The sequence below is a fragment of the Clostridium sp. AM29-11AC genome (genome assembly GCF_003480545.1).
Classification (GTDB): Bacteria; Bacillota; Clostridia; order Lachnospirales; family Lachnospiraceae; genus Otoolea; species Otoolea saccharolyticum_A.
Genome location: NZ_QUJI01000001.1, coordinates 57,672 through 115,342, shown reverse-complemented (window position 1 = coordinate 115,342; position 57,671 = coordinate 57,672). Strand labels below are relative to the sequence as shown.

General features: G+C 51.1%; 50 protein-coding genes, 1 tRNA gene and 1 pseudogene (2 of these 52 cut by a window edge). 8 read left to right on the top strand and 44 right to left on the bottom strand.

What is annotated here, in order from left to right:
- The 7 genes from DW757_RS00560 to DW757_RS00530 all read right to left on the bottom strand — a co-directional run.
- Nucleotides 1–55, bottom strand: the 5' end (the start) of a protein-coding gene (locus DW757_RS00560; protein WP_118750687.1) for a BMP family ABC transporter substrate-binding protein. Its footprint begins 1,988 nt before the window's first position; 55 of the gene's 2,043 nt are visible here — the first part of the coding sequence; its start codon is at nucleotides 53–55; its stop codon lies off the left edge, out of view.
- A 16-nt stretch (nucleotides 56–71) separates the two neighbouring features.
- Complete coding sequence (locus DW757_RS00555; RefSeq protein ID WP_118750686.1) at nucleotides 72–791, bottom strand: YesL family protein; 720 nt, start codon at nucleotides 789–791, stop codon at nucleotides 72–74.
- A gap of 88 nt (nucleotides 792–879) precedes the next feature.
- Entirely contained in the window at nucleotides 880–1,983 is a 1,104-nt protein-coding gene (locus DW757_RS00550; protein WP_118750685.1) for a helix-turn-helix domain-containing protein, read from the bottom strand.
- Nucleotides 1,984–2,031: 48 nt separating this feature from the next.
- Entirely contained in the window at nucleotides 2,032–3,432 is a 1,401-nt protein-coding gene (locus tag DW757_RS17265) for a vWA domain-containing protein (protein WP_182433222.1), read from the bottom strand.
- Between the two features lie 183 nt (nucleotides 3,433–3,615).
- Nucleotides 3,616–4,728, bottom strand: a complete 1,113-nt coding sequence (ugpC, locus tag DW757_RS00540) for a sn-glycerol-3-phosphate ABC transporter ATP-binding protein UgpC (RefSeq protein WP_015574257.1) — start codon at nucleotides 4,726–4,728, stop codon at nucleotides 3,616–3,618.
- A 237-nt stretch (nucleotides 4,729–4,965) separates the two neighbouring features.
- Nucleotides 4,966–5,970, bottom strand: a complete 1,005-nt coding sequence (locus DW757_RS00535; protein WP_015574258.1) for a LacI family DNA-binding transcriptional regulator — start codon at nucleotides 5,968–5,970, stop codon at nucleotides 4,966–4,968.
- A 78-nt stretch (nucleotides 5,971–6,048) separates the two neighbouring features.
- Nucleotides 6,049–9,054, bottom strand: a complete 3,006-nt coding sequence (locus DW757_RS00530) for a glycoside hydrolase family 2 TIM barrel-domain containing protein (RefSeq protein ID WP_118750684.1) — start codon at nucleotides 9,052–9,054, stop codon at nucleotides 6,049–6,051.
- A 351-nt stretch (nucleotides 9,055–9,405) separates the two neighbouring features.
- Between DW757_RS00530 and DW757_RS00525 the strand changes: the two genes are divergently transcribed.
- The 3 genes from DW757_RS00525 to DW757_RS00515 are packed head-to-tail and all read left to right on the top strand — an operon-like array spanning nucleotide 9,406 to nucleotide 12,414.
- A complete protein-coding gene (locus DW757_RS00525; protein WP_118750683.1) occupies nucleotides 9,406–10,698 on the top strand; it encodes a sugar ABC transporter substrate-binding protein in 1,293 nt (430 codons plus the stop codon).
- 35 nt (nucleotides 10,699–10,733) lie between these two features.
- The gene (locus DW757_RS00520; protein WP_015574261.1) at nucleotides 10,734–11,597 is read left to right on the top strand and encodes a sugar ABC transporter permease; all 864 of its coding nucleotides are present in this window, start codon (nucleotides 10,734–10,736) and stop codon (nucleotides 11,595–11,597) included.
- A gap of 1 nt (nucleotide 11,598) precedes the next feature.
- Nucleotides 11,599–12,414 carry a carbohydrate ABC transporter permease gene (locus tag DW757_RS00515; RefSeq protein ID WP_015544365.1) on the top strand — a complete coding sequence of 272 codons (816 nt, stop codon included), beginning with the start codon at nucleotides 11,599–11,601 and terminating at the stop codon, nucleotides 12,412–12,414.
- A gap of 266 nt (nucleotides 12,415–12,680) precedes the next feature.
- Here the strand turns inward: DW757_RS00515 and DW757_RS00510 are convergent, their stop codons facing one another.
- Together DW757_RS00510 and DW757_RS00505 are read right to left on the bottom strand one after the other, a co-directional pair.
- Complete coding sequence (locus tag DW757_RS00510) at nucleotides 12,681–13,697, bottom strand: M20/M25/M40 family metallo-hydrolase (RefSeq protein WP_118750682.1); 1,017 nt, start codon at nucleotides 13,695–13,697, stop codon at nucleotides 12,681–12,683.
- A gap of 225 nt (nucleotides 13,698–13,922) precedes the next feature.
- Complete coding sequence (locus DW757_RS00505) at nucleotides 13,923–14,264, bottom strand: helix-turn-helix domain-containing protein (protein ID WP_015574263.1); 342 nt, start codon at nucleotides 14,262–14,264, stop codon at nucleotides 13,923–13,925.
- 144 nt (nucleotides 14,265–14,408) lie between these two features.
- On the opposite strand from DW757_RS00505, the pseudogene DW757_RS00500 reads away from it, so the two are divergent.
- A pseudogene (locus DW757_RS00500) lies at nucleotides 14,409–14,690 on the top strand (pyridoxamine 5'-phosphate oxidase family protein); the annotation flags it as partial.
- 28 nt (nucleotides 14,691–14,718) lie between these two features.
- Here the strand turns inward: DW757_RS00500 and DW757_RS00495 are convergent.
- Nucleotides 14,719–15,765, bottom strand: coding sequence for a S66 peptidase family protein (locus tag DW757_RS00495; protein ID WP_182433221.1), 1,047 nt, complete (start codon nucleotides 15,763–15,765; stop codon nucleotides 14,719–14,721).
- Between the two features lie 288 nt (nucleotides 15,766–16,053).
- Here DW757_RS00495 and DW757_RS00490 point away from each other — a divergent pair, with 288 nt between their 5' ends.
- Nucleotides 16,054–17,160, top strand: coding sequence for a DUF362 domain-containing protein (locus DW757_RS00490; RefSeq protein WP_015574266.1), 1,107 nt, complete (start codon nucleotides 16,054–16,056; stop codon nucleotides 17,158–17,160).
- Nucleotides 17,161–17,261: 101 nt separating this feature from the next.
- Here the strand turns inward: DW757_RS00490 and DW757_RS00485 are convergent, their stop codons facing one another.
- From DW757_RS00485 to pta, 19 genes are all read right to left on the bottom strand, one after another.
- Nucleotides 17,262–18,221 carry a nucleoside hydrolase gene (locus DW757_RS00485; protein WP_227910028.1) on the bottom strand — a complete coding sequence of 320 codons (960 nt, stop codon included), beginning with the start codon at nucleotides 18,219–18,221 and terminating at the stop codon, nucleotides 17,262–17,264.
- Nucleotides 18,199–19,224, bottom strand: coding sequence for an ABC transporter ATP-binding protein (locus DW757_RS00480; protein ID WP_118750679.1), 1,026 nt, complete (start codon nucleotides 19,222–19,224; stop codon nucleotides 18,199–18,201). The genes DW757_RS00485 and DW757_RS00480 overlap by 23 nt, the downstream gene beginning before the upstream one ends.
- Entirely contained in the window at nucleotides 19,217–20,074 is an 858-nt protein-coding gene (locus DW757_RS00475; protein ID WP_118750678.1) for an ABC transporter permease subunit, read from the bottom strand. Before DW757_RS00475 ends, DW757_RS00480 begins: the two co-directional genes overlap by 8 nt.
- On the bottom strand, nucleotides 20,067–21,005 hold the full coding sequence (locus DW757_RS00470; RefSeq protein WP_118750677.1) for an ABC transporter permease subunit: 939 nt from the start codon (nucleotides 21,003–21,005) through the stop codon (nucleotides 20,067–20,069). The genes DW757_RS00475 and DW757_RS00470 overlap by 8 nt, the downstream gene beginning before the upstream one ends.
- The gene (locus tag DW757_RS00465) at nucleotides 21,005–22,315 is read right to left on the bottom strand and encodes an ABC transporter substrate-binding protein (RefSeq protein ID WP_118750676.1); all 1,311 of its coding nucleotides are present in this window, start codon (nucleotides 22,313–22,315) and stop codon (nucleotides 21,005–21,007) included. The genes DW757_RS00470 and DW757_RS00465 overlap by 1 nt, the downstream gene beginning before the upstream one ends.
- Before the next feature lie 15 nt (nucleotides 22,316–22,330).
- On the bottom strand, nucleotides 22,331–23,248 hold the full coding sequence (locus tag DW757_RS00460) for a rhodanese-like domain-containing protein (protein WP_118750675.1): 918 nt from the start codon (nucleotides 23,246–23,248) through the stop codon (nucleotides 22,331–22,333).
- A 118-nt stretch (nucleotides 23,249–23,366) separates the two neighbouring features.
- Nucleotides 23,367–24,869 carry a rhodanese-like domain-containing protein gene (locus DW757_RS00455; protein ID WP_118750674.1) on the bottom strand — a complete coding sequence of 501 codons (1,503 nt, stop codon included), beginning with the start codon at nucleotides 24,867–24,869 and terminating at the stop codon, nucleotides 23,367–23,369.
- Nucleotides 24,870–24,875: 6 nt separating this feature from the next.
- The gene (locus DW757_RS00450) at nucleotides 24,876–25,466 is read right to left on the bottom strand and encodes a hypothetical protein (protein ID WP_118750673.1); all 591 of its coding nucleotides are present in this window, start codon (nucleotides 25,464–25,466) and stop codon (nucleotides 24,876–24,878) included.
- Nucleotides 25,467–25,470: 4 nt separating this feature from the next.
- The gene (locus DW757_RS00445; protein ID WP_243033244.1) at nucleotides 25,471–26,616 is read right to left on the bottom strand and encodes an aminoglycoside phosphotransferase family protein; all 1,146 of its coding nucleotides are present in this window, start codon (nucleotides 26,614–26,616) and stop codon (nucleotides 25,471–25,473) included.
- 165 nt (nucleotides 26,617–26,781) lie between these two features.
- The gene (locus DW757_RS00440) at nucleotides 26,782–28,116 is read right to left on the bottom strand and encodes a TIGR04283 family arsenosugar biosynthesis glycosyltransferase (RefSeq protein WP_118750672.1); all 1,335 of its coding nucleotides are present in this window, start codon (nucleotides 28,114–28,116) and stop codon (nucleotides 26,782–26,784) included.
- Entirely contained in the window at nucleotides 28,113–28,814 is a 702-nt protein-coding gene (locus DW757_RS00435; RefSeq protein ID WP_118750671.1) for a TVP38/TMEM64 family protein, read from the bottom strand. Before DW757_RS00435 ends, DW757_RS00440 begins: the two co-directional genes overlap by 4 nt.
- A complete protein-coding gene (locus DW757_RS00430) occupies nucleotides 28,814–29,800 on the bottom strand; it encodes a (Fe-S)-binding protein (RefSeq protein WP_118750670.1) in 987 nt (328 codons plus the stop codon). The genes DW757_RS00435 and DW757_RS00430 overlap by 1 nt, the downstream gene beginning before the upstream one ends.
- Nucleotides 29,801–29,817: 17 nt before the next feature.
- Complete coding sequence (locus tag DW757_RS00425) at nucleotides 29,818–30,507, bottom strand: VTT domain-containing protein (RefSeq protein ID WP_118750669.1); 690 nt, start codon at nucleotides 30,505–30,507, stop codon at nucleotides 29,818–29,820.
- A 443-nt stretch (nucleotides 30,508–30,950) separates the two neighbouring features.
- Nucleotides 30,951–31,865 (bottom strand): selenium metabolism-associated LysR family transcriptional regulator, encoded by a 915-nt coding sequence (locus DW757_RS00420; RefSeq protein ID WP_087381768.1) that lies wholly within the window; start codon nucleotides 31,863–31,865, stop codon nucleotides 30,951–30,953.
- A gap of 168 nt (nucleotides 31,866–32,033) precedes the next feature.
- Complete coding sequence (gene selD, locus DW757_RS00415) at nucleotides 32,034–33,077, bottom strand: selenide, water dikinase SelD (RefSeq protein ID WP_182433220.1); 1,044 nt, start codon at nucleotides 33,075–33,077, stop codon at nucleotides 32,034–32,036.
- 407 nt (nucleotides 33,078–33,484) lie between these two features.
- The gene (gene rpmF / locus DW757_RS00410) at nucleotides 33,485–33,667 is read right to left on the bottom strand and encodes a 50S ribosomal protein L32 (protein WP_008398008.1); all 183 of its coding nucleotides are present in this window, start codon (nucleotides 33,665–33,667) and stop codon (nucleotides 33,485–33,487) included.
- A gap of 3 nt (nucleotides 33,668–33,670) precedes the next feature.
- Entirely contained in the window at nucleotides 33,671–34,198 is a 528-nt protein-coding gene (locus DW757_RS00405) for a DUF177 domain-containing protein (RefSeq protein ID WP_118750668.1), read from the bottom strand.
- A 273-nt stretch (nucleotides 34,199–34,471) separates the two neighbouring features.
- A complete protein-coding gene (locus tag DW757_RS00400; protein ID WP_008398005.1) occupies nucleotides 34,472–35,662 on the bottom strand; it encodes an acetate kinase in 1,191 nt (396 codons plus the stop codon).
- Nucleotides 35,663–35,823: 161 nt separating this feature from the next.
- On the bottom strand, nucleotides 35,824–36,825 hold the full coding sequence (pta, locus tag DW757_RS00395) for a phosphate acetyltransferase (RefSeq protein WP_008398001.1): 1,002 nt from the start codon (nucleotides 36,823–36,825) through the stop codon (nucleotides 35,824–35,826).
- A 320-nt stretch (nucleotides 36,826–37,145) separates the two neighbouring features.
- Here pta and DW757_RS00390 point away from each other — a divergent pair, with 320 nt between their 5' ends.
- Nucleotides 37,146–38,378 (top strand): nucleotidyltransferase family protein, encoded by a 1,233-nt coding sequence (locus tag DW757_RS00390; protein WP_118750667.1) that lies wholly within the window; start codon nucleotides 37,146–37,148, stop codon nucleotides 38,376–38,378.
- An 88-nt stretch (nucleotides 38,379–38,466) separates the two neighbouring features.
- Here the strand turns inward: DW757_RS00390 and DW757_RS00385 are convergent, their stop codons facing one another.
- The 10 genes from DW757_RS00385 to DW757_RS00340 form a co-directional block, all read right to left on the bottom strand.
- A complete protein-coding gene (locus tag DW757_RS00385) occupies nucleotides 38,467–39,684 on the bottom strand; it encodes an SAM-dependent methyltransferase (protein ID WP_118750666.1) in 1,218 nt (405 codons plus the stop codon).
- A 90-nt stretch (nucleotides 39,685–39,774) separates the two neighbouring features.
- Nucleotides 39,775–41,139 carry a PFL family protein gene (locus DW757_RS00380; RefSeq protein WP_118750808.1) on the bottom strand — a complete coding sequence of 455 codons (1,365 nt, stop codon included), beginning with the start codon at nucleotides 41,137–41,139 and terminating at the stop codon, nucleotides 39,775–39,777.
- Between the two features lie 32 nt (nucleotides 41,140–41,171).
- On the bottom strand, nucleotides 41,172–41,444 hold the full coding sequence (locus DW757_RS00375) for an ACT domain-containing protein (RefSeq protein ID WP_008397996.1): 273 nt from the start codon (nucleotides 41,442–41,444) through the stop codon (nucleotides 41,172–41,174).
- A 133-nt stretch (nucleotides 41,445–41,577) separates the two neighbouring features.
- Nucleotides 41,578–42,375, bottom strand: a complete 798-nt coding sequence (locus DW757_RS00370; RefSeq protein WP_008397993.1) for an MBL fold metallo-hydrolase — start codon at nucleotides 42,373–42,375, stop codon at nucleotides 41,578–41,580.
- Entirely contained in the window at nucleotides 42,372–42,959 is a 588-nt protein-coding gene (gene coaE, locus DW757_RS00365) for a dephospho-CoA kinase (RefSeq protein ID WP_118750665.1), read from the bottom strand. The genes DW757_RS00370 and coaE overlap by 4 nt, the downstream gene beginning before the upstream one ends.
- A gap of 92 nt (nucleotides 42,960–43,051) precedes the next feature.
- Nucleotides 43,052–46,012 (bottom strand): DNA polymerase I, encoded by a 2,961-nt coding sequence (gene polA / locus DW757_RS00360; RefSeq protein ID WP_118750664.1) that lies wholly within the window; start codon nucleotides 46,010–46,012, stop codon nucleotides 43,052–43,054.
- A gap of 42 nt (nucleotides 46,013–46,054) precedes the next feature.
- Complete coding sequence (locus DW757_RS00355) at nucleotides 46,055–46,390, bottom strand: zf-HC2 domain-containing protein (protein ID WP_021966456.1); 336 nt, start codon at nucleotides 46,388–46,390, stop codon at nucleotides 46,055–46,057.
- A 455-nt stretch (nucleotides 46,391–46,845) separates the two neighbouring features.
- A tRNA-Leu gene (locus DW757_RS00350) sits at nucleotides 46,846–46,928 on the bottom strand.
- A 191-nt stretch (nucleotides 46,929–47,119) separates the two neighbouring features.
- Complete coding sequence (locus tag DW757_RS00345; protein WP_118750663.1) at nucleotides 47,120–48,298, bottom strand: phosphoribosylaminoimidazolecarboxamide formyltransferase; 1,179 nt, start codon at nucleotides 48,296–48,298, stop codon at nucleotides 47,120–47,122.
- Between the two features lie 18 nt (nucleotides 48,299–48,316).
- Nucleotides 48,317–49,042, bottom strand: a complete 726-nt coding sequence (locus tag DW757_RS00340) for an IMP cyclohydrolase (protein ID WP_008397985.1) — start codon at nucleotides 49,040–49,042, stop codon at nucleotides 48,317–48,319.
- A gap of 358 nt (nucleotides 49,043–49,400) precedes the next feature.
- Between DW757_RS00340 and DW757_RS00330 the strand changes: the two genes are divergently transcribed.
- Together DW757_RS00330 and upp are read left to right on the top strand one after the other, a co-directional pair.
- Complete coding sequence (locus tag DW757_RS00330; protein WP_118750661.1) at nucleotides 49,401–50,213, top strand: hypothetical protein; 813 nt, start codon at nucleotides 49,401–49,403, stop codon at nucleotides 50,211–50,213.
- Between the two features lie 68 nt (nucleotides 50,214–50,281).
- On the top strand, nucleotides 50,282–50,911 hold the full coding sequence (gene upp, locus DW757_RS00325; protein WP_008397982.1) for a uracil phosphoribosyltransferase: 630 nt from the start codon (nucleotides 50,282–50,284) through the stop codon (nucleotides 50,909–50,911).
- 114 nt (nucleotides 50,912–51,025) lie between these two features.
- Here the strand turns inward: upp and DW757_RS00320 are convergent, their stop codons facing one another.
- The 5 genes from DW757_RS00320 to DW757_RS00300 all read right to left on the bottom strand — a co-directional run.
- On the bottom strand, nucleotides 51,026–51,703 hold the full coding sequence (locus DW757_RS00320; protein WP_015574286.1) for a hypothetical protein: 678 nt from the start codon (nucleotides 51,701–51,703) through the stop codon (nucleotides 51,026–51,028).
- The gene (locus DW757_RS00315; protein WP_118750660.1) at nucleotides 51,690–53,861 is read right to left on the bottom strand and encodes a DNA topoisomerase; all 2,172 of its coding nucleotides are present in this window, start codon (nucleotides 53,859–53,861) and stop codon (nucleotides 51,690–51,692) included. The genes DW757_RS00320 and DW757_RS00315 overlap by 14 nt, the downstream gene beginning before the upstream one ends.
- A gap of 189 nt (nucleotides 53,862–54,050) precedes the next feature.
- Nucleotides 54,051–55,109 carry an aldose epimerase family protein gene (locus tag DW757_RS00310; RefSeq protein WP_118750659.1) on the bottom strand — a complete coding sequence of 353 codons (1,059 nt, stop codon included), beginning with the start codon at nucleotides 55,107–55,109 and terminating at the stop codon, nucleotides 54,051–54,053.
- A 94-nt stretch (nucleotides 55,110–55,203) separates the two neighbouring features.
- Nucleotides 55,204–56,289, bottom strand: a complete 1,086-nt coding sequence (asd, locus tag DW757_RS00305) for an aspartate-semialdehyde dehydrogenase (RefSeq protein WP_118750807.1) — start codon at nucleotides 56,287–56,289, stop codon at nucleotides 55,204–55,206.
- Between the two features lie 140 nt (nucleotides 56,290–56,429).
- A protein-coding gene (locus DW757_RS00300; RefSeq protein ID WP_118750658.1) for an adenine deaminase C-terminal domain-containing protein crosses the window boundary here: on the bottom strand, nucleotides 56,430–57,671 show its 3' portion. The gene runs 543 nt beyond the window's last position; the window shows 1,242 of its 1,785 coding nt (coding positions 544–1,785); its start codon lies beyond the right edge, outside the window — the gene reads right to left on this strand; its stop codon occupies nucleotides 56,430–56,432.

The window sequence follows — 57,671 nt, the reverse complement described above, 5'->3', positions numbered from 1 at the left end:
CCTTAAGCCCCGCACGCCTGGCTTTCTTGTATTCTTCTGCTGATGAATGGTTCATTTATTTCTCCCTCCCCCTACTTTTCATCCTCTCTCTGCTCCCGGGTCTTCGGCTCTTTAACATCGCCGCCGTCCGGCACAGGCAGGTCAAGCTTTCCAGGAACAAGCCCCAGCAGTCCTCTGAGTACCCAGGCATTGTACCAGGCACAGAGGGGCAGAGCAATGAGAGGCGGAAGGAAGGCTATCTGCGGAAAATAGACAAAGCAGAGAACTATGATCAGAAATACGCATCCATCACCGATGAGCATCATCACCGTCTTCGGAAGATTTTTAAATCCGGCTATCACTGCGTTTTTAAACGTCACGGCGAGAGGGTTGTAAAACCTCGCCTGGAGCGGAAACAGATACAAAAACAGCACAACATAGACAAACAGCAGGTAAATATAAAGCGCCCAGCCTGCAAAGAACAGGATTCCGCTCCCAAGCGGCGTGCCGGAGATCTGCCGGAGAAACCATCCGTCATACCAGAGCAGGAATCCGGCCGCCCCCATAATCAGGGTCATGACAGCTCCCTGGGCTAGATTCTGTCTGAAGCTGTGAAAAAAATTTTTTATTGTACTGCTGTTGTCGTTTTCCATCATCTTAAAGCACACATAGTGCATGGCGCACAGGGATGCCCCTGCTGTGATAACCGGAATGCAGCAGACAAAGGTCAGAAGCGTCAGAAGAATCAGGTCGCCCACCCTTCCGACCGTCTGCCAGAACCCATTGTCTGTGTCAAAAATACGCTCTATCATCGTTTTTCCCTCATTTTCTTTTCTCTAATCCCTGCAGCTGTCTTTTGCTTTCCCTCATTCAGGCATGTACAGCCGCTGCGGTGCGTTTTTATATGTCCTCTTCGTCAATATTTTCCGCCTTCTCCTTCACATACTCGTGCACCATAAGTCCCAGCCTCAGCAGCATGGCGTCCTCAAAATTTCTGATATTCAGTCCCAGCAGTTTCTGCAGCTTGTCCAGCCGGTAAACCAGAGTATTTCTGTGAATATAGAGATGTCTGGCCGTTTCTGCAATGTTTAAGGAGTCGTCAAAGAACTGGCGGATCGTCATCAGCGCTTCCTCGTCCAGCTCATCCGGCCCTGCAAAGGCAAATACCTCGTCCAGAAACTTCCTGCACAGAGGCATAGGGAGACTGTAAATCAGCCTCCCCATCCCCAGCCGGTCGTAGGCCACCACATGGCTTTCCCTGCTGAAGATACGCCCGATTCTCATTGCCAGACAGGCCTCTCTGTAGGATTCGGAAAGTCCGCTCAGCTTTTTGGTAGGAGTCCCAAAGGAGAGACAGGCATCCTGCATCCCCTCCGTATTGATCACGTCGACGATATTGCGCCCTATCTCCTCCAGCCCCTCTGTGCTCTCTCCCTCCCGCATGGTTCTGACATAGACATACTTTCTGTGGGCTGTCTTAAACAGAAAGCCGCCTGCCGTTTCCCCGTAGAGGGGGCGAAGAATCTGAAGAATCACGTCCGAATCCCCGCCGTCCTCTCTGGTCTCTATCAGAAATACTGTTCTTGACACTCTGCCGTCCAGCCGAAACCGTTTTGCCTGATCGTCCACATCGACCGGGAGAAGGTGTCCGAGAACCACACGCTTTATAAAGTTTTCCCTGTCAAATCTGTCTTTCTGGAAGCGGATTAGCCCTGAAATCTGGAGAGCAGCCAGGCGCAGACAGGTGAGAACATCTCCGCTTCCCCGTCCAGCCAGAACAAATTCTGTCTTTCCTCTGTCAGCAACCTTTACCAAGCAGAGCTCTCCAAAACTCTGAAAATCTGCGCCTGAGGCGGCAAACTGTTCCGCCCGTTCAGTATCCTCCCTGCCGGGAGGGCAGGTGAACGCCGTCATCCCCCCTCCCGGCCGCAGCAGCATCAGCTCTATCCCTGTTATTTTCTTTATTTCTTCCAGTGTCGTTTGAAATGTGCTGTTTGAATTCAACCTTTTCCTCCTGCCTGTACCTCTGTTTTTTTATCCTGCCTGGCTCTTCTAATCCAGAAGGCTTTCCCGGCATCCGCCTCCCCTGTTTGTCTCTGTATCACCGCAGCTAAACCCGCTGTCAATGCTGTGGGCAATCAGTCTGGCTCTCAGCCTTCTCTTTCTGCATATCGAACACCCTCCGCAGTCATTCAGATCTTCCGGGAGTACAAACCGGATTCCCTTCACCTGGATATCACAGCTTTTTTTTCCATTCTGTGCCGGGATTGTAAAAATTTTCATTCCGCGCTCGCACTCTTCTCCGTTCATGCCGATTTCGGTGAGAATGGCTGCCAGCGCGGTCCTCTTTCCGGGGCATACGTTTCTGACAGTTGCATTCAGCTCTACGATTCTTCCAAGTCCTTCCTGGCAGATTCTCCCCACATCTACTACCTCCACGTCCTGACATCCGTCGATTGTGAAATCCACTGCCTCAGGACAGTGATCGGGCCTTACCTCCCCGCAGCACTCCACGTGAACACATGGATTCGGGAATGACACTTCATTTCCCTCTGCATCGCAGTATCTGATGCAGTGGTTGACGAATTTCCGGCCTCCTTCCTGGGACACGTCTCTGATATAGAACTCCAGAACCGCCCCCTCACATTTGCGGCAGCCCAGACTGTCAATCTTCCACTGGAGTGTGGTCGTGTTGATCATGGTGGCCGTTCCCTTGGTCGGAGTCAGAATGCTTGTAATGGCAAAGTCGCTGTTTACTTCCTCGTTAATTACAATCTTTGTGGCCCCGTGCCTGCAGCCATTTTTCATAAGGCGCTCAAATGCTGTCTGGGCTTCACCCAGCTCCCAAATCTCGATGATGTGGGAATCGGACGGCCCTGAAGCCCACGAGCGGAGTGCTTCCCGGTTTACCCCGTCAGGGGCGGCAATTCCGATACAGTAAACAGTAACTCCCGCCTGTCTGGCCTCAGCAGCTGCGCTGTCAGTCTGACTCCTGAATGGTGTCTGCCCGTCTGTAATCAGGAAAAGCATTTTTTCACCAGGCGTTTTCATATCCAGCAGCTTCACAGCTGCGCGGATCGCCTCTGCCGGGTTGGATTTTCCGCCGGCAGTCAGTCCCTCTGCCGCCCTTGCCGCCTGCTCCACAACAGGAGAAAGCATGGAGTTCACGGTTGCAGTATCAGAGAAGCTCACAAGCCCCACTCTCTTTTCTCCTGCATATCCCTCCGGCTGTGCAGACTCTCTCTCCAGAGTCTCAATAAAGGCCTTGATCCCCTTTTTCGCAGCCTCAAGAGCCGACCCTTCCATTTTCGCGGAACGGTCGATTGCAAATACAATGTCATGAGATTCCTTGCCGATACAGGGACAGGCTGCCAGTGACAGGGTTACCTTAACGGTTCCGCCACACTCGATTCTTTCCTCATTTATCCTCTTATTTGCATTTATAATTCCCATAAAAATATCCTCCTCATTCATCAAGCTGGTTCGTCCAGCTTTACCTTATACTATGAGAAAAGGGACAAAGAGGTGAATTTTTATGGCAGACGCACAACCGCAAAAGAGGACACCGCCTCCCCGGCGGCATCCTCCCCCTGCGCTTGCAAGGCGCACGCCTGCGCGCGCCTCTTTCCTGCGCTGTTAATTAAAAATTGCGTTCTCTGTTTCAATGTCAAAGGCATGCAGCTTCTCTGTATCCATATACAGGTTAACGCTGTCGCCCGGTTTTACACGGACAGAAGGATTTACTCTTGCCGTCCAGGTTGCACTGTCCATATCGAAGTACAGGAAGGTTTCAGCTCCCAGCATCTCGTATACGCGGATGGTTGCATGGAGGCAGGCATCCTTGTTTGCGCGCTCAATGTCTGTCTCGTCGTGCAGATCCTCCGGACGGATTCCCAGAGTAATCTTCTTGCCGATGTAACCCTTCTCCTTTAAGACAGCCGCTCTCTTTGCATCCAGGGTAATGCTCTGTCCGCAGAACTCCAGCACTACGCTGCCGCCGTTCTCCTTTACATCTGCATCCACCATATTCATCTGAGGCGCTCCGATGAATCCGGCAACGAACTTGTTTCCTGGTCTGTCGTAAAGATTTTCCGGCGTATCCACCTGCTGAACCACTCCGTCCTTCATAACAACGATTCTGGTTCCCAGCGTCATGGCCTCGGTCTGGTCATGTGTTACATAGATAATCGTTGTTCCCAGCTTCTGGTGGAGCTTGGAGATCTCAATACGCATCTGTCCTCTCAGCTTTGCATCCAGATTGGAAAGAGGCTCGTCCATCAGGAATACCTTCGGATTTCTGACAATGGCGCGTCCCATGGCAACACGCTGTCTCTGTCCGCCGGAGAGAGCCTTGGGCTTTCTGTCGAGGAGATGCTCCAGATCCAGAATTCTGGCTGCCTCATGAACCTTCTTGTCAATTTCTTCCTTAGACACCTTTCTGATCTTCAGTCCGAATGCCATGTTGTCGTACACGGTCATATGGGGATAGAGCGCGTAATTCTGGAATACCATGGCAATATCCCTGTCCTTCGGCTCCACATCATTCATCCGCTTGTCATCAATGTACAGATCGCCTCCGGAAATTTCCTCGAGTCCTGCAATCATACGGAGGGTTGTGGACTTTCCGCAGCCGGAGGGGCCTACGAAGATGATAAACTCCTTATCGCCAATCTCAAGGTTAAAATCCTTTACAGCCTCAAAGCCATTAGGATATTTTTTGCAGATGTGCTCTAACTTAACTGTTGACATAGCGTTTCTCCTTTTCTTTTTTTACATATTCAGGCCGTCTTCCCACCTGTTCCTGCTGGTCAGAGTATACAAAATTCCGGCCGCTTTTTCCATGTCACAGCCCACAAAAACAGGCTGCCTTTTTCGTCGTTTTGACGTTGCATTCCCGGTTGACATGTATTTTCAGGCAAAATGACGAAAATGTTCTGCCTGCAGCCCGGGATGATTTCGTTTTTTCGTTATAACAACGAATCCGTTTTACTTTTCTTCGCCGTCAAGGCAGCGCACGCTCTCCCGGATCATCAGTTTAGCCGGCAGCGTGATCTGCATGGGCAGCTCGCGTTTGGTAAAAATCCGGTCGCTCAGCAGATCTACTGCCCTCTCCCCCATAAAATCCATGTACAGACGCATGGTTGTGAGAGGCGGAACCATATATTTGGCTGTCGGAATGTCATTAAATCCCACCACACTGTAGTCCTCCGGACAGCGCTTTCCAGCCTGGCTGATGGCGTTCAGGCAGCCGATGGCCAGAGAATCATTTGCCACGAAAACGGCAGTGGGCGGATCCGGAAGCGCCATCAGCTCATTCATGAAGTGATTGCCCATTCTGGATGTGAAGGTGCCAATCCGCTCATATTCCGGTCGGTAGACTCCCTTCTCTTCCATAAAGAGACGGTATTCCAGGGTTCTTTTGTCGGGGTTTTCCTCCAGCCCTGTGCCTTCCGTATCATTGCCGCCGATAAAGCCGATCTTTCTGTGACCGCAGTCCCAGAGATAATTCAGAATCCTTCTGGACTCCCTTCGAAGCTCAAAGGCGATGGAATCATACTTCGTATCGTCCGGATTGCTGTCCACGAAGACGGTGGGGAGACCCAGAGCGTCGATCCGCCGGATCTCCTCCTCCTCAAAAGTTCCCAGACAGAGCACTCCGTCAAATCCTGTCTGGCGGAACTCATCCCCTCTCGATATGCTGGTAAGCCTGTAGCCCAGCTTTGCCGCCCGGCGCTCTATGGCGATGCGCACGGAGATGTAGTAGGGATCTTCCACCTCCCCCTCCAGCGAGTAGTAGTTAATCAGAAGGAGGGACAGTTTTTTCTTGCGCTTTTTCTGATTTTTGCTTCTGTACTCCAGCTCCTCAGCCATCTCAAATATTCTCTTTTTTGTCGCCGCATTGACGCTCAGCGTTTCATCGTAATTCAGCACTCTTGAGACTGTGCTGATGGAAACCTGCGCCTTCTCTGCTATATCCCTGATTGTTGCCATATGTAATTCTTCTCTTCCTTAAGATGTTTTATTTCCTGCTGCCTGCAGGCATATCCCGAACCGGAGTACAGCTTTCTTCTAACAGTGTCTGACGAATGCCAGTCCCTCAGCCTCCTGCTTTGCAGCGGCCTGGATTGAGAATCCCATGGAGAAATCCTCAATTCCTGTCTTGCAGCTGTCTGTCTGCTCCTGCCCGCAGGAATTGCTTCCCAGGCCGGAGTGTCTGTAATCAAGATTGATAATCACCGCATCCTCTTTCCTGATCTCACAGGGATGAGCTGCATTTCTCAGAGCCTCCGTGGAGTAATCGTGCACATTGATGCCAAAACTCTCACGGGCCTTAATGAGAATTCCGCTCTCGTTTCCTGACAGGGCAAGCCATCTGACATCCTCCCGGTGTCCGTTCTCCTGAGGTTTCACATAATTTGTGTGCATTCCCTCTACTGTCGTCCTGTAGACACCCATCACGGCCGCCTGTCTGGAATCACAGTAATTTTCTCCCGGGCCCATTCCATACCAGGAAACCGTGTCAAATGCCCGGTTTACCGCAAGCTCTACGCCGATGCGCGGCAGGAATTCCGGCTCGAACTCCGGATTGCGGATCGCCTTGCCGTTCAGGCTCACATCCATGCTTCCGTCTCCGTACACTGTGTAGACGTAAGCAAGTCTGAAGCCCCAGGCCTGGTTGTAGCAGCCGAAATATTTCTGAATGTAGATCTCGGCCTTTCCTTCCAGCTCCCTGACGGTCATATACTCTAACTCCTCCATACCTCTGGAGATAAAGTATTTATTCTTCCAGTCATCCACTTTGTACATATCGTTGTCAATGTCAGCCCGATCTACGGTGAGAGAGGGACCTTTCACTAAGAGCTCCTCTCCTCCCCGCTTCATGGAAGTGAGGCTGCCGTGAACTTTATCAAACACAAACTCCGTTCCGCTGCACTCTGCCGTAACTGCTGTATCAGTCTGTGCTATGCGGACAGCCCCTGCCATCCTTGGCGTGCATACCGTCCTCTTCTCAGGCAGTGCAAACTGGTACAGACCCAGCTCATGGCCTGCAGGCGCATAGGAGGTAGCCTCCTTTTCCTTTACGCAGATATTTAAATAATAATCTCTGTTGTCTTTCAGGTCAAGGCTGGTGTGAGGAATCGTCACGATTTCTTCTTTTCCCGGCTCTGTGCTAAGCCCGTCAACTGTAAACTGGGCCAGAGTATCTGTTCCGTCTGTCACGGTGCAGTCCAGGCGGATTCCCTCCAGGGTCTTAAAGTCATAGTAGTTTTTCACTGCATAGAGATCCCCGGAATCTCCCAGTTTTTTAATGGATACCGGGCAGATTACCTGCTTGTACTCCACAAGTCCCGGAGACGGCGTGCGGTCAGGCATCAGAAGGCCGTCGATGCAGAAGTTTCCGTTGGTCGGGAAGTCGCCGTAATTTCCGCCGTATTTATAGGTGACGGTTCCGTTTTCATCCACCGTTTTAATTCCATGGTCGTACCACTCCCAGATAAAGCCTCCCTGGAGTCTGTCATAGGTGCGGTAGAGTTCCTGATAGTCGGCAAGACATCCCGGGCCATTTCCCATGGCGTGGCTGTACTCGCAGTGGACGTGGGGGCGGTTGTGCTTGATCTTCGTCTCGCCAATCTCCTTCAATCCCTTGAGCCTTGTGTACATGGTAGAGTAGACATCTGTGATCTCCGCCTCAAAATCGCCCTCATAGTGGATCAGACGTGAGGAATCCATGGCGCGGATCGCCTCAGCTTCCTTCTTAAAGTTCACTCCAAAATAGGACTCATTTCCCAGAGACCACATGATAATGGACGGATGGTTGTAGTCCCTGGCCACCATGCGCACAGCTCTGTCCACATAGGCTGTTTCCCACTCAGGATTGTCGGTGATCATGTCGTATACATGAGCCCACTCAAAACCATGGCATTCCAGATCCGCCTCATCAATCACATACAGTCCGTACTCGTCGCAGTAGTCGTAGATCGCCTCGATGGACGGATAGTGGGAAAACCGCACTGCGTTGATATTGTTCTGTTTCATCAGGATAATGTCCTGTCTCATCACCTCAGGATCCACCGTTCTTCCGCCCTCCGGCGAATAGTCGTGATGGTTGACTCCATTGATGAGGATTGCCTTTCCATTGACTGTGAACACATTTCCCTTTACCTCAATCCGTCTGAAGCCTGTGCGGATGCTGACTCTGTGCTCCTGCTGTCCGTCTTTGAGAGAGAGATTCAGGGTATAGAGGTAAGGCGTTTCCGCTGTCCATGTATGTACGTTCTCAAGCTCAGCTGAAATCTTAACCTGGCCTGCGGCGGGCACGCTGCCGGCTGCTGCCTCATTGCCCTCCCGGTCAGTCAGACTCCATACAAGAGTACCTGATTCACTGGAAAGGCGGACGTCTGCTTCCAGACAGCCCTTAGTGTAAGTGTCGTCCAGATCTGCGTGAACGCGGCAGTCCTCAATTCTGTGTACCGGCACATTGAGCAGCGATACATTCCGGTAGATTCCGCTGAACCACCACATGTCCTGATCCTCCAGATACGTTCCGTCGGACCACTTGTACACGCGCACTGCCACATGGTTCTCTCCCTCCTTAATATAGGAAGAGATGTTAAACTCTGCCGGAAGGCGCGATACCTTGCTGTAGCCTACATGGGCTCCGTTCACCCAGACATCATAGGCGCTGTCCACTCCCTCGAAGCGCAGAATGGTTTCGTTCTCCATCCACTCCGTGGGGATCTCAAAGTTTCTTTTGTAGATTCCCGTCGGGTTTTCTGTCGGAACATAGGGCGGATTCAGAGGGAAGAGGTAAAGCACGTCCGTGTAGTGCATGTGGTCGTATCCCTTTAACTGCCAGCAGGACGGAACTTCAATCGAATCCCAGTCCGCTGTATCGTAATCCCCTCTCTCAAACCCCTGAGGGCTGTACTCCGGCGCGGTCAGATATTTGAACGCCCAGTTTCCATTTAAGGAAACGCGCTCAGCGGAGTCAGTAAAGAAAGAAGTACGGGCCTTAAGGCGCCCGATCCCTATCAGCGTCTGATCCTCCCACCTTTTCTTTGCTCTCATCTGCATAACATTCATACCTCCTGTTTCAGCCAGTTTTCATCACCGTTCGGTGCGTATCTGTGTTCTGCCGCCATAGAGTTTCGATCACCGGAAATGGTAATTTTTACTAAATGGCATGTTTTTTGCTTGTCAATTATGTTACTTTTTTAAGTTAATTATATAGTTGTTTTTAGTAAAAGTCAAACATTTTACTCATTATTTTTACCATATTTTTTTATTAAACCTATTGACTTTTTATATAATAAGGCTTATTATTTACTTACTTTTAGTGATTTTATATAAATCACATTCGATGAATCATCTTTGAGTTTTCAATGATGGTAATTATCTATTAGTAAAACTTAGGAGGTAGCACGTATGAAAAAAATGAAACTGATTGCATCTGCAACAGCGCTTTCCATGATCGCAGCTCTTTCTCTCACAGGCTGCGGAGGCGGAGGCAGCAGCCAGGAAGCTGAAAGCGACAACACCATCACCGTATGGGCATGGGACGTAGCCTTAAAGCAGCTTCAGGCTTCTGCTGAGAAATTCCAGGAAACGCATCCGGACGTTGAGTTCCAGTTTGAGGAGATGGGTACTGACCAGATTTATACCAAGCTGGCTACTACCCTCTCCACAGGAAAGGGACTGGCTGATGTAATTCTTATCGAGGGAGAGCAGGTCAGCGGCTATGCCAACAAGTACCCGGAAGGCTTTGCCGATATGAGCGACATTGTAAATCCTGATGACTTCCTTCCTGTAAAGATCGGAGAGGTTTCCGCCAACGGAAAGATTGTAGGCTTCCCATGGGATGCAGGCCCAGTAGCTCTTTTCTACAGAAGAGACTATTTCGAGCAGGCCGGAGTTAACGCAGAGGATATCAAAACCTGGGACGACTTCATCGAGGCCGGCAAGAAAGTAACCGAAACCTGCAAGACACCTTCCGGAGAGCCAGTAAAGATGCTTCCAATCGCACCGAATGGATCCAACTTCTGGAAGCTCCTCATGGTAGAGAACGGAGCCGGCTTCTTTGATGCCGAGGGCAACACAGCTGTAAATTCTTCAGAGGCTGTAGAGTGCATGGAGATGGCTAAGAAAATCTACGACGCAGGCATCGCTTTAAACTACACAGACTGGTCTGAGTACGAGGGCGTTGTTGTAAATGAAAGCGTTGCTACAATTCCAGAGGCTGTATGGATGATCGGAACCATCAAGGACAAGGGACCGGATCAGTCCGGCAAGTGGGGCGTTATCGACCTTCCTGCATTCCCGGGCAAAGAGCCGGCTGGTTCCACAAACGGCGGTTCTGATATTGTAATTCCTGCTGCATCACCGAACGTAGATGTTGCCAAGGAGTTCGTTCAGTTCGCTCTGACAGACACACAGCTTCAGGTTGACGGATTCGTTAACTACGGTTTATTCCCATCCTACATCCCTGTATACGAGGATCCGACCTTCAGCGAGCCGGATGAGTTCTTCGGCGGCCAGAAGATTTATGAGACCTTCATCGAATTAGGAAAGACTGTTCCGACTGTAAACTATACCGAGAACTATAATGAGGCTCTTCAGGCAGGCGGTTCTGCATGCGCCAAGGTTTATCTTGAGGGAGAGGATCCGGCACAGGCACTTGATGAACTGCAGAAGGATCTGGTTTCCAAATTTGGGAAATAAGCTTTGACCTCTAAGTAGCAAGATGGGAGGCTGAAATGAAAACACGCAAAAAAACCAAGCTTTTCCCTTACGGGATGCTTTTGCCCACCATTATAATTTTCGGACTTTTCATGATTTACCCGATTATCTACTCTTTCTACCTGAGTTTTATGGAATTTTCGGGCGGTACATATACGTTTATCGGTCTTGGAAACTATATTGAACTTTTTAATGATCCGGTCTTTTACAAGGCTCTGTTCAATACCTTTTTCTACCTGATTATTCAGGTTCCGGTCATGATAAGTCTTGCACTTCTGCTCGCTGTTCTCATCGAGCAGAAGTTCATCCGGGGAAGAGGATTTTTCCGGATGGCCACCTTCCTTCCGACAATTACGTCTCTGGTGGCTTATGCCCTTGTATTTAAAGTGCTTTTTAATACAGATCACGGTCTGATTAACTATGTGATCGAGCTCTTCGGCGGAGAGAAGGTTCAGTGGATCTATTCCGCCTGGCCTGCAAGGGCTTCCATCATTATCTCCATCACCTGGAGATGGGTTGGCTACAACATGATTATCCTCCTGGCAGGAATTCAGGCGATTCCTACTGAGATGTATGAATCTGCCTCTCTGGATGGTGCCAACTTCTGGCAGCAGCTTCGCTACATTACCATCCCTGCCATTAAGCCGATTATCCTGTTTACCACCATTACTTCCACTATCGGTACGCTGCAGCTCTTCGATGAGCCGTACATCCTGACTCAGGGAGGTCCAAACTACGCCACCATTACCTTGGGCGAATATCTCTACGACAACGGCTTTACATTCTTAAAGTTCGGTTTCGCATCCGCTCTCGGATATGTCATGGTAATTATTATCGGACTTCTGTCATGGATCCAGTTCAGAATGAATAAGGAGGATTGACATGATTAAAAAGATAGGAATATATCTGTTTTTAATATTGGCAGCCTTCCTTTCCCTGTTTCCGTTCTACTTCATGTTTGTCAGCGGAACGAATACAAATCAGGACATTCTGGCTGCACCGCCGAGACTGCTGCCGGGCTCCATGCTGGCAGAGAACTTCTCTGTTCTGATTGAGAAGATGGATATTTTCAGAGTTGCATTTAACACGCTGTTTATCTCAATCGTGTTCACTGTGCTGGCTCTCATGCTCTACTCTGCTGCCGGCTATGTGCTTGCCAAGTTTGATTTCAAAGGAAAAGGCCTGATTTTCGGTTTTATCATGGTTTCCATGATGATCCCGCCTCAGGTTATGTATGTTCCTTTATTCCAGCTCTTTGTGGCTACCAATATGACAAATACCTACGTAGCTGTTATCCTGCCTGCTCTGGCCAATGCCTTCGGTATTTTCCTGATGCGGCAGAACATGATGAACTTCCCCACCGCCCTGGTGGAGGCAGCCAGAATCGACGGCTACAGTGAATTCGGCATCTTCTGCCGGATCGTGCTTCCAAACGTGAAGCCGGCTTTAAGCGCCCTGGTTATCTATATGTTCACAAGCATGTGGAATAACTTCATGTGGCCTTTAATCGTACTCGAGACAAAAGATATGTACAACTTCCCGGTTGCTCTGGCAGTTCTTGACGGAAACCCGACCAACAAGGATTTCGCAGTCATCCTGCTTGCAACTGCCATCGCTACCCTGCCGATCCTGATTATCTTCATGGTATTCCAGAAACAGTTCGTAGCAGGCGTTATGGGCGGAGCTGTCAAAGAATAAGGGTTTAAGAAAAAGACAGGATATTTTGTTCCAGAAAAGTCACAAAATATCCCGTCTTTTTCTTTTGGAGGAGTACGGAGTACAAGGGCGGACAGATGCCGGGCTACTCTCTTGGGCGGAAATCTTTTCTCTTTACAGCCCTCCTACCCCCTCCCCCCAGAAAAAAAGAAATTTTATTGTAACTTCACTACTCCTTACCCCAGAAAAAAAGAGAAGTTTTATTGTGACTTCGCTGGAACAATAAAACTTCTCTTTTTTTCCCCCCACTACATTTCTTCCAGAAGACCGGCTATCAGGCTGATGCAGCCTTCCACATCCTTCTCATCTGCAATCTCAGACGGAGAATGCATGTAGCGCAGAGGGATGGACACCAGAAGTGTCGGGGTGCCGCCGTTTTCAAAGTGGATTTTATCGGCGTCTGTATAGCTTAAACGGCTGGCTACCTCGTACTGAACAGGGATTCCTCTCCTGTCTGCTATCTCCTGAGCCCTGCGGTTAAGAGACTCCGGAACGATCGGGCTGTGGCACAGCACCGGACCTGCGCCGAGCCTTACCGCTCCGGCATCCTTTTCTGTATATCCAAAGGGATAATCCGTACAGTAGGTAACATCCACCACAATGGCCAGATCCGGCTTCACCCTTCCCGCAGTAAAGTAGGCGCCGTTTTTCGTCGTCTCCTCTCCCGCTGTGGCAGCGCAGTAGAGCCCGTTTTTAGCACCTGCTGCCTTAGCCCGCTTGAAGGCTTCCATGATGATGAATACGCCCAGGCGGTCATCCAGCGCACGGCCTGCAAATCTGCCCCCAGAGAGCTTTTCAAAGCCAGCGTCAAAGGTAACGGTATCGCCGGGCCTTACAAGCTCCAGAGCCTCTTTTTTAGAACTGGCTCCTATGTCGATGGCCAGATCTGTCACCTCCAGCTTTTCCTTTCTGCACAGCTCCCTTGCTCCGTTTACAACGCCTTTCACAATGCCTTTCTCTGTGTGAATCTGGACTCTGTGTCCCGGATAAGTCTGTGGAATCACTCCTCCCCTGTCAATCGCATATAAGTACCCATTCTCATCCGCTGTCGTGATTACAAGGCCAATCTCATCCAGATGGGCTGTCACGAGAATTTTTTTCTCGGCCTGCCGGTTGAGCACTGCGATCGTGTCATCGAGAATGTCTGTGATCACCTCGTCTGCACAGCCCTCCATCTCCCTCTTTACCGCCTGGCTACCCAGACTGATGGCGCCAGAAACAGTCACGGCATCCAGAAGTTCTTTTAAAAATGCTTCGTTTTCCATTTCTCCTCCTCCTGATTTCTGTCATCAGCAGATCTCTTTTGTCTGTCAGCGTTTTTCTGATCTGCTCTCCCGTTTTCTTTCATTATCACAGCCGGACAGCAGATTCTGCCTATCTGATCTTATCTGACCCTTTCGGGAATGTCAATAGACAGCCCAGCATTTCCCCGGATTTCTGCCTGCAAAAGAGACAGGCGAAACGGAAGCTGAAACAGCTCTTACTGCGCCTTACTGTGCCTCTGAACCTTTGCTTTTCGCCTGATATCCTTCTCCCCATATCCACATGGCATCCAGAATCGGTTTCAGGCTGCGGCCCAGCTCAGTCAGGCTGTACTCCACCCGCGGCGGAACTTCTGCATAGACGCGGCGGCTCACCAGGCCTTTTTCCTCCATATCCCTCAGCTGTGCAGTCAGAACTTTCTGGGATACGCTGCCAATGGATCTTTTCAATTCTCCGAACCGCTTTGTTCCGGGCATTAAATCCCGCAGAATGAGAACCTTCCATTTATCTCCGATTAACATGAGCGTCGTTTCTACCGGACAGTCCGGCAGCTCCTTTGCTGCCTGCATGTTACCACTTCCCTTCAATAGTTTCTTTCTGGTAACTACAGCACAAAAAAGTGCTTACTTTATGAAAGAGACTTACGAATTTATTATAATCATGCAGGTTGAAAATTGCAATCTCAAAAACACGAACCACAGGAGGTATTCATTATGAATGAAGTTGTAACATTTCTGCAGGAAAATCCCGTACAGTATCTTGCCACCGTCGGCCGTGACGGAAAGGCCAAATGCCGCCCCTTTATGTTTTTAGGAGAGCTGGACGGAAAGCTCTGGTTCTGTACGAACAGCACCAAAGACGTCTACAAGGATATGCAGGCCAATCCAAATATTGAAGTTTCCGTTTCCAGCCCCTCTTACGCCTGGATTCGTCTGAACGGCGAAGCCGTATTTGAAGACAGCATGGCTGCCAAAGAGATGTGCATTCAGAATCCCAGGGAATATCACCTGTAATCTGAATTTTTCAGTTTCCCTCAGAGCCGCCCTTCCCAAAAGTAATTTTCTGACTTCCTGCATCCACGACCGCATCCACTCCAAAGGGGATGATGCAGCGGGGAAGGGCGTGGCCTGCATTGACATTGTACACCACCGGAAGAAGCGGATTGTCTATACATTCAACCAGAATCCGCTTATACGCTTCATAATATGTCTCGTCCATGGGTTTTCCGACTATCACTCCGCTCACTGCCCCGAACACTCCGGTATCCTTTAATGCAGTAACTGCTCTCTGATACTTCTCCGGCGCCATCTTTTCCTCGCTTGTCTCCAGAAACAGAATTTTTCCCTTCCACTCACTGGCTGCCGGAAACAGACCGTACCGTGTGCAGAGCTTTGGCGAATCTGCATACCTCCCCCCGTCGAACATGTCAAATATGGTATCGAGACATCCGCCGAGAATTTTTCCTGAAAAAACAGCGTTTCCCTGCAGCAGCTCAAATCCTCTGTCGGGATGCTGTTTTAATCGGACTCCTGTCTGTTCCTCCCCAAAATCTGTTCTGCTCTCATACCACACCCTGCTGGGCCTGATCTCCTTGATTTGCCCCGTTTCAATCAGCTCTTCAAAGTACTGTCTGGTATAGGGGAGCATCTCGGGCTCCAGCTCACAGACATCCGTGAGAAAAGACTGGCCGTAAAAGGTTTTAAGCCCCACTTTGTTCAGCATAAAGTGATTCATAGTGGAATCTGAAAAACCGAGAAAGATCTTATCCCCGACTGCCCTCTTCAGCTCATCATGCTCAAACAGATAAGGGAGGAGCCTGTAGGTGTCATCGCCCCCTATGGCGCACAGAATCATATCGATCGCCGGATCGCGAAACGCCGCAAGCAGATCCTCGGCCCGCTTTTCCGGATGTTCCCTGATATAATCAATTCCTTTTTTTGCATGTTCCATAAACCGGACTTCCAGCCCGTATTGTTCCAGCCGCCTGATTCCAAGCCTCAGCTCATGTCTGACAAAAGCCTCCCCGAGCATTCCGCTGGACAGGCTGACAATTCCAACTGTTTTCACCATCCCGCTCGCCTCCCTGTGTTCCATTTTTCAGGAAATTATATCATCCCTGTCCGAAAACCGCAAATAATTTCCCCTTCCGTCTGTCCCGGAGTTTTAATTTATGGTATAATGGCGAGGAAGGCGCATGCCATGCTTGCATGAGCATGCATTTGACGAGCAGCTCCATCGAGACGCTAGTCGAGATGGTATAATAGCCGCAGAGCGGTTATTATACCTGCGCCGAGCCGCTGGCGGCAAATTTCCTGCCTCTGTCCATACAGACACGGCAGACCAGATAAGGAGGAACCCATGACACCGTCAAATGTCTATTTTACCACATTCAGAACCACATTCCACGAAAACCTGCTCCAGAAGCTGGAGCGCCTTGTAAAAAAGGCCGGCATGCTGGATCAGATCGATTTCAGCAACAAGTACGCTGCCATTAAAATCCATTTCGGTGAGCCCGGAAATCTGGCCTATCTTCGCCCGAACTATTCCAGAGTTCTCGTCGATCTGATTAAGAAAAATGGCGGAAAGCCCTTCCTGACAGACTGCAATACCCTCTATGTGGGCGGCCGCAAGAATGCGCTGGATCATCTGGATTCCGCCTATATGAACGGCTACAATCCATTTGCCACCGGCTGCCACGTCCTGATCGCAGACGGACTCAAGGGAACTGATGACGTTCTCGTTCCAGTTGACGGGGAGTATGTAAAAGAAGCCAAGATCGGCCGCGCCATTATGGATGCCGATATCTTCATCTCTCTGAACCATTTTAAAGGCCATGAGTCAACAGGGTTCGGAGGAGCTCTCAAAAATATCGGAATGGGCTGCGGCTCCCGGGCCGGAAAAATGGAGATGCACAACGCCACAAGTCCCTTCATCCTTCAGGATCAGTGTATTGGCTGCCATGCCTGCGAGAGGGACTGCGCCCACGGCGCCATCTCCTTCCCGGAAAAGAAGGCTTTCATCGACGAGAGCAAGTGCGTTGGCTGCGGCCGCTGCATCGGCGTCTGTCCGGTAGACGCAGTAGCAAACCACTGTGATGAGTCCAATGATATTCTGAACAAAAAAATCGCCGAGTACACGCTGGCCGTGCTCAAGGGACGCCCCCACTTCCACGTCAGCCTTGTAGTGGACGTATCTCCATACTGCGACTGCCACGCAGAAAATGACGTGCCCATCGTGCCGAATGTGGGCATGTTCGCATCCTTCGATCCGGTTGCCCTGGATATGGCCTGTGCAGATGCAGTCAACAGGCAGCCGGTTATGGCGGGAAGCGTGCTGAGCGAGAGGGAACACTGCCACCACGATCACTTTACAGACGTGCACCCTGAAACCAACTGGATGGTGGCATTAGAGCATGCCGAAAAGCTCGGAATCGGTACAAGAGAGTACAATCTCATTACTATCTGATAACGGTCCGGCAAAAACAGCGGAGTGCCGCGGACATAAAACAGAGACAAAGACGGAGAAAATCAATCTTTCTCTGCAGCACACGGAATGGCCGGTTCCGGCTATTCCGTGTGCCCGGCATTCCCCGCCGGCATTCTCACCTGCTTCCAGGCTCTGTATATCTCATTCTTAAAGGCCCTCTCCTCCCGGATAGCCGGAAGATTTAACAGGCACTTCTTTTTTCTCTCCCTTTTATCTTCCTCTGCCCTGCTTTTGCAGTCCCCGGTGTTTTCTTCTGTTTCCATTCCTTCCCTTCTTAAATATCCGGTTTTCAAATCCCCGGCTGAAAGGCAGAATGTTTCCCGGCTGTCCTCAAACAGTTCCGGGCGCATCAGGTAGACAGCCGCCGTCACGTCCCAGTTGTAAAATCCCTGTATCCCGTAGTCTTCCTCATTATACTGAAACCAGTAATCCGTCTTTTTTCTGATGTATTCTGCCGCGCCCTCTGTCTCCAGAAACAGATTGTCCCGGTAATCCTCTTTTGTAAACAACACCTTCAGACAGTTATTTCCGGTTATGACAGACACCCGCTTCCCTTCCGTCAGAACGAGAAAGGCAGCCTGGGGGTCGCAGGAAAAGTTCAGCTCATCCATTTTCTTTTTCTCAAACAGAAGAGGCTCTGTGATCCCTCCCATCAGCACAATCTCTCCCGCCTTTTCAAAAAATCCGGGATCCCGCTTCCACGCTCCCATCAAATTTGTAAGGGAGCCGGTTGCAAGAACTGATACCTCCCCCGGATAGCGGTTCACCGTCTCGGCCAGGAAATCGGCAGCCTCACTGCCGCTGCAGCCGGCTGTCTCTGCCCCCCTCCTGACCGGAATTCCGGTCAGACCAGTCTCTCTCACCACGGTTCCTATTGTGTCCCATACCACATCCATCCTGCTGTTTCCGTAGGAAGCTGTAATTCCAAGCAGCTCTGCCTCCGGACATCCCAGCAGATAGAGAAGAGCCAGGCCGTCGTCCACATCACATCCTTCAACTCCCATGGTACAGTCACAGTCAAATACAATACGCTTCTTCAATTTCTATCCCTGCCCTGCTTCCTTTTTTTAAACCGAGCCGCTCAAACTCCCGGCTCATCATCTGACTGCGGATCTCCCCCTGAGGCGTGTCAAGGAGAATTTCCGCCGTCTCTCCCATAAAAATAATCTCGCGAATAAGGAAATCCCCCTGCCCTGTCAGCTTAATTGAGAAGGGCCGGACCATTGCCTCGCACTCCCCTTCCCTGCCGGAAGCAGACAAAGGGGCCTTTAAAAAGCCGCAGTCAAAGATTCCTCCCTGCGCAGTTCCCCTCAGATAATTTGCCCGTCCGAAGTATTCTGCCGCTTCCCGGGACGCCGGGCGCCAGAAAAGCTCTTCAGGGGTACCACACTGAAGGACACTCCCTTCTTTCATCAGCACGATTCTGTCTGACATCTGGAGAGCCTCCCTGCTGTCATGGGTAACGAGGATGGTCGTAATTTTCCTTTCCCGGTGGATCCTTCTGACCAGGCTTCCCATCTCGGCTCTCAGCCTCTCGTCCAGACCGGAAAAGGGTTCGTCCAGAAGAAGAATGGACGGCTCCGCTGCCAGCGCCCGCGCCAGAGCTACCCGCTGCATCTGCCCGCCGGAAAGTTCCCTGATCTTTCTCCTCCCATACCCGGTAAGCTGCACCTCATCTAACAGCCTCTCAGTCTCCTTCTTCCGCTGTTCTCTCGAAAGGCCGCGAAGCTCCATGGGAAAGGCGATGTTTTTCTCCACCGTCATGTGTGGAAACAGTCTTAAATCCTGAAATACAATTACTGTTCCCCGCTTTTCAGGGGAGACAGTGAGAAGGGATCTTCCGTCCAGCCGTATTTCCCCTGACTCAACCTCGATAAGACCGGCGATGCTCTTTAAAAGCGTACTTTTCCCGCAGCCGGACTCGCCCAGCAGAGAAACAAAGGCGCCCCTCTCCGCCCTCAGGCTGAGTCCGCGGAGAATTTCCTCTCCCTGAAGGCTGACCCTGAGCTGTTCCACCGACAGCCCGCTGTCTTCTCTATTCATAAAAACCTCCCTCCATGTCTCCTGACATCCGTCTGGCAATCCGCTCAAACAGCCCGAACACGAGAAGCGTCACTGCCAGAAACAGCGCGCTGTAGATGGCGGCCATATTCCGCTCCCCGCTCTGCAGATAGGGGACCATGACAACTGAAAAAGTCCTGACCTGACCGCCTCCAATCAGCAGTGTGAGAAAATACTGGCTGAAGGAAACAATGTAAGCCATGCCGGCTGCAGACAGGATCACCGGGGCCATAACCGGCAGAGAGATCCGCCGGAATGCCTGCCAGGGCGATGCCCCGAGAGTCCGCGCCTGCTCTTCCAGGGAACGCCCTGCGGCCTTTGTCCCCTCTGCAATCAGACGCACTGCATAGGGCAGGGAACAGATCAGATGGGAGATGGCCACCCCTGCAGCAGTATTGTTCAGTCCCATTCGGATGAACAGGAGCTGAACACCCATGGCGAACACCGTAGACGGTACCATAAACGGCAGAACTGTCAGAAAGCTCACCAGAGCCTTGCCGCGAAAGCTGTAAAACACAAGGGCTCTGGCCGTCATAGTCCCTATGACAGCTGACAGAAAGGCCACTGATGCCGACAGGAGGACACTGGAGAGCATGAGACGCCCCAGCTCTCCTCCGCGTCCAAAGACCTCCCTCACAGACCGAAGAGAAAATACCTGAGGAGCCAGGTCAGGCCAGGCCCACCGCTCTGCAAAAATCCAGACAGGAAGCGTCAGAGCCGGAATCAGTATCACTGCCATTAGAACTGCAGTCAGGCTGTTCGTGACAATTCCCGGCCTCTTTTTCATCTGTGTTTTATCCATCTGCATTTTATTTATCTGGGCTTTATCCATCTGCTCCTCCCCCCTCTCCCTTTTTGCCTGAACGGCCTCTCCCGCCTGAAGTCCTTCTCTTTTCCCCCGAGAGCTTCAGCCTTCGCATCTGCCCGTTCATCAGTGCATAATACAGAGCTGCGCTCAACAGTGAGATAACGATAATAATCCCGTTCAGCGCCATGGCATAGGGGCGGTTTCTCAGATCCGGGTGAAGATACTGCTGATAGGCCAGTACAGGCAGAGCCCTGGGCTTTGTGGCTCCAAGCAGCATAGGCAGCTCATAGGCTCCCAGAGCGAACACAAAGATAATCAGAAATCCGCTCAGGATCGTATTCCTGCACAGCGGAAGGGTAATTTTGAAAAAGGCAGTCCAGGGCGCCGCTCCCAGGTTGACGGCAGCCTCTCCAAGACTCCTGTTGATATTTGCCATCAGTGAGATAACAAAATAGATCATAAACGGGAGCTCCTTCCACAGATATCCCAGAATAATGCCTGCTCCGTTCTGGTCATAGATCAGGGCGGGAAACTGCTGCTGGTTTTCTATCCACCCGAAACTGTATAAGATGCGGGCCGCAATGCCGTTTTTCGACAGAAGGCTTATGAGAAACAGCGCCGTCACTGCATGGGGGACAATGATGGGAAGCTCTATCACCCTCATGGAAAATCCTCTGGTTTTCCCTCCCATCACGCAGAGCCCGCAGAAAAACACGCCTCCTGCAGTTGCAAGAAGCGCAGAAAGCCCGGCAGTTTTCAGGCTGAAGAGGACAGACTCCATCAGATCCGGCCTCAGAAAGATCTCCCGGTAATACCGAAGTGTCGGCTCCGTCAACCCAAAAGCTGGAATCACCCCAAAACTCTGGGTGATTCCAGCTATCAGGCCTGCCACAAACAGTATGGCAAGCAGGATCTGCGGAGCCAGCAATAAATATGGTGCCAGCTTGTTTTTCATTACTTTCCTACTACTTCCTCCATCCAGATTTCCTCAATAATGGGAACCAGCTGCGCCGGCATTTCCGGAAGCCGCCTTGACAAGAGCTCATCCTGGGGAATGATCCCCTCTCCCAGCTCTGCCCCGTCAAAGGCAGCCCTCTGCTCCTCTGACAGCTTTTCGTAATCCAGAACCGGAATCACCCTCAGCGTTTCATAGCGATCCGCCTGTATTTCAGGAGAAAGCATCTCGTTAATGGCGACCATGGCCCCGGCCTTATTGCCGGAATTGGCGGCAATGGCCATAAAGTTTGTGTTTCCGATGGTTCCCCCGTCAAACAGAAAGCTCTTTGTCGTCTCTGTGTAGGTGCCGTCCTCAATTTTCAGCGCTGTGCTGTAGGCGTCATAGGTCATGCTCAGGACAACCTCCCCATCGGCAAACATGTTGTCGAGGGTGGTAGAGGAGTCGGGGAAGGTCTGACCCTGATTCCACAGCCAGGGATTCAGCTCCCTCAAATATTCCATCGCCGGCCTGACAGCCTCCCGCACCGTTTCCTTATCTGCCTCCATGGTTAGAAAAGGTTCATAGCCGCAGATTTCATAGATGATGTTTCTGACGAACACGCTGCCCGTAAAGTCGGGAAGGGCCGGATACGTCACCATGCCGGGATATTTCTGGACAAATTCTTTAAACTCCTTGGCATTCCCCGGCAAATCAGGGGTTACCGCCGTGTCGGCAATCAGCACCATCTGCGCTTTCCCGTAGGGGGCTTCATATCCTTCCACAGGGTAAGCAAAATCAAGGGTCACATCCTCGGATGTTTCGTCCACATATTCGCAGAAATTAGGCAGTCTGTCCGCAAAGGGGCCGTACAGCAGATTGTTTTCCCTTGCTGACTGGAAGTTTTCTCCGTTAATCCAGATCATGTCAATGCTTCCGTTTTCCCCGCCTGCCTGGATTTCTCCGGCAAGCTGGCTCAGCACCTGATCAATGTCCATGGGGACACGCTCCATGGTGATGTCGTATTTCTCCTTCATCACAGGGGCAAAGGAATGGTCCAGCCAGTCGTTGAGTTTTTCATCTCCGCCCCATCCATAAAAGGTGACGGTTGTACCTCTGGCAGCCTCCTTCATTTCTTCAAAGCTCATGTCCTCAGGAGCCGGAAGGCTCTCTTCCCCCGGCGCTTTTACTGCTGCCTCTGCGCCTGCTTCACCGCTTTTTGCAGGCTCTGTTTTTCCTGTCCCTGAACAGCCCGTAAGCGCCAGAAGTCCCAGGGCGGCAGTCAGAATCCATCCTGCAGCAGTCTTTTTCATTTCCGTTGTTTTTTTCATTTCCGCTGTCTCATCTTATTCTGTCACAAAGGCTGCCTGTACATCGGCATCCTTCGCGCCATTTTCGATAATAAACAGATTATTTGTGTCAAAACCTGCATCCTTCATGACAGAGACAGCTGTCTTGGCGCAGTTATTTCCGCTGTAGCAGAGCAGATAAACTGGTTTTTCCTTGTTCATCTCATTTACTGCCAGCTCATACATCTCTGTCTGAGCCTTGGAATCCTCGATCTCCTTTAATCCAACCTGAAGGGAGCCCTCCAGATGTCCTTTTGCATAGGTATCATCATCGCGGACGTCGAGAATCTGAATATCAGAATTTCCCACAGCCTCCACTGCTTCCTTTCCTGTCACATACTGCCAGTCGATGCTTTCCTCTGTGCGGTTTGTGGTAAGCGCGTCCTTCTCCTTAGCCAGAGCCTTAGCACCTCCCTCTACCGTATAGATCAGAGAAGCGTCAATTCCTGCATCCTCCAGAACTCCTGTGGCTTTCTGAGCGCCCCTCTGTCCGCTGTTGCAGATAATATAAATCTCTTTTCCGTCAGACAGATTCTCCTTGGCATAGGCTGTCATATTCTCAGCAAGGGATTCATCCTCAAGCGGGAAAATCGGGCACCATTCGGAGCCTGCCACTCTGCCTTCCACATAATTTCCCCATTCCCTGACATCAAGAACATGGGTTTCTCCCGTCTTTGCAGCCTCCACTGCATCAGCCGGAGCGACAAACTGGTATTCGCTGCCCTCTGCTGTCTTTTCCTCTCCTGCCGCCTCTGACTGTGCTTCGCTCTCCGGTGCCTGGGAAGCCTCTGTCTGGGCCGCTGTTTCCGCCGCGGAGGCTGCCTGCGTACTCTGGGCATCCTTAGAGCCGCAGCCTGTGGCCAGCATTGCTGCCGCTGCAGACGCGAATAAAACTGCTGTTAATTTCTTTCTCATGATACAGTTCCTCCTGAATTTTATCCTCATTGATTATACGGGCTATCCGTTTCACCTTCAAGCCCGTCCCTATTGAAATATCTGATATAGCTATAGACCGTTTCAATAGGTATTTCTTTTACTCCGCAATAAAGAACTCCTGAGGCTCCTGCTCCGGCGCATCCTCCGGAAGGCCCTTCTCCTTTACAGGGCTTCCAGGTCTTTTATGCCACTCGTACCAGCCTCCATCATACATATGGATATCCTCCCAGCCCATTGCGCAGGCATAAAAATACGTCTCACTTGCACGCCAGCCTGTTCCGCAGTGGAATACCACCGTCTTATCCGGCGTAATTCCCCAGCGCTCCCATCTGTCTTCCATCATCTCGTAATTAAACATCGTATTGTCCACATTGCGGAAGTCTTCCATGCTGTACGGATCAGAACCGGCATAGCCAAATCTGGAGCCTGCAATGTCGCCTGCCTCTCCGATATAGGTGTAGCCGCTTATATTTCCCAGATATTCCTCCCAGCTTCTGATAGAAGCGATAACTGAATTTTCATCATTCACTGCCTGAAGCTCCTCCTCATAATCGAAGATGATATCAGGGTTAGCCGGAACCTCTGTGCCGAAATCTGCCTGTTCCGGCTGATGTGCCTCAGTATCCCAAGCCCGGCCTTCCAGGGCCCAGAGCGTCTTTCCTCCATTTAACAGGCGCACATCCTCCACTCCTGCGTATTTCATAAGCAATCCGGCTCTTGCAGCAGCTGTCGTCGCTGCCGTTGTTCCGTAGAGCACGACTGTGGTATCTTTTGTGATTCCCAGTCCCTCGAGGATGTTCTGAAGATCCTCGTCAGAGGGGCGGTTCCAGAACTTGAGCTGCTCCTCCATGGGAATTACCTCATAATCGGCAAGAGCTCTCGGGCCGGGAATATGATTGATCTCATCTGCATTCACGTTAATTGCTCCCGGGATATGGCCCTTGTCATACTCTCCCTCCTCACTGGCCAGCGATACCTCTACAATCTGGAAGTCTCCTCCGTCAAAGGTTTCCGGCGTTTTTCCGTCTGCCAGATCCTGCACCCACTGGGGATGTACGTACATCTCATAATGCTCCAGGCTCTCTGTTTCGCCTCCGGCCTCCACATAAGCCTCATATCCGCCCTCCAGGACAGACAGATTCTCAAAACCGATTTCCCTGTACTTTTGGACAGTCTCCTCAGATACAGCAGAATTGCTGTACAGAACCGTCTCTTTTGCCGGATCCAGTCCGCGGCGCTCCAGCTCCCTGTCCATAGTTGTCCCTATAGCGGAATCCTTCTTCAGATCAATGGAAAGCCATGATTCAGGGAAGTCCACAGCACCCTTGATATGTCCTCCGGGCCCTTCTTCTGTCGTCCAGCCGATATACTGTTCCTCTGAACGGATGTCAATAATCTGAGCCTCCGTATCTGCCAGCTCCTCAGCTGTAACCGTTCCTGTCTCTGCCTGGGCCTCTTCTTCTCCCAAGGCCCTCTGTGTCTCCTCCTGGGCCTCTTTCGTCTCCTGCGCCTGTGTCTGGGAATCCGGCGCCGGAGCAGAGCATGCTGCCGTCACAAGTGCCGAAGCTGCTGCTGCCATCAATACTCTCCACTTTCTCATCGTTTCCTAGCTCCTTTCCTCTTTCCTTGTGTTCTTTTTTTCAATTAAGTAATCTATGAGCAATTTTAACAGGTATCCCGTTAAAATTCCCGTCGCGTACAAAAGAAGGGTGTCTGTCCATCCTGTCCTCAGATAATTCTCATAGCTTCCCGCCATATATTCGCCGAGGCTGAGTCCTCCCAGAAACTGCCTGTTAAACTCGTAATAGAGCAGAAAGGAAAGGGGCTTAAGCAGAAAAGTCCCTCCCAGAACGGTCAGCAGGTACCGGACAATGTGGAATCTTTTTCCGTGCCATAGGATGCCCACTGCCGCCGCTTCCGCCATCTGAAATAAAAGTACATAGGGAATCACGCCGCTTCCCATACCGATGTTGTTGAGCACAGCGCTGGCTGCCGCTGCGTAGCATGCACCTCCCACCGGCCCAAGCCCCATACTCACTAAAACCACCGCAACATTATTGGCATAGATCAGCTTTCCCACAGATGCCACCATCGGCAAAATCGCTGTAACTGCCGTAATCACTGACGCAGCCATCACAAACACGGCCGCCCGCATAAAGCGGATTCTGTCTCTCTGTTTTGTTGTATTCTTTTCCATGTCCTTACCTCGCTGCCTGTACCAGACGCTCAATCTGTTCCAGAAAGCCATCGTCCAGATACGCCTCCAGTTTTTTTGCCGTAGTTTCATTTACAATGGCCTTTCCCGGCTGTCTGTACTGTACCCAGGCCATTGCGCACCAGGAAATGCCGCGAAGACAGGTCACCGGAATGTACACCCTCGTCCTCTCCCGGATTCCCTCTGTGTCGAACCGCCCGTTTACCCGGCGGATATACCCGGATACAAAGTCTTCCATCTCCCGGCTGTCCAGGATCACATCCGTCTTCCAGAAGGTGGTGGTAGGCGCCAGAAAATGTCCCAGATCCTGGGCCGGATCGCCGTACAGAGGCTTTTCCCAGTCAATCAGATACGTCTCTTCTCCATCTTCCCCCACAAGGAAGTTTGTCGAATTCAGCTCTGTGTTAATACAGCACCGGACAGGCGGTTCTCCCAAAGCGTCAGCGCTCTTCCATCCCAAATCCAGAAGCCTTCTTATCTTCTTCTTTTTATCCTCCGGGGCCAGCGAAGATTCCATGAAAATCCGGGCCATCTCCTCACATTCGTCAAGAATGGCCCTGAGAGGCTGTTTCGGCGCAATCAGCCCATGGTCAGCCGGGATGGCTGTGCTGTGAACATCTGCCAGGCATTCAGCTGCCTGCAGCAGATGTCTTCTGTAATCCAGCGCTTTGCCCGGAAGATATTCCATCACCATCACTCCGTTTGGGAGAACACTCCGGCTTGCGTCTGCATAGAGAGGCTTTGGCGTACGCCCCGAGGAGCTTAAAAGCTCAAGAGCATGGGCCTCATATTCTATCTGGCGCTCCAGATGCATCTGACTTCCAAAGTTAATGCGGAATACCAGACGTTTTCCCGTAACCGGATGGATAAACCAATAGTTTTTATTGTACTCTCCCTGAGCTAAAGGCCTGTACCGCTCCGTCACCTCCCCAGGAAGTCCCAGAGCGTTCCGATAGTTCGCCCTCTTTACATAGGCAGACAGCTGAGGAGCCAGTGCCTCCTGCAAAGGCCACAGAGGTTCCCCGCAAGGCGGCCTGTACTGTTCCTCTGCCCCAGTTTCCTTTGGTTTCTTTTCTTTTTCCTGTTCTTCTTTCGTCTCTTCCACTGTCGTTTCTTCTAATCTCTTCATCATCTGATTCTTCTGCTGTTTTCCTGCTGTTCTCTTGCTGTTTTTTCGCTGTTCTTCTGCTGTCTTTGGTTGTTTTTCTCTGCTGTCTTTGGTTGTTTTTTTCTGCTGTCTTTGGTTGTTTTTTTCTGCTGTCTTTGGTTGTTTTTTTCTGCTGCCCCCGTTTTTTTCTTACCTCACATCCCGGTACAGCCTGGCTATTTCCTCTATGGGCACCTGCTCCCGGTACATTTTTCGCAGACGGTTCATGCTCCACATCACGCGCAGTTTCGGAATCGTTCCCTTGGGAAATCTTCTGTCAGAGGTGTAAATTCGTTTTCCTGCCATCCCCAGGCGGACTCCCTTTTCCTTTAAGGTCAGAGAAAACTGATAGTCTTCCATAATCGGGATCTCCGGGAACATTCCCACCTCAAAAAACAGATCTCTGTCTACAAATATTCCCTGATCCCCGAACATCACCTTTCTGTCCTTTACCCGGTGATTGGAGATCACGCGGCAGGTAAACATGAAAAAATTCCTGGAATGAAAGGCAATGCCGAAGCATCCTGCCCGGTAATCCCTCATTACCCGCCGTATCTCCTCCAACGGCTTTTCAGGAAGCTCGCTGTCGCAGTGAAGGAAAAACAAAATATCTCCGCTGCTCTTTTTCGCCCCCTCATTCATCTGGGCGGCCCGCCCTTTTTTGGAGCAAAGCACAGTAAATTCCGGCCAGATCATCTCTGCAGTACCGTCTGTGCTCCCACCGTCTACAAAAAGGATTTCACAGCTGTTCCTATACGGCCACAGCTCCTTCTGCAGGCTTTCTATGGTCTTTCTCTCATTGTAGACAGGAACGATAACAGAAATTTTGCTGATCTTTGCAAGATAACGCCCTGTCACACTTTTTTTCAGCCTTTCCTCTCTGCGCATTCTCTCCCTGAAGCCCCGCAAATCATCAGGAGTATCCATGTCGTGCAGCGTTTCCGTGAACCCTGTGCTCAGCCCTGCTCTCCTTATCTCTCTCAGTGTTTCCTCAAGTACCCTGCCGTGGCCGTACTCTCCAAGCCCAAACGCCTCCCTGTGAGGTTTTTTCATCCCCACCAGATAATATCCCCCGTCGGCCGTCCTGCCGAATACAAGATCCTTTTCCTGAAGAGTCCAGAATGCCTTTCTTATACATCTCTCCCCGATCTCCGGCACATCTGTGCCAATCAGTACAGCCGCCTGTACTCCTCTCTCAAACACATCCTCAAAGGCGTGAAGCATCCTCTCCCCTAGGGTTTTTCCGCGCTGTGCAAGATACTCCTTCTTCTTACCCATCAGTTTCTGAAGCCTCAGGGCCTCCCCATCCTCCGGCGCATAGCTCACAAAGATTTCCGCATTTCCAGACTCGCACACCCTGACAATATCTCTGAGAAAGCAGGAGTGGAGCATGGCACACTGTTCCGGTGTCAGATGAGGCATCATCCGGGTCTTCGTCTTCCCCCGCACTGGGATTCTCGTGAAAATAATAATTGCCTGTCTCATGCCTGTTCCCTTTTCTGCCTGTCCGTATAGATATTGCGGGCCAGCACAATCAGAGCTGACAGGGCAAACAGAATGAACAGCCCTGTGACAAACAGCTTTGCCCCTCCGGTCAGCATTCCCCCTACATAGGAATAGACAAGAGTCGCCGGAAGCTGCCCGATTCCGGTGGCAATAAAAAACGCTCCGAAAGACATGGAGGTAAGCCCCGCTGCATAGCTCACAATGTCAAAGGACATAAAAGGCAGCAGGCGGCAGATGAGAACGGTATTTTTTCCATATTTCTCAAAAAAAGTGTCAATCTGCCTGAGGCCTGTCCGGCTTGTCAGCCTTTCAGCCGCGTCTCTGCCAAGTACCCTGGAAATGACAAAGCAGACGGCCGCTCCCGCCATGGCACTCGTCCAGGAGAGAATAGCTCCCCGCCACCATCCGAAGAGACTGGCATTTGCAAAGGTCAGCAGAAAGGCCGGAAGAGGCGCTGCCACAGACTGAAAAACCATCAGCAGAAAGGATATAAGCGCCGCATATCCCCCGTAGGATGCAACAAACTCCCTGACTGCTGTAAAATCCCCGCTGGCAAACATAAAGAGCACCTCATTCACCCCCTGCTTCACAGAAGGGATCAGAGCCCAGGCTCCAATTATGGCCGCAATTACGGCCAGCAGCAAAATTCGTTTTATCCAGTTGCGTCTCTTTTTCATCACACGTCCTCTTTCCAGTACTTAAATTTCATCCTGTTTGCCAGAGAATGGGCGGTATCTGCCCTCTCTCCGGTTCCGAGTATTTTTACCAGGATATGTTCTGTGTCCCCGTATCCCTTTCTGATCAGGCTTCCCGCGCAGGAGGCACAGTAGACAGCCAGGTGTTTCCCCTCTCCCAGTTTCCCTGCCATCCTGTCTGAAAGTTCCCTTTCTCGGCCGGATGCGCCGCCTCCCAGGCCGCAGCACTGCCCCTGCCCGCAGGAGGCCGGAGGCTTGTCCAGGAAATGGGAAATCTGTCTCAGAAGCTCCCTGTCAGCTCTGTCCGGGCACGGCAGAAAGACAGAAAGCTCTTCCTCTATCTGCCGCCCGAGCCCCAGCTCTCTCAGCTTTTCATAGATCCCTGTCACCTTCACATGGAGACGGCCCTTTAAAAAGTGGAAGCAGTTGGGACAGAGCGTGACGATTTCCTGAATCTTGCTGTCCCTGAACCTGGTATCCAGTTCCCGCAGAATCCGTTCCTCCTCTGCCACAAGCCCCAGCTCCGCCAGAGGCTTTCCGCAGCAGTCAAATACCGTTCCCATTCCGGCCTCCCTTCTGAGAAGTCCTGCGAGATATTTCGTAGTCTGTGGATAGAAGGACGGGAAATTGCATCCGGGAAACAGTACGCTTCCCTCCGTCTGATTCCTGTAATTCTTAAAGAGATACCTCTTTTTTTCAAACAGCAGAAGCCCGGTACCCTTCTCCCTCAGCTTTCCCCCCTGCTGTTCTACCCGCTCTCTGCGCATATCCAGGACAATCTTTCTCCCGTCAATTCCCAGGGGACAGATCTCCGAGCATTTTCCACACAGAAAGCAGCTGTAGGCAAGCTCTCTCAGCCTCTCTGTATCTCCGATATCTATGTTGTATTTTCTCAAAAATTCGCACCTGTCCCTGCACAGATGGCAGTGGATGCAGGCGTCTGCGCCTATTGTTTCCTGCTGCTTCATGGGCCGTATCTCCTGTCCTATCCTGCTGTCTCTTCCCGATTTTCTCCGTCCACATATCGTTTTTTCAGATAAAAGCCTGCCGCAGCTGCGAAAGCCGCCAGTCCGGCCGCTATCCCCAGGCAGAGCGCCCTGTTTTTTCCATTTGCCAGTCCGGCTGCTCCCACTGTGTACATTGCCGTTCCGGGAAGCATGAACAGAAAGGAACCGACCGTATAGGGCACAAAGCCCATGTCTGTGACTCCATAGGCAAAATTCTGAAGATTGTATGGAAAAACCGGGATCAGCCGCGTGATCATCAGGACAAACATCTGATTTCGTCCATTTTCGTCAAACAGCCACTTTTTCAGATACCTGTTCTTCACAGCCAGAGGCCGGATACTGTCCCTCAGGAAAAAACGTCCCGCCAGAAAGGCAGCGCAGGCGCCTGCCGTGGCGGCTGTTACACAGAGGGCAGTTCCCAGAACCGGACCGAACAGAAAACCTGCCAGAACCGCAAAGGTAACTCCCGGCAGAGCCAGAAACAGACTGCCGAAAACTGTGAACAGAAGATAGAGCCCTGACGCCAGAAGCAGGTTCTCTTCCACCGCTTTTTCAAGAATCGCTGCCGCCTTCTGGCTCTGAATCAGCTCTGCCCCTCCTGACAGCCGCCCTATAATCAGAGCCGCCCCTATGCAGACAGCAAAAATCCATATCTTTTTTCTGTTCATTGCATTTAAACCTCTAATTTTCATGCCATTTGCAGGATGAGTCCTGCTGCCTTTTCGTTCTGTCTGTCACGGTTTCTCTGCTTTCTTTATTCCTGTCTGCTGCATCGTGTTTTATTCTCGCTTTCTTATATGTACAGATGCACTGTTTTCTTCCGCATCACTATATAACTATATTTCGGATTCCGTCCAAAAGCAAATTCATAACTTCTATAAAAAATGTTCTTTATAAACTTTTTCTATAAATCAGAATATCTGATTTTCATAGAAGGACTGCAGAACTTTTACGGGCTATTTTCCGCAAAAAAGCAGAGGCTCTGCAGCCCGGGAAAACACGTTCTCCCTCTGCAGAGTCTCTGCTGTCTTTTCAGATTTATAACTCTGATTTTCCTGTTATATTATAACAAACTTTATCTTTGCTTATCTTTTGTTATCTCAGGTATCTCCTATTTTTCCCCTTTTACTCTGTATACCTCTTTCACAGTCTTTAAAAACCTCTTTGCAGAGCGGGAGAGCTGACAATTCCTGTTATAGACCACATTAATGTCCCGCCCGGCCCTCTCGCTGGGGATGGGGAAGGCTAAAATTTTTCCGCTTTCCGTCTCCTCTCTCACGGCCAGGCTTGAAATCACGGAAATTCCCAGTCCCTGAATGACTGATTTTTTAATTGTCTCCTGGTTTCCTATGCTGGCTACAACATTCAGTTCCTCCGGCATAATTCCCAGAGAACGGAACTGTTTTTCCGCCTCCTTTCTGGTGCCGGAGCCCTCCTCTCTCAGAATCATATGTTCCTTCCTGATCCAGGAGATATCCTTTGAAGTGTTTTTTATACTCCTGTATTTTTCTGTATTGGGCGTGATAATCACCATCTCGTCCCTGTAAAAAGGAAGATACTTGCAGTGCTTCTTTTCCAGCACAGTTCCCGTAAAGCCTATATCCGCCCTGCGCTCCGCAATCTGCTCTACCACCTGGCTGCTGTCCATCTCCGTAATCTTCAGCTGCTCTCCAGGGTATTTCATGTTAAATCTGGCTAAAAGAGGCGGCAGAAGGTACTGAGCCGGAACCGTAGAAGCAGCGATGGCAACACACTGCTTTTCCTCTCCTCTCCACTGACCAAACTCCTCCTCTATTTTCTTCTCCAGATCAACCATCTGCTTTGCATGAAAAAATAATCTCTGCCCCTCTTCTGTCAGTCCCACTTCCTTTGTATTTCTCACAAACAGCCTAACATCCAGCTCCTTTTCCAGTGACAGGACATGGGCGCTGACGGTGGGCTGAGTAAGGTACAGGCGCCTGGCAGCCTTTGAAAAACTGCCGGACTGCGCAACCTCTACAAATGCTTCCAACTGTTTTAAATTCATCCGTATGTATCCTTTCGCTTTCTCCCCTGCCAGCCATCCCATAACAATACGGACTTCTGCAGCTTTCCAGCCGCCGTTTCCTGATGCCAAGCCGCACGAAGCATCTTTTATTGCTTCGCTGTTTTGCATCTGTCCCACGGCTGGTTCACTGCGCTTTTCTCCACGATACTATAAAGACAACCGGATCAGTTTATCGCTCTTTGGTTCAACTGTCCCTATTACAGAAACTGCTGTGTCCATTCCTGCTTTTTCCAGATTCTGAAGGAGCGTTCCCAGATCTTCTCTAGCCACGCTGAACAGAAGACCTCCTGACGTCTGAGGATCGTACAGCAAGTCCAGATAGTACTCCTCCACGGAGCCAGCATCCACCTTCTGCCCAGAGTATCCCCTGTTTTTGTACGTCCCGGCAGGAACCAGCCCCATCTTAGCATAGTCAATGGCATCTTCAAAGTAGGCGATGTCCCGGACTTTCAGCTCGAAGGTCACCTCACTGGCAGAGGCCATCTCTGCGCAGTGTCCCAGAAGGCCAAATCCCGTAATATCCGTACATGCAGAGATTCGGCAGCCCTCTGCAGCCCGTTTGGCCTTCTTATTCAGTGAAGCCATAACCGTCTGCGCCTCTCTGACAGCGGAAGCGGAAGCAATATCTGCCTTGATCGCCGTGTTGATAATGCCGCTTCCGATCTGCTTTGTCAGCACCAGTACGTCTCCCGGCCTGCATCCGTAGTTCTTGAAAATTTTTTCCGGATGCACAAAGCCGGACACACACAGGCCATATTTAGGTTCATCATCCTGTACAGAATGGCCTCCCACCAGAACAGCCCCCGCTTCCTTCACCTTGTCCGCACCTCCGGCAAGGATCTCTCCCAGGATTGCCGGGTCCAGACAGTTTGGAAAGCCCACAATATTCAGCGCTACAGCAGGCTCACCTCCCATGGCCCATACATCGCTCAGGGAATTTGCCGCTGCGATCTGACCGAACATGTAGGGATCGTCCACAATAGGAGTGAAAAAGTCCACAGTCTGTATCATTGCAATTTCATCAGTTATCTTATAAATAGCCGCATCATCGGATGTCTCAATTCCAACCAGCAGGTTATCATCATGAAATTTCGGCAGCTTGCCCAGAACCTGGGCAAGGGTCTCAGGACCTATCTTTGCCGCTCATCCCGATGTCTTGCTGAGTGCAGTAAGTTTTACCTCTGTTTTCATACGACTTCTCCTTTCTTTTCAGTATTGGCTGCGAAAGGAGACGCCCGTCTGTCCCTTCGCTTCCTGCGCAAAAAAAGATAGAATACGACTTCTATCGATCGTATTCTATCATTCTTATCGGAAAATTAAAAGATAAAATTTTATAAACCCTTTATATTCTTACAAAAGCTGGCTGATTGGGCCTGCGGCAGATATTTTCTCTCCTGCTCTGCTGTCCCCGAAAACAAGAAAGAATCCTGCTTTGCAGGATTCTCCGCCTGCGGCGGGTCGCGAAAGCGGCATTTTTCCTTTCCGCCGCAGTGCGTTCCCGCGGAGCGTTTTTATTTAACAGGGAACTTCGTTCCCTGTTAAATAAAAAATCAAGGGGCACTCACAAGCGAAACCCCTTGACTTTAACACATTCTCAATTAGTCCTCAACCTTGATGATCTCTTTCTTGTTGTAAGAACCGCAAGCCTTGCAAACTCTGTGAGGCATCATTAAAGCGCCGCACTTGCTGCACTTTACTAAGTTTGGAGCACTCATCTTCCAGTTAGCTCTGCGGCTGTCTCTTCTTGCTTTGGAAGATTTATTCTTTGGACAGATAGACATGGTTTACACCTCCTTAAATTGTTTGTAGATATCCTGGATAACTGCCATCCGTGGATCGAGCGACGTTCTGTCGCAGGTACAAGTCCCATAGTTGAGATTCGTTCCACATCTATTGCAAATCCCCTTACAATCTTCTCTGCAAAGGACTTTCATAGGCAAACCAATCAGGATCTCGCTGAGAACTAACTGGTCTACATCCAGATTATAACCGTTTAAATAAGGTTGTTCATCCAAATCTTCTGCCTGCCCGGCCTCCGGTTTATCCGTCTCCAGTTCCCTGTCAAGCGTGAGCTCACAGACATAGGCCACCGGTTCAAGACATCTGGAACAGGGAATCTCTACTGTCACTTCTGTACTGCCTTCCAGAAAATATTTTCTGGCCCCTGTGTTTGTAATAATCAGATCAAATGGACTTTTAGACACAATTCTGTATGTCTCTCTGCCCATACTGATCTCCGTCAGTCCTATCTCAGCGTTATAAACCTTTTTCTTGCCTTCGCAGGTAAAAAGTTCAGATAAATTAATCAGCATATTAATCTCCTAATACGCACTATGCTATTATACATAGACGTCTGTTTTTTGTCAATGGTTATTTTGTATATTATTCCATTTTTTATCCACAAACCCCAGGAGAAAACAGATTTTGAGCAGAGCAGAAAACTCCCTCCCTGTCAGATTTTTACACCTGTCTCCCGGCTTACTGCTTCATCCAACAGACTTTTCTGTACGCAGCACAGCATGAGCAACCAGTGAAGTCTGCTCATGCTGTGCAATTTCTCTATGTTCCGCTCCGTCTGCGCAGGTTTATTTTACGAGAGCCATTGTCTCTCTGGCGATAGCCAGCTCCTCGTTTGTCGGAACCACAAATACTCTCACCTTGGAATCCGGTGTGGAGATTTCTCTCTCAACGCCTCTGCAGTTATTGAGCTCCTCGTCAATGGTTACGCCCAGGTAGGACAGGTTCTTGCAGACATTCTTTCTGCAGTTTGCGTCGTTCTCGCCGATACCTGCTGTGAAAGCGATAGCGTCCACGCCGTTCATAGCTGCCGCATAAGCGCCGATGTACTTGATTACGCGGTAAGCGAAGATGTCGAGCGCTGCCTGAGCCTTGTCGTCGCCTTTCTCAGCTGCCTGCTCAAGGTCGCGTCCGTCGCTGGATAAGCAGGAAATTCCGAGAAGTCCAGACTTCTTGTTGAGGATTGTCATCATCTCGTCGATGGTCTTGTTCTCTTTCTTGGCCACGAACTCGATGATAGCCGGGTCAATGTCTCCGGAACGTGTACCCATTACAAGTCCCTCGAGAGGAGTAAGTCCCATGCTGGTGTCAACGGATTCGCCGTTCTTTACAGCAGAGAGACTTGCGCCGTTTCCTAAATGGCATACGATAATCTTGCAGTCATTGTATGGCTTTCCGATCAGCTCAGCGGTTCTCTTGGATACGAAGCTGTGGCTTGTTCCATGGAAGCCGTATCTTCTTACCTTATACTTCTCATAGTACTCGTATGGAAGGCCGTACAGGTAAGCTGTCTTTGGCATGGTCTGGTGGAAGGCTGTATCGAATACACCTACCATCGGCACATTCGGCATAAGCTCCTGGCATGCGCGGATGCCGATGAGGTTTGCAGGGTTATGAAGAGGTGCCAGATCGCTGCACTCCTCAATGCCCTTGATAGTTTCTTCTGTCAGAAGTGTAGAGGTTGTGAATTTTTCGCCGCCGTGTACGATGCGGTGTCCGACAGCTCCAACTTCATCCAGGCTCTTGATCACTCCTGTCTTCTCGTTTGTCAGAGCCTCGATCACATATTTGATTGCCTCTGTGTGGGTCGGCATAGCCTTCTCCGTCTTTTCCTTCTCACCGTCAGCAGGCTGATATGTGAGGATTCCGTCGATTCCGATTCTCTCACAGAGTCCCTTTGCAAGGACATCCTCTGTGGCTGCATTGATTAACTGATACTTTAAGGAAGAGCTTCCGCAGTTGATAACTAAAATATTCATCGTTTATAATCCCTTTCCCATCAGGACGCCCCGGCATCCGGCCGTACGCCTGTTCTCCTTTCAGGCACAGACGGATTCGGGGCTGTCCTCTATAAGTTATATGAAACTATTACATGTGCAACTTTTGATTTCCGATTTTCTGATAGAACCCGCCTGCAGGATTATGACATCTGAGCCTGTACAGCAGTAAGAGCTACTACGCCGACGATATCCTCTGCAGAGCAGCCGCGGGATAAGTCGTTAACCGGTCTTGAGATACCCTGAAGCATCGGGCCGTAAGCCTCTGCCTTGGCAAGTCTCTGAACCAGCTTGTAGCCGATGTTTCCACAGTCCAGATTCGGGAAAATAAGAACATTTGCATGGCCTGCAACGGTGCTTCCCTTTGCCTTGGATTTTGCAACCTCCGGTACCAGAGCTGCATCTAACTGAAGCTCTCCATCCAGATCAAGCTGCGGGTACTTCTCATGAGCGATCTCAACTGCCTTCACTACCTTGTCAACGAGGGCATGCTTTGCGCTTCCCTTTGTGGAGTGGGACAGCATGGCAATAACCGGCTTCTCGCCAACCAGAGCGCGGAAGCTCTTTGCACTGGAGTCAGCGATGGCTGCCAGCTCCTCAGAGTTCGGATCCTGATTCAGTCCGCAGTCAGCAAATAAGAAGGTTCCGTTTGCTCCATACTCGCAGTTCGGAACATCCATGATAAAGAAGCCGGATACAAGCTCTGTGCCAGGAGCTGTCTTTAAGATCTGAAGGGCAGGTCTTAAGGTGTCTGCTGTCGCATGGCATGCACCTGCAACCAGACCGTCTGCATCCTTTTCCTTAACCATCATAACACCGTATGTGATGTAGTCTGTTCTTAAGATCTCCTCAGCCTTCTCTTTTGTCATTCCTTTGTGCTTTCTCAGCTCAAAAAGAGTCTCTGCATAGTGGTCAAACTTTGGATCTGTATCAGGATCAACTACCTTTAATCCGGTTAAATCAACTTCCAGCCATCCGGCACCGTCCATGATCTTCTCTTCCTTACCAACCATGATGAGGTCTGCAGTACCCTCCTCAAGCACCTTTGCAGCGGCAATCAGAGTTCTTTTATCTTTGCTCTCAGGTAAAACAATCGTCTGTTTATCCTGTTTTGCCTTTGCTTTCATTAAATCAATAAATGCCATGGTTATTAAACCCCTTTCATAAAGATAAATGTATTTTCTGTTTTACATTATATAACATGTGTTTATTGTATACAAGAGATAAATGTCGATTTTTCATTAATTATTTTTTTAACAGGTTTGTCTCTTTTTTAACTCTTTACGAACCGCCCTTTCCTATATATAATGTACCATATCCTTCGGCGAAATTCAGAGCCCGGCTTTCCTTTTAAACAGATTCTGTCCCTCCGGCCTGCCGCAGCCCGTGGTACAGAAGTCAGTGCTTTTTCATCGAATCGGCTTGGACGGCGGCAGCCAAGTTTCACAGAAAGGCAGAATTCATCATGCATGTAACAGGACTTATCACAGAATACAATCCCTTTCACAACGGCCACCTTTTCCATATCAGGCGCGCAAGAGAGGTGGCCGGCGCAGATTTCCTCATAGTGCTCATGAGCGGCAGCTTTGTCCAGAGAGGGGCACCTGCCATTTTTGACAAATACAGCCGAACCAGAGCTGCTCTTCTGTGCGGCGCCGATGTGGTTGCGGAGATGCCTGTCACCTTTTCCACCGCGTCAGCGAGGGAATTTGCCTCCTATGGGATTGCCCTTTTCACCGCTCTGGGCGCCGTAGATTCCATCTGCTTCGGAAGTGAGTGCGGTGAAATCGGCCCGCTTTTTCAGACAGCCAGACTTCTGGCACAGGAACCTGAAGGTTTCAAGGAGGCCCTTGGCAATGCCCTCCGTCAGGGAAAAACCTACCCGGAGGCCAGAGCCGCGGCTCTCTCCTCCTTCCTTCCCGGCAGCGACCTCCTGTCCACTCCCAACAACATCCTGGGAATTGAGTACTGCCAGGCTGTACTGCGGCAGAACAGTCCCCTGTCCTGCCTTACCATCAGGAGAGAAGGAAGCGGCTATCACGACAGCTCCATCTCGGGAACACTGGGCTCCGCTCTGGCCGTGCGAAGCGCCCTGGAAGAACAGGTCCCGGCCCCGCACCTTGCCAGCCTGGTTCCCCCCTGCACCATGGAATCCATCAAAAAAGATGTGCCGGTCTTTCTGAATGACTTTTCCTCTCTATTAAATTACCGCCTTCTGACAGAAAAACAGCCGGAGCAGTATGCAGAGCTGAAGCCGGAGCTGGCATCCAGAATCCGAAAGCTGTCCCCCTCTCCCGCTTCTTTTGACGAGAGAATTAAGGAGCTGAAAAGCCGTCAGTTTACCTATACCGGCATCAGCCGGGCCCTTCTCCACCTTGTCCTGGGTGTGCGGGCAGATGCCGCAGAGGACTTAAAGGCCGCAGGCTACGCCCCCTACGCCAGAATCCTGGGCTTCAGAAAAAGCGCGGCCCCTGTCCTGAAAAAAATCAAGGCAAATTCCGCCATCCCCGTGATCACCAAGCTGGCCGGTGCAGAAAAAAAACTGGACCCCAGAGCCGCATCCATGCTGGCTCTTGAGATCCAGTCCTCTCATCTCTATCAGTCCGTGCGCCTTGAAAAGGCCGCATGGGGCCGTGCAGGCGGCAAAACAGCGGTCTTTCAGAATGAGTATACCCAGCCTGTGGCAGTAATCAGCTGAGAGAATACAGCGCCTGACCTTTTTCTGGCTGTCCAGCGCTCAGGGCAGCCTCATACCTGCTGATTTTGCTGCTGCCTTGAAAAGCGGTCTATATGGCCCCGTCCTCTCTCAGAAGCCGCTGCAGCGTCGGCTCTGCGTGGAGCCCCTGAATCAGTTCCTCAAGTCCCTTCTGTTTTTTCTTTTTTCCCTGGCGCACTGCCCGGATCATAATATTCTTCGGCGTGTGTTCCATATCGATAAACTCTAAAATCTGCGTCCGGTATCCGGCCTCCTCTAAAAGTCCCGCACGAATTCCGTCTGTGAGGAGGGCCGACATTCTCTCCTTCAGAAGTCCATACTGAAGCACAGGAGCCAGAAAATCATTTTTCACCTGCTTATTCAGCTCATGCTGGCAGCAGGGTACAGAGAGAATGACTCTGGCCCCCCAGCGGACAGCCTTAGCCAGGGCGTAGTCCGTGGCCGTATCGCAGGCGTGGAGGGTCACAACCATGTCCACCTGGTCGGTTCCCTCATAATCTGCAATATTGCCGTGCTCGAAGGTGAGATTCTCAAATCCGAATTTCTGCGCCAGGCGGCTGCAGAGGGCAATTACATCCTTCTTCAAATCCAGGCCCACAATGCGCACCGGATACCCCTTTATCTCCTTCAGATAATAGTACATGGCAAAGGTGAGATAAGATTTTCCGCAGCCAAAATCAATGATTCTCGTTTCTCTGGAGGGATCAAGCCCCGGCAGAATATCCTCCACAAATTCCAGGAATCGGTTGATCTGGCGGAATTTATCGTATCTGGCTTTTACCACCGCTCCCTCCTTTGTCATCACTCCCAGATCCACGAGGAAGGGAACCGGTGTTCCCTCCGGGAGCACATAGTTCTTTTTCCGGTTGTGGAGGGACAGGCGGCTGATGTCCTCCTGGCTCAGTCCGTCTGCGCAGATTCTCGCCGCTTTCTTCTGGCCTGCTGCCCTCTCCTTTCCGTTTTTCTTTATCTTTACAGTCACTGTCCCCTTTTTGCTCACCAGCACGGTCCCGCTGCCTAGCTTTGACTGGATCTCCCCGTTTCTGTAGAGGGTCAGGAGCTGCTCTTTTACATATCCGGCCGCCTCTTCTGCGCCCATATTCTTATGAAAGGCCTGCTTTTCGGTAAATTCCTCTGCCTGGAACTTCAGCTCTCCCTGCAAAAGCAGAGGACGGAGAACGAGCTTTAAAAACCCGTCCTTCGTCCTGGGATTGCTGAGTATAATCCGTTCCAGACTTTCATTGAGGAAAAACAAAAGAGCCTCGTCCAGCTTGTTTTCATTTTCCATCTTTGTCTCCGTTTCTCTGCAGGCAGGCGGCACAGACTGCAGAAGCCCTGCTTTCTTTTCCCGCCTGCAAAAGCTGCCCTTTTCTCCCTCTTAGTTTTTAAAGCTGTGAACAGGGGCAGGAATTCTTCCCGTCCTTTTTACAAAGTCATCACACTTAAAACGGTTGACAGGCATAACCGGCGCATAGCCTAACAGGCCTCCGAATTCTACCGTATCCCCCACGCCTTTCCCGATTACAGGAATAAGTCGGACGGCTGTGGTCTTCTGATTAATCATACCGATAGCCGCCTCATCTGCAATGACTCCTGCAATGGTAGCCGCGGAGGTATCCCCAGGAACTGCAATCATGTCTAGGCCCACGGAGCAGACGCAGGTCATCGCCTCCAGCTTCTCAATCGTCAGAGCCCCTAAGGTAACTGCATCGATCATTCCCTGATCCTCGCTGACCGGAATGAAGGCTCCGCTTAAGCCGCCTACGTAGGAGGAGGCCATAATTCCGCCCTTCTTCACCTGATCATTTAACATGGCCAGAGCCGCTGTCGTTCCCGGAGCTCCTACCCGCTCTAAGCCGATCTCCTCAAGGATCTCAGCCACACTGTCGCCTACGGCCGGTGTCGGAGCCAGGGACAGATCAATGATGCCGAACGGCACCCCAAGGCGCTTTGCCGCCTCCTGGGCCACCAGCTGGCCGACCCGGGTAATCTTAAAGGCTGTCTTTTTGATGGTCTCACACAGAACCTCAAAATTCTCCCCTCTCACCTTCTCAAGGGCAGTCTTGACAACGCCCGGGCCGCTGACTCCCACGTTGATGACAGCATCTGCCTCTGTGACTCCGTGGAAGGCTCCCGCCATAAACGGATTGTCATCCGGCGCATTGCAGAATACCACCAGCTTTGCACAGCCTAAGGAGTCCCTGTCTGCCGTAGCCTTTGCCGTTTCCAGTACCACCTCGCCCATCAGGCGGACTGCATCCATATTCAGACCGCATTTCGTGGAACCTACATTCACTGAGCTGCATACACGCTCCGTAGCCGCAAGGGCCTGGGGAATCGAGCGGATCAGAAGCTCCTCCGCCGGTGTCATGCCCTTGGATACCAGGGCAGAGTAGCCGCCGATAAAGTTGACGCCCACCTCTCTTGCAGCCCGGTCCAGAGTCTTTGCAATACTCACAAAGTCCTCTGTGGTCCTGCAGGCACCTGCCCCCACCAGAGAAATCGGAGTCACTGAGATTCGCTTGTTGACAATGGGAACGCCAAATTCTCTTCCAATCGCATCTCCTGTGGAGACAAGATCCTTCGCATAGGAAGTAATCTTTCTGTAGATTTTTTCATTAATCTCATCCACTGTGCTTCCGCAGCAGTCCAGAAGGCTGATTCCCATGGTGATCGTGCGGACATCCAGCTTTTCATGGTCAATCATGTTGTTGGTTTCATTGACCTCCAGCATGTTAATCATCATTGTATTTCTCATAGTTTTCTGTCGCCTCCCTAAATTCGATGCATGCTGGTGAAGATCTCTTCTCTCTGACAGCGGATGGAGGCTCCGATTCTCTGGCCCAGCTCATCCATCTCTCTTGCAATTTCGTCAAAGGACTTGGGGGACTTGGCAATGTCCACAATCATCATCATGTCGAAGATTTCCTTGACGATAGTCTGGGTAATATCGAGAATATTGATGTTGCTCTCTGCCAGGTAGGTACAGATATTTGCTGCCATACCCACATCATTTTTTCCTACTACGCTGATAATAATTCTGCTCATGTTGGTTCTCCTTTTTTTTCTCTGATTCTTTACAGCCCTTGCTTTAAGCCTTCCGGTACACAGCACATGCTCCGGACCGCTTCCCCCGCCTCGATTTTAAAACGGGAGGGCTTTTGTCCTGCTAATCTTTCGGCTAAACCGTGACGATCTCTGACACTGCATCGCGCCTTGCCACTGTGATCGGAAAGTCGCTGGAATGGTAGGGCGTATCGCTCTCCGTGATCTCCAGCTTCACGGTTTCGTAGGCCAGCTCCTCATAATTATTTTCCTTGCTCAGATGGCCGAGAAAAATATGCTTTAAATTGTCGTGAAGGATACAGCTTAAAAGCCTCCCTGCATTGTCGTTGGACAGATGGCCATAGTCTCCCAGAATTCTTTTTTTCAGATAATAGGGATAGGGGCCCGCCTCCAGCATTTTTATGTCGTGGTTGGACTCCAGAAGGATCGCATCCAGTCCCTGCAGATGGTCAATAGTATACTGGGAGTAATTGCCCATGTCTGTGGCAACCGCCACAGACTTTCTTCCCTCCTGAACCCGGTAGGCCACCGGATTGGCCGCATCGTGGCTGATCTTAAAAGGCTTGATGTCCAGATCCCCGATACGAAAATCCACATCGTGGACAACCGGACGAAGGAGCTCTTCCGGGTAATCGCCCAGGCTTTTCATCCCCTTTATCTCCTCCAGGGTTTCCCTGGTGCTGTAGACGGGAACTCCGTATTTTCTTGCCAGGACGCCAAGTCCTTTTACGTGGTCTGAGTGCTCATGGGTGATCAGGACTCCGTCAAGCTCGCTCCCCTTTATACCAATCTCATTTAACCCCTGTTCAATCCTCCTGTTGCTGATCCCCGCATCGACCAACAGGTGCGTGTGGTCGCTCCCTATGTAAATACAGTTGCCGCTGCTCCCGCTGGCTATACTCACCATTCTCATGCTTCTGCTTCCTCTTTCAATATGGTTTCTATCTGTCTTTTCACGTCGGCTACGGTCTTGTTGTTGTCAATCACCCGGTCCGCCATGGCCCGAAACTCGGACTCCGACTTCTGGCTCCTCATAATGTCCAGACATTTTTCTCTGCTGTATCCGCGGCTCTTCATCAGGCGGCTGATACGGTTTTCCTCTGAGGTAAAGATATACCACACCTGGTCAAACAGTCCGTTGTGCTCCTCGTCAAACAGAGCCGCCTCCACAATCACCAGCTCCTTTCGGGAGCACCGGATGCCCTCCTCGATCGCCTGCCAGACCGTAGGATGCACAATGGAATTTACCGTTCCAAGGGCCTCCCCGTCGCCAAACAGCCGCTTTGCCAGAGCCTTTCTGTCAATGCTTCCATCCTCTGAAAGGAAATCCGTTCCAAGGGCCTCCAAAATCCGGCGGTAGGCCGGCATTCCCGGCTCCATCACCTGATGGGCGATCTCATCCGCAATCAGAAGCTCTGCCCCGAAATCCCTCTTTAGGATTCCCAGAACCTCACTTTTTCCCGAACCGACTCCGCCTGTAATCCCTATTACCTTCATCTCTTCCTCTTCCCGTCTGCCGCCTCCCGCAGGCGGAGGCAGACGCTTTATTATCGTTCTTTATTTTGATCTTTATTTATTTTGATCGTTCTTTATTTCGTCTCAAACCAGGAATTTCCCGTTTTCATATCAATTTCCAGGGCTACTCTCAGATCCGCCGCATGCTTCATCTCCTCGGAAAGAATCGTCTGCACCCTTTTAAGCTCCTCCTTTTTTGCCTCGATCAGAAGCTCGTCGTGAACCTGAAGCACAATTTTCGATTTCAGGCCCTCTCTCCTGAGTCTTTTATCTACCCGGTTCATGGCTATCTTGATAATATCGGCAGCCGTTCCCTGAATGGGGGAGTTCATGGCCACCCGCTCGCCGAAGGAGCGCTGCATAAAGTTTTTGGAGGAAAGCTCGGGAACCGGACGCCTGCGTTTGAACATGGTCGTCACATAACCCTTCTCCTTTCCCTCCTCCACCAGGCGGTCCAGGAATTTCTTCACATCCGGATAGGTTTCAAAATACCGGTTAATATATTGAAGCGCTTCCTTTCTCGTAATGCTCAGATCCTCGCTGAGCCCAAAGGCGCTGATTCCGTAGACAATCCCGAAGTTGACGGCCTTGGCGTTTCTTCTCTGGAGAGGCGTCACCTCCTCAAGGGGCACATGGAATACCTCTGAAGCCGTAATGGCATGGATATCCTCAGCCTTCCTGTATGCCTCAATCAGCCTCTCATCCCCTGACATGTGGGCAAGCACCCGCAGCTCAATCTGGGAATAGTCGGCGTCCACAAACACGCTTCCCTCCTCCGGCACAAAGACGCGGCGGATCTCTCTTCCAAGCTCCATCCGCACCGGAATATTCTGGAGATTCGGCTCTGTGCTGCTTAACCGCCCGGTGGCAGTGATCGTCTGGTTGAAGGTTCCGTGAATCCGCCCGTCCTCCCTGATATAGCCGGCCAGTCCGTCCGCGTAGGTGGATTTGAGCTTGGTCAGCTGGCGGTAGTCCAGGATTTTCTGCACCACAGGATACTCCGGTGCCAGCTTTTCCAGCACGTCGGCGGCTGTGGAATAGCCGGTCTTTGTCTTTTTCCCGTAGGGCAGCTCCATCTTGCCGAACAAAATTTCTCCCAGCTGTTTCGGAGAGTTAATGTTAAAGTGCTCCCCTGTTTCCCCGTAAATCTCCTGTTCCAGCCTCTCAATCTGGACTCTCAGCTTCTCCCCGTAGTCGTGAAGCTCCTCCCGCTTCACACAGATTCCCGCCTGCTCCATGTGAAACAGGCTGAAAATCAGCGGCATCTCAATGGTATAGAAGAGCTCCTTCATATCCAGCTCTTCCAGCTTTTTCGTCAGCCTCTCCCTGGATTTCCAGGCGGTATAGGCCATATGGCAGATGCACTGCTCCGCCGGGTTTAACGCGGTCCGGATGGAAACCTTCTCCGCTGTTTGTTCCTCTCTGACGGGCTCTGTCTTTTCCTGCTCCTTTCCTTCCTTTAAGGATTCCTCTGACGAATCCATAAAGGAAAACAGGCTCATCTGTCCGGATTCCTCATCTCCTGTGCTGCTCTCTGTCTCGTCAAAGGGAGTTGCCCCCTCCGTCTGTTCAAAGTCTGCAAACCCGGCTGTCCGAAGACCTTTTTTCTCAGCCTCAGCAGTTGTTTCACCGTCCCCCTCTTTCTCAGGTCTTTCTAAAAGAGCCTGTGCAAAGCTCTTCTTTCCCATCAGGTCCGCCCGGGACGGAACGGTCAGCTCCAGAAAATCTCTGGCCAGATCGTCATAATCGTAGGTATCCTTCAGAGGGTTGATCAGGTAGCCGGCCACCCCTGTGTCAAACAGGAGCTGGCCGCAGCCTTCTCCCTCTTCCCCTTCCGGACTCTTCCCGTCAGGTCTGTCACACTCTGTCTGCGCTGCAGGGAGAAAGCCAAGCTGGCTCTTCAGATCCAGGAAGCTCATTCTGACTCCCGAGGCAATCAGTTCATTCAGCTGTCCGGCCAGATACTCTCCCGTCACATCCCCGCCTGTCTCGAGGCAGTAAATGTCTGTCTCCCCAAATGCCAGTCCCAGCGCCTGCACGCTCTGCCCTTCCACAATCAGCTGCGCGCCTGCGTCCTTTGCCTTTCTGGCCTTTGCAAAAACAGCCTCCGCGGCCTCGCGGCCGGTCACAGCCCGAAACTGTTTTTCCACCTGATTTTCCGTTCTGGCGTTTGCGTCGAACCGGAGCAGCAGGGATTTGAATTCCAGCTGGCTCATCAGCTCATAGGCCTGGGGCGTGTACAGCTCCCCGATTTTCGCCTCTTCCATGGAAAACTCCACAGGACAGTCTGTGCAGATGGTAGCCAGCTCTTTGCTCATCTGCGCCATGTCATAGTGCTCCCTGAGAGCCTTCTGGGCTCTCGGCGGCTTAATTTCATCCAGGTGGGCATAGGCATTCTCAATACTGCCGTATGTGGTGATAAGGGCTGTGGCTGTCTTCTCGCCGATGGAGGGGACTCCCGGGATGTTGTCGGACGCATCTCCCATCAGTGCCTTCACATCAATAAACTCCTTCGGAGTCACCTGATACTGTTCCTTCACATCTGCCGGATAAAAATCCTTAATCTCCGTACCGCCTCTGTTCGTTCTCGGCATCCTGATTTTCACATGCTCGTCCGCCAGCTGAAGCAGATCCCGATCTCCTGAGACGATGGAAACCTCGGCTCCCTCTGCCGCACACCTTCCCGCGATGGTTCCCAGCACATCATCTGCCTCATAGCCCGGCACAGAAAGGATCGGGATTCCCATGGCCGAGAGCACCTCCTTGATCACGGGAACCTGCTCTCTCAGCTCCTCCGGCATAGGCTTTCTCGTCCCCTTATAAGCCTCATACATCTTGTGGCGGAAGGTCGGCTCCTTCAAATCAAAGGCCACTGCCAGGCAGTCAGCCTTCTCATCCTCGATCACCCGGAACATAATGTTCAGGAAACCGTACACCGCATTCGTATGAAGCCCTCTGGAATTTGTCAGCTCCGGCACACCGTAAAAGGCCCTGTTCAAAATGCTGTGTCCATCTATCAAAACTACTTTTTCCATGCTTTTCTCTCCCTGATTGAATTTAAGCCTTTCTGTCCCTGATTAAAAGAACCAGATCCGAAACTGCAGAAGCACCATTACCGCCATGGCCATGACACTCAGCGTATTGACCGCATACCTGAAAACGCGGAACATCCACATATGACTGACCTTCATATAGGAATCCTCTATTTTCCGTTCCAGATCTCCCGCAATATCGTAGGTTCCCGAGCCATTGTCAAGCTGCTTAAGGCCCACATCTACCATAAAGTATATTTCCAGCTCCTCCCGGCAGTTGGGGCATTCATCAATGTGGTTTAAAAACGCCTCCAGCTCATCGCCGGACAGTTCGTCCCTGATATACGGCGTCACCAGACGCTCTGCCTCCTGACAGGTCATATGCCTCCTCCTTTTTCTGCCTTTTTTTGCAAATCTACCGCTTTCCGCTCTGAAAAGCCCTGCAGCCCATAAAAATCTTTTCTTATCATACAATAAGAAGCCCTCTTTTTCAAGGGAACCTTTTTCAGTTTGACAAATATGGGCTGCACCTCTTTCCCGAATTCTGTTTTTCATGGCCTATGTCTCCTTTTTTATCTGATACTCTTTAGCATGAGCACAGAGGAGGGAAAACATTCCACATGCTAAATTCTGCAGTACATTCCTTAAACAAATATTATAAAGCATTGGATTTTCTGGGATATAAGACGTACACTCTGTCAAATCAAACGGCAGTACCGTATAAAAAGAAAAACAGATGGGCGCATAGGTTAAAAAGGGGAACGCAGACAGGTGAAAATAGAAAGAGCGCCTGCCTTCTCAAAAAGAAGACAAACGCTCCTGCCCCTGCCAAGGAGTGCCGGCTGTGGGACTTGAACCCACACGGTGTCGCCACCAAAGGATTTTGAGTCCTCCTCGTCTGCCATTCCGACAAGCCGGCCCGCTCGTAGACATCATTATTTTAGCAAAAAATGTAATTCATTGCAACCGTTTTTTTAATTTTTGCATTAATTTGTATATTTTTATGCTCTTCTTCTCTACTCCATCAGACAGAAAGCAGCCCGGAAGCAAATAGCCATTCCTTCCGGGCTGCGCCGTTCTGATATAGAACAGAATTTAGATTTTTCCTCCCTAATGGTGGAACAGACGGATGCCTGTAAAGGCCATCACCATGCCGTACTTATTGCAGGTATCAATCACATTGTCATCCCGCACAGAGCCGCCCGGCTGGGCAATGTACTTTACGCCGCTCTTGTAAGCTCTCTCAATATTGTCGCCGAAGGGGAAGAAGGCATCGGAGCCCAGGGTCACGCCCTGCATTTTGTCAAGCCATGCACGCTTCTCCTCTCTGGTGAATACCGGAGGCTTTTCCTTAAAGATCTTCTGCCATGCCCCATCAGCCAGCACATCCATATATTCCTCTCCGATATAGACATCAATGGCATTGTCCCTGTCGGCCCTCTTGATTCCATCTACAAATGAGAGGTTCAGAATCTGGGGAGCCTGACGGAGGAACCAGTTGTCTGCCTTCTGGCCTGCCAGACGGGTACAGTGTACCCTGGACTGCTGCCCTGCCCCGATTCCGATAGCCTGTCCGTCCTTCACATAGCAGACAGAATTGGACTGGGTGTATTTCAGGGTGATCATTGCCACCATCATATCGATTCTGGCACTGTCGGGAAGGTCCTTGTTCTCTGTCACAATGTTTGAGAACATCTCTTTATTGATGTCCAGCTCATTTCTGCCCTGCTCAAAGGTGATGCCGAACACCTGCTTTCTCTCAATCTGCTCCGGCTCATATTCCGGATCGATCTCGATTACATTATAATTTCCGTTTTTCTTGGACTTTAAGATCGCAAGCGCCTCCTCCGTGTAGCCAGGAGCGATGACGCCGTCAGATACCTCGCGCTTAATCAGTCTTGCCGTGTCCCCATCGCAGACATCTGACAGGGAGATAAAGTCGCCGAAGGAGGACATACGGTCAGCTCCTCTGGCTCTTGCATAAGCGCAGGCAAGAGGGGAAAGCTCTCCCATATCGTCCACCCAGTAAATCTTTCTCAGAGTCTCATCCATGGGAAGGCCCACTGCAGCTCCTGCTGGGGATACATGCTTGAAGGATGTGGCTGCCGGAAGCCCTGTAGCCTTCTTTAACTCTCTGACCAGCTGCCAGCCGTTGAAAGCATCCAGGAAATTGATATAGCCCGGTCTGCCGCTGAGCACTCTGATAGGAAGCTCTCCGCCGTTCTCCATAAAGATTCTGGATGGCTTCTGGTTCGGATTGCAGCCATACTTTAACTCTAATTCGTTCATATTGTCCGCCTCTTTTCTCTATTCGTTTGCATTTCCGTTCTTATTGATAATTCTGCTTCTCTTCTCGCCTGTGGCAATGTCGATGTAGCGGACAAACAGGGATACCTTGTTGTCCTCATTTAAGCTCTCCCAGAGCATATCGGCAAAGGCGTCCATATCATCCGGGATCTCCACAGGCTTTGGCTCTCCCTCAAAGCTCGGGAGCGGATTTCCGTCGTGCATGTAGGTGTGGATAAACCTTCCCTCTCCCGGAAGAGGATTCTCATAGGCAAAGGTATACCGCAGGCAGGAGTCCGGACATCCATTGTCACTCTTTAAAATAGACATGGCAAAATTGTAGTGTCCGTTCTCAATGTGCATGATTCCAGATATGCGGGGAGTATAATTCGGCCCATCCGGCTCAAACTCCCGGCTCCTTAAGGACTGCTCAAAGGTGAGCTGGCGATCCATTCCCTCATAGATGGTGTCTGTCTGATCCCCGTTTGTGACAATGGTCTTGTTGCCCAGCACACGCACGGGAGCATAAATGATCAGGCTCGGATCCGTCAGCTTGGACGGATCGAATGCCTGGGTGCGGATTCCCTCCCCGTCCTCCACGAACACGCGGTTTCTGCTGTTTTCACTTCTTCCCATAATAAAATAGGCGGCCACTGCCTTTGTGCCGTCAGCGCTTCTTCCAATCACGATTCCCCGTCCTGGATAAGCATTATTTTTGAGTTCTTCAGAAAGTGAGATCTTGTTCACCTTTTCATCCTCCCTTTGCGGTAATTTCTAAAGTTTCTGTCCTTATTATATACCATCCCACTTTTTATTGCCAGTTATAAAATCTGAAGTGTTTTTAGAAGCCTTGCTTATAAAAAGTTAAGAATTATTAATAGAAAATATCTGACATTTCATGACAAAATATTGTATAATGACCGCAGAGAGGTCATTATACCTGCGCCGAGCCGCCGGCGACCAAAGGGATCCAAAACACCGCTGCGGCGAGTGCGCATCCCTCGGAGAGATGCATATCCAAAGGATATGCTGTAATGACCGCCAAAAAGAACCTTGCAGAAATGCGAAACAGGCAGCTTTCCGCCGCCAAAAAGGAGGAACCACTATGCGAAGAAAACATCTTTTCCTTGCAGCCCTTCTGCTCGCTGTTGCAGTCACCGGCTGCAGAAAAAAGGAGACTATTGATCTCTCCAGCCTGCACACCACGGAAGCGGCAGAAATTCAGGAAAATGAAACTGATACACCAACAGAGGGAGGCACCCTTGATCTGACCACCGACAAGGACACAAAGGAGTCTGAATCTTCCGGAAGCAAATATTCTGTCACCACTTCCATGGAAACCTATTCGGAGGGAGGCGTGTCTATCCAGTATCCCGCCCTCTCGAATCTGTCTGACAGCGAACTGGAAAAGAAAATTAACGAAATGCTCCGCACAAACGCCATTGCTGTGGCAAAGGCCAAGGGCCTTCCAAAGGAAGGCAGCACCCTGGATGTAAAGGCTACCGTGGAATCTTCTAACTTAAAGCGCCTTGTGGTGTCCTACAAGGGAACTCTTAAATCCTCAGAGGGCACGGAGCGGATCTTCTATACCAATACTGTGGATCTGGAAAACGGTTCCAGCCTGCAGCTGTCCGACTATGCGGACGCCTATACCATCGCAGGCTATCTGGCCTCCGGGGAATACAGCTTTGCCGAGGCGCCTCAGGGGGATGAGGCCGCCGTCAGGGCCTACATAAACGGAGAGGGAAGAGATACCGACTACTATTATAAAAAGCTCTCATCTGCGGATTTTTCAGACAGCGATGCATATCCTGAATACTGGAGCTTCGAGCGCCAGGGCGTTATCTTTGTGGCCGTACCTGTCAGCCAGGAGCTGGGCAGTTATGCCTTGATTAAATACAGCCCGGACAACAAATAGGAGGGCAGCTCAGAAAATCCTTCCGGCCATGCATTATAAGCGAATATTATAAAAAGGAGATATCATCCATGGAAAATGTTACAATTTTTGATCACCCTCTGATCCAGCACAAGATTTCCATATTAAGAAACAAAGACACAGGAACGAACGAGTTCCGCTCTCTCATTGAGGAGATTGCCATGCTCATGGGCTACGAGGCTCTCCGGGATCTGCCTCTCGAGGATGTGGAGGTGGAGACACCGATTGAGAAATGCATGACTCCCATGCTGGCCGGCAAGAAGCTGGCCATTGTCCCCATTCTTAGGGCCGGCCTTGGAATGGTAAACGGCATTCTGGCCCTCGTTCCCTCCGCCAAGGTGGGACACATCGGCCTTTACCGCGATGAGGTTACCCACGAGCCTCACGAGTACTACTGTAAGCTTCCAGACCCCATTGACCAGAGAATCATCGTGGTTACCGATCCGATGCTGGCCACGGGAGGCTCTGCGGTGGAGGCTGTGGATTTTATCAAGCAGCACGGCGGAAAGAGCATTAAATTTATGGCCATTATCGCCGCCCCTGAGGGCTTAAAGCGCCTGCACGAAGCCCATCCTGATGTTCAGATCTATGTGGGCCATGTGGATCGCTGCCTGAATGAAAATGCCTACATCTGTCCGGGACTGGGAGATGCAGGCGACCGAATTTTCGGAACAAAATAGAGAAACAGCAAAACAGACAGAAACCAGAAAGAACGGCAGGGGAACGCACCTCTGCCGTTCTTTCTGGTTTCTGTCTGCTTTACTTTCTGCCTGCTTTGCTTTTTGTCTCTTTGCTTACTGCTCCCTCTTTTCTGCCACTTCTCCCTGTCTCTTGTAGATGGATCTGGCATTTACGCAGCCGCGCACGCTGGAGAGCGGGTAAATATTGGACTCTCTGCCGATTACCGTGCCGGGATTTAACACAGAGCCGCAGCCCACCTCTACCTGATCGCCTAACATGGCTCCGACTTTTTTTCTTCCCGTCTCAATCTCTCCGTCCTCAGCATGGATTTTCACCAGAAGCTTATCGGATTTCACATTGGAGGTAATGGAACCGGCGCCCATGTGGGATTTGTAGCCCAGGATGGAGTCTCCCACATAGTTGTAGTGGGGAACCTGCACCTTGTCAAAGAGGATGACATTTTTTAACTCTGTGGAATTTCCCACCACAGCTCCCTCTCCCACCAGAGCGCTTCCCCGCACAAAGGCGCAGTGGCGGATCTCAGCTCCCCTGCATACGATCAGAGGGCCATTTAAAAAGGCGGTAGGGGCAACCTTGGCCTCTTTATGAATCCAGATATTCTCTCCCCTCTTCTCGAACTCCTCCTCCGGAAGCGTGTTCCCAAGTTCTTTTAAGAATTCTTCCAGCCCTGCCAGAGCCTCCCAGGGATATGTAAAACCTGAAAGGTACCGGGCTGCCATTGTATGGGTCAGATCGTAAAGGTTCTGTATTGTCATCTCAGTTTTTTTCATTGATGGTTCCTCCTGTCTTTGCACTCTTTTTTCTGCTATTTTTCACATTTTTTCCGGCTTTCTCCGCACTGGCGGCTCCCTTTCCAGGGAGCTTTTCAGCACCTTTGTAGCTTGCTGCCGCCAGCTCGAACTGGCGCCTTAAGCCTGCCTGGTTGGCCGTGTGGACTGCCCCATAGGTGCGGCCGGCCACAAAGCGCTCCAGCTTTTCCATGTACTCCTTTTCTGTGATGCTTCCCTCCGCAACATAGGTCAGCCCCTTCTCCCAGCTGGCTGTCAGCTCCGGGTTCAGAAGCTGGCGGATGGAAGCATTGACCACCTCATAGATCAGCTCTCCAAGGAGGGTAGGCGTGATCACCTGTGTTTTCGGATTCAGAGACAGATAGCTGATGCTCATGAGCTTTTTCAGGATCTCCGCCCTGGTGGCGCTGGTTCCGATTCCGCTTCCCTTGATCTGCGCCCTCAGCTCCTCGTCCTCTATAAGCTGGCCTGCATTCTCCATGGCCAGAATCATGGAACCGGAAGTATACCTCTTGGGCGGCGAGGTTTCCCCCTCCTTTATGGCCAGCCCGGAAAGGTCCAGAGTCATGCCCTTTTTCAGCTTTTCCAGCATAGCTGCAAAGGCCTCATCTCCGATCACCGTCTCCTCCTGACGGCTGTCGCCTGCTGACTGCTCCCCGCTGCTTTCTCCTGCTGCACCGGCCGTATCTTTTGTGCCCTCTGCATTCTCATCCTTTTTTCTGATGCCGGAAACGTCCGCCACCTTCAGATACCCAGGTTCCTTCAGGATCTTGAAGTTTGCAAAAAAATGCTCCGTTTTCGCGGCAATCTCCAGGCTGTACTTCCGGTACACGGCAGGCGGATAAAAGATGCTCAGAAATCTCCTCACAATCAGCTCATAGACCTTCGCGTTCAGAGACGGCAGATTTCTCACCGCCCCTGTCTGTCCAGTGGGGATAATCGCGTAGTGATCTGTAATCTGTTTGTCATTGACATACCTGGTCTTTGCGATGGTCTTCCAGGCCGTCCCCTGGAGCACCTCAGCCGCAAAGGAGGCACAGGGCGAAAATCCCTTCAGCCCGGAAAGATTCTTCCCGATCTCCTTCGCCACTGCTGTGGAGAGGACTCTGGCGTCTGTTCTCGGATACGTCACCAGCTTCCTCTCATACAGCTCCTGCACAATTTTCAGTGTCTGGTCAGGGCTTATCTTGAACATTTTTGAGCAGTCGTTCTGCAGCTCCGCCAGGTTATAGAGAAGGGGAGGATTCTTAGTCTCCTTCTTCTTTTCCACGGAGAAAACCGTTCCCGTCACAGGCCCCTCTGCAGACAGCCAGGCAATCAGCTCCTCTGCCTTCTCCCTCTCCTTAAAACCGTTTTCCCTGTAGAGAAACGGTGACTGAAAATACCTGGAGCCCTGGACAGCCCGCCACTCCGCGCTGAGCTTCATGGACTCCCGGGTGAAGGTTCCTATCACGCGGTAAAAGGGAGTTTTTACGAAATTTCGAATCTCTCTCTCCCTTCGGACGACCATACCCAGCACACAGGTCATCACCCGGCCCACAGAGACAACGGTCCACTTGCTTCGCAGGAAGCTGGAGATAGATGGCCCGTATTTCAGCGTCAGGGCTCTGGAAAAATTAATTCCCATCAGGTAATCTTCCTTGGCCCTGAGGTAGGCAGAAGCCGCCAGATTATCGTATTCCTTCAATTCTTTGGCCTCTCGGATTCCTCTCAGGATCTCCTCCTCTGTCTGTGAATCAATCCAGACACGTTTTTCCTTCTTGCCGTGGACGCCCGCCATCTGAGCCACCAGGCGGTAAATATACTCTCCCTCCCGCCCGGAGTCGGTGCAGACATAGATCGTGTCGATGTCGCTCCGGTTTAACAGGGTACTGACAGTCTGAAACTGCTTCTTTACCCCGTCGATGACCTGGTACTTAAACTCTGCCGGCAGAAACGGCAGAGTTTCAAGGCTCCACCTCTTGTATTTTATGTCGTACTCCTCCGGGTAGCTCATGGTCACCAGGTGGCCGACACACCAGGTCACAACTGCCGTTTCCGATTCGATATATCCGTCTGATCTCCGCCCGGAAATTTTCAGGGCATTGGCAAATTCCTGGGCAACGCTCGGTTTTTCTGCTATGTATAAAGCCTTCGCCATTTCCGTCTTCCTTTCTCTTCCCGCCCTGCATTTCGTTCTGTTCATTCCTTAACGGCGCGGACCTTATTTTTCGTTCAAACAGGCAGGGAATCCCAACACGCCTCCCGCCTTGGGCTCTCCCTGCCTGTCTCCTGCCGCAGCATTCCGGACCTCTTCTTTTCTGAGGCAGACCGGACGCAGCTGCCTTCCCTATTTCACATAAAACTTATAGATCGTCTCTGTCCGTTTCTCCTGGCCCGCTCTGATAACCGGCGACGGGAACTGAGGTTTGTGAATCGCATCCGGGTAGTACTGAGTTTCAAAGCAGTAGCCATGCCGTCTGCCGTACACAGCCCCCTCCTTCCCCGGAAGGCTGGAATCCAGATAGTTTGCCGTGTAGAACTGGACTCCCGGCAGATCCGTCCAGGTTTCCATGGCCCGGCCGCTGGCCTCATCCCAGGCCTTCGCAGCCAGGGAAAGTCCCTCTGCCTCTCTCCTGATCACCCAGTTGTGGTCAAAGCCGCTTCCAAAAACGAGCTGCTCATAATCATTCTCAATATCCCGCCCGATGGCTTTCATCTCTGTAAAATCCATAGGCGTTCCCTTTACCGGAAGAATGGTTCCGAACGGAATGGATACCTGGTCGGCGGGAGTGAAGCTGTCCGCAAAGATACGGACCTTCTGTCCCATGGCCTCCCCCGTATTGTGGCCTGCCAGATTGAAGTAAGCATGGTTCGTCATATTCATGATCGTATCAGCATCGGAAACTCCGCAGTAGCGGATATGGAGCTCGTCATTTCCTGTCAGGATATATGTAACGGAAACCCGGAAATTTCCCGGAAAGCCCTGATCTCCGTCCGGGCTGTTCAGCGTAAAGCAGATGGAGATGTCCTCCCCGTCCTCGGTCACTCTGGCATCCCAGATTCGGTTCCTGTAATAATCATTGCCGCTGTGGAGATTGTTGGGCCCGTTATTGACCGTCAGCTCGTAGGTCTGCCCATTCAGCTCAAACTGGCCTCCCCCTATCCTGTTTGCATTTCTTCCCACGATTTCGCCGAGATGGGCCTCGCTCTTCAGATAACAGTCCACTGAGTCATACCCCAGCACGACGTCGGCAAAATTCCCATCCCTGTCCGGAACCAGCATAGAGTGCCAGATTGCCCCCAGATCGAGGAACCCGGCTGTCACCCCGTTCCTGTTTTTCAGCGTGTAGCGATACACGGTTTTTCCGTCCGGCATAGAGCTGAAGGATTCTTTGATATATGGCATAATACCTCCTCCTGAACCTGTGGTTCCTATTGACTGCAGCAGTCCAGTCCCCTGTCTCACGGCAGCAGACTGAACTGTCACTGCCAGCTCAACTTTATTTTGCCTGAATGTAACCCTGGGCAGTCAGCAGCTCTGCACAGAGTACTGCTCCGCCGGCAGCGCCGCGCAGCGTATTGTGTGAGAGGCCCACAAATTTACAGTCGTACACCGTATCCTCTCTCAGGCGCCCGATGGAGACTCCCATTCCCCTCTCAAAATCCACATCCAGCTTCACCTGAGGGCGGTTATCCTCCTCCAGATACTGGATGAACTGCTTCGGAGCGCTGGGAAGCTCAAGCTCCTGGGGAAGCCCGCTGAAGGCTCTCAGCTTCTCAATCAGCTGCTCCTTCGTAGGTTTCTTCCTGAATTTTACGAATACGGCCGCCGTATGTCCGTCGAGTACCGGAACACGGATGCACTGGCAGGTGATCACCGGCTCGCTGGCCTTTACAATCACTCCGTCTTTCAGCTCGCCCAGAATGCGCAGAGGCTCCTGCTCGCTCTTTTCCTCCTCGCCTCCAATGTAGGGAATAATGTTCTCCACCATCTCCGGCCAGTCCTTAAAGGTCTTTCCGGCGCCTGAGATAGCCTGATACGTGGTGGCCACCACCTCGTATGGTTCAAACTCTCTCCATGCAGCCAGAACCGGAGCATAGCTCTGGATGGAACAGTTCGGCTTTACTGCGATAAACCCTCTCTTTGTTCCGAGGCGCTTTTTCTGGAATTCGATCACCTGAAAATGCTCCGGGTTTACCTCCGGGATCACCATAGGCACGTCCGGCGTCCAGCGGTGAGCACTGTTGTTGGAAACGACAGGAGTCTCTGTCTTTGCATAGGCTTCCTCAATGGCGCGGATCTCCTCCTTTGTCATGTCCACAGCGCTGAACACAAAATCCACGCCGGCTGCAACCTTCTCCACCTCATTGACATTCATCACCACCAGTTTTTTTACATTCTCCGGCATGGGAGTCTGCATTTTCCAGCGGTCGCCTACGGCTTCCTCATATGTCTTTCCTGCCGATCTGGGGCTTGCAGCCACCGTCACCACCTCATACCAGGGATGCTCTGCCAGCAGGGAAATAAATCTCTGTCCAACCATTCCCGTTGCACCCAGAACGCCTACTCTCAATTTCTTTTTCATTTCCATAACCGTTTTCTCCTCACTCCCGGAACAAAGTCCGTTCAAAATTCGTACTTCCATATCCTACAACAGATCTTATGAAAAATCAAGTTTTATCCGTTCGTAAAATACATTTGTCTTTGTGGTGCGGACATTTGCTTCTATTTTTCTGTTCCGCATTCTGGGAAAATAGGAATCAGCTTCTGCTCAGCCACAGACACAAGACCCAGATCGGACATTTTTACATCCGGAATTACAGGAAGAGCCAGAGTGACAATCCGAAGCAGAGGATTTTCCATATCCGTAAGCCCCAGGCTCCTCTCCACTTCCTTCATGGCAGCTGCCTCCCTGGAAAGCTCCTGAGCTTCCAGCCTGGTCATAAGTCCTGCCACCTCCAGCCTCAGTGTATGAAGGACCTTTCCGTCCTTCACAGCCGTCATTCCGCCGCCGCATGCGATCAGCTCTCTGGCAGACGCCAGGGCATCCTCAGGCCTGAAGTAAACAATAGTCAGGTTGTGGGAGTCGTGGGAAACCGTGGATGCCACCGCTCCCTCGCGAAGTCCGAAATTGCGCACAACGCCCACTGCCCTGGTTCCCTTTCCGTGCCTGTTAATAACGGCCACAAAGGCTTCATTTTCTCCCAGGACTACCATTCCGTCCTTTACCTCATGCTCCTCCTGTACACATCTGGTAATGCTCAGAGTCTTTCCTGCATATTCCATAACGCTCACAAGAATTTTTCCGTTTTCACAGGGACATTTCAGGCAGAAATCGTCAAGATCCACTTCCCCTGCCTTCATGAAATTCTGCTTTTCTATCTCAAAGCTCTTCTCCTCAACAGGCGCGATCAGTCTGCCGTCCTCTGCCACCAGCTTTCCTCCGAAGAATACGGCCTTGGCCCACATACCCTCCAGATCGTCGAGAAGCACCATATCGGCCGTAAAGCCGGGGGCTACGGCGCCCAGATGGCGGATTCCTGTTTCCCGGGCCGTATTGATGGTTGCACTCTTGATCGCCAGAACCGGATCCATGCCGCAGCTGATGGCTTTTCTGACCACTGCGTTCATATGGCCTACGTGGAGGAGATCATCACTCTCTCTGTCATCGCTGCAGAGGGTCAGTGTGTCAAAAAACCGCTGATCCTTGATTCCGTCCCAGATAGCCTCCACATTTCTCGTGATGGAGCTTTCCCTGGCATCCACATACATGCCGTTTCTGAGCTTCTTTCTGGCCTCCGGCCCGGTTGTAGTTTCATGGCAGGTCCACGGTCCTCCGATCAGATAAGCGGAGAGCTGTCTTCCTGTCACAGACGGGGCATGTCCCTGCAGATACAGTCCGTTTTTCTCAGCGGCCTCAATAATATCCATCATCCGGTCGTCCCCGTACATCACTCCGTAAAAGTC

Coding starts and splice junctions, on each gene's coding strand:
- DW757_RS00430 (WP_118750670.1), bottom strand. CDS start 29,800: ATGAAGCAGCAGGAAACAATAGGCGCAGACGCCTGCATCCACTGCCAT.
- DW757_RS00310 (WP_118750659.1), bottom strand. CDS start 55,109: ATGCCATATATCAAAGAATCCTTCAGCTCTATGCCGGACGGAAAAACC.
- DW757_RS00315 (WP_118750660.1), bottom strand. CDS start 53,861: ATGGCGAAGGCTTTATACATAGCAGAAAAACCGAGCGTTGCCCAGGAA.
- DW757_RS00390 (WP_118750667.1), top strand. CDS start 37,146: ATGCATGTAACAGGACTTATCACAGAATACAATCCCTTTCACAACGGC.
- ugpC (WP_015574257.1), bottom strand. CDS start 4,728: ATGTCAACAGTTAAGTTAGAGCACATCTGCAAAAAATATCCTAATGGC.
- DW757_RS00515 (WP_015544365.1), top strand. CDS start 11,599: ATGATTAAAAAGATAGGAATATATCTGTTTTTAATATTGGCAGCCTTC.
- upp (WP_008397982.1), top strand. CDS start 50,282: ATGGAAAATGTTACAATTTTTGATCACCCTCTGATCCAGCACAAGATT.
- DW757_RS00525 (WP_118750683.1), top strand. CDS start 9,406: ATGAAAAAAATGAAACTGATTGCATCTGCAACAGCGCTTTCCATGATC.
- rpmF (WP_008398008.1), bottom strand. CDS start 33,667: ATGTCTATCTGTCCAAAGAATAAATCTTCCAAAGCAAGAAGAGACAGC.
- DW757_RS00420 (WP_087381768.1), bottom strand. CDS start 31,865: ATGAATTTAAAACAGTTGGAAGCATTTGTAGAGGTTGCGCAGTCCGGC.
- DW757_RS00425 (WP_118750669.1), bottom strand. CDS start 30,507: ATGAACAGAAAAAAGATATGGATTTTTGCTGTCTGCATAGGGGCGGCT.
- DW757_RS00355 (WP_021966456.1), bottom strand. CDS start 46,390: ATGACCTGTCAGGAGGCAGAGCGTCTGGTGACGCCGTATATCAGGGAC.
- DW757_RS00375 (WP_008397996.1), bottom strand. CDS start 41,444: ATGAGCAGAATTATTATCAGCGTAGTAGGAAAAAATGATGTGGGTATG.
- DW757_RS00490 (WP_015574266.1), top strand. CDS start 16,054: ATGACACCGTCAAATGTCTATTTTACCACATTCAGAACCACATTCCAC.
- DW757_RS00385 (WP_118750666.1), bottom strand. CDS start 39,684: ATGGAAAATGAAAACAAGCTGGACGAGGCTCTTTTGTTTTTCCTCAAT.
- polA (WP_118750664.1), bottom strand. CDS start 46,012: ATGGAAAAAGTAGTTTTGATAGATGGACACAGCATTTTGAACAGGGCC.
- DW757_RS00465 (WP_118750676.1), bottom strand. CDS start 22,315: ATGAAAAAAACAACGGAAATGAAAAAGACTGCTGCAGGATGGATTCTG.
- DW757_RS00530 (WP_118750684.1), bottom strand. CDS start 9,054: ATGCAGATGAGAGCAAAGAAAAGGTGGGAGGATCAGACGCTGATAGGG.
- DW757_RS00535 (WP_015574258.1), bottom strand. CDS start 5,970: ATGGCAACAATCAGGGATATAGCAGAGAAGGCGCAGGTTTCCATCAGC.
- DW757_RS00345 (WP_118750663.1), bottom strand. CDS start 48,298: ATGAACGAATTAGAGTTAAAGTATGGCTGCAATCCGAACCAGAAGCCA.
- DW757_RS00470 (WP_118750677.1), bottom strand. CDS start 21,005: ATGAAAAACAAGCTGGCACCATATTTATTGCTGGCTCCGCAGATCCTG.
- DW757_RS00520 (WP_015574261.1), top strand. CDS start 10,734: ATGAAAACACGCAAAAAAACCAAGCTTTTCCCTTACGGGATGCTTTTG.
- DW757_RS00480 (WP_118750679.1), bottom strand. CDS start 19,224: ATGAATAGAGAAGACAGCGGGCTGTCGGTGGAACAGCTCAGGGTCAGC.
- DW757_RS00445 (WP_243033244.1), bottom strand. CDS start 26,616: ATGATGAAGAGATTAGAAGAAACGACAGTGGAAGAGACGAAAGAAGAA.
- DW757_RS00435 (WP_118750671.1), bottom strand. CDS start 28,814: ATGAAAAAGAGACGCAACTGGATAAAACGAATTTTGCTGCTGGCCGTA.
- DW757_RS00555 (WP_118750686.1), bottom strand. CDS start 791: ATGATAGAGCGTATTTTTGACACAGACAATGGGTTCTGGCAGACGGTC.
- DW757_RS00455 (WP_118750674.1), bottom strand. CDS start 24,869: ATGAGAAAGTGGAGAGTATTGATGGCAGCAGCAGCTTCGGCACTTGTG.
- coaE (WP_118750665.1), bottom strand. CDS start 42,959: ATGAAGGTAATAGGGATTACAGGCGGAGTCGGTTCGGGAAAAAGTGAG.
- DW757_RS00495 (WP_182433221.1), bottom strand. CDS start 15,765: ATGGTGAAAACAGTTGGAATTGTCAGCCTGTCCAGCGGAATGCTCGGG.
- DW757_RS00370 (WP_008397993.1), bottom strand. CDS start 42,375: ATGAGAATGGTGAGTATAGCCAGCGGGAGCAGCGGCAACTGTATTTAC.
- pta (WP_008398001.1), bottom strand. CDS start 36,825: ATGGCATTTATTGATTTAATGAAAGCAAAGGCAAAACAGGATAAACAG.
- DW757_RS00405 (WP_118750668.1), bottom strand. CDS start 34,198: ATGCTGATTAATTTATCTGAACTTTTTACCTGCGAAGGCAAGAAAAAG.
- DW757_RS00450 (WP_118750673.1), bottom strand. CDS start 25,466: ATGGAAAAGAATACAACAAAACAGAGAGACAGAATCCGCTTTATGCGG.
- DW757_RS00505 (WP_015574263.1), bottom strand. CDS start 14,264: ATGCAGGCAGCAAAGGAGCTGCCGGACTGTCCGGTAGAAACGACGCTC.
- DW757_RS00380 (WP_118750808.1), bottom strand. CDS start 41,139: ATGATTAACATGCTGGAGGTCAATGAAACCAACAACATGATTGACCAT.
- DW757_RS00440 (WP_118750672.1), bottom strand. CDS start 28,116: ATGAGACAGGCAATTATTATTTTCACGAGAATCCCAGTGCGGGGGAAG.
- DW757_RS00460 (WP_118750675.1), bottom strand. CDS start 23,248: ATGAGAAAGAAATTAACAGCAGTTTTATTCGCGTCTGCAGCGGCAGCA.
- DW757_RS00400 (WP_008398005.1), bottom strand. CDS start 35,662: ATGAATATTTTAGTTATCAACTGCGGAAGCTCTTCCTTAAAGTATCAG.
- DW757_RS00320 (WP_015574286.1), bottom strand. CDS start 51,703: ATGAAAAAAACTGAGATGACAATACAGAACCTTTACGATCTGACCCAT.
- DW757_RS00330 (WP_118750661.1), top strand. CDS start 49,401: ATGCGAAGAAAACATCTTTTCCTTGCAGCCCTTCTGCTCGCTGTTGCA.
- DW757_RS00510 (WP_118750682.1), bottom strand. CDS start 13,697: ATGGAAAACGAAGCATTTTTAAAAGAACTTCTGGATGCCGTGACTGTT.
- asd (WP_118750807.1), bottom strand. CDS start 56,289: ATGAAAAAGAAATTGAGAGTAGGCGTTCTGGGTGCAACGGGAATGGTT.
- DW757_RS17265 (WP_182433222.1), bottom strand. CDS start 3,432: ATGGGAATTATAAATGCAAATAAGAGGATAAATGAGGAAAGAATCGAG.
- DW757_RS00475 (WP_118750678.1), bottom strand. CDS start 20,074: ATGGATAAAGCCCAGATAAATAAAATGCAGATGGATAAAACACAGATG.